Annotated in this window: 47 protein-coding genes and 1 riboswitch (2 of these 48 cut by a window edge); of the genes, 32 read left to right on the top strand and 15 right to left on the bottom strand. The window is 62.9% G+C overall.

What is annotated here, in order from left to right; translation table 11 throughout:
* A protein-coding gene (gene gshB, locus H9642_RS00495; protein ID WP_251834457.1) for a glutathione synthase crosses the window boundary here: on the bottom strand, positions 1-658 show its 5' portion. 299 nt of this gene lie to the left of the window's left edge; 658 of the gene's 957 nt are visible here — the first part of the coding sequence; it begins with the start codon at positions 656-658; its stop codon lies beyond the left edge, outside the window.
* A 241-nt stretch (positions 659-899) separates the two neighbouring features.
* Here gshB and pilG point away from each other — a divergent pair, with 241 nt between their 5' ends.
* The 8 genes from pilG to H9642_RS00455 all read left to right on the top strand — a co-directional run bounded on the left by pilG (position 900) and on the right by H9642_RS00455 (position 13887).
* Entirely contained in the window at positions 900-1307 is a 408-nt protein-coding gene (gene pilG, locus H9642_RS00490) for a twitching motility response regulator PilG (protein ID WP_251834456.1), read from the top strand.
* A gap of 45 nt (positions 1308-1352) precedes the next feature.
* Positions 1353-1718, top strand: a complete 366-nt coding sequence (gene pilH, locus H9642_RS00485) for a twitching motility response regulator PilH (RefSeq protein WP_251834455.1) — start codon at positions 1353-1355, stop codon at positions 1716-1718.
* 50 nt (positions 1719-1768) lie between these two features.
* Entirely contained in the window at positions 1769-2305 is a 537-nt protein-coding gene (locus tag H9642_RS00480) for a chemotaxis protein CheW (RefSeq protein ID WP_251834454.1), read from the top strand.
* Positions 2306-2389: 84 nt separating this feature from the next.
* Positions 2390-4438 (top strand): methyl-accepting chemotaxis protein, encoded by a 2049-nt coding sequence (locus H9642_RS00475; RefSeq protein WP_251834453.1) that lies wholly within the window; start codon positions 2390-2392, stop codon positions 4436-4438.
* 59 nt (positions 4439-4497) lie between these two features.
* Positions 4498-5355, top strand: a complete 858-nt coding sequence (locus H9642_RS00470) for a CheR family methyltransferase (protein ID WP_251835331.1) — start codon at positions 4498-4500, stop codon at positions 5353-5355.
* A gap of 11 nt (positions 5356-5366) precedes the next feature.
* Complete coding sequence (locus H9642_RS00465) at positions 5367-12368, top strand: Hpt domain-containing protein (RefSeq protein ID WP_251835330.1); 7002 nt, start codon at positions 5367-5369, stop codon at positions 12366-12368.
* A complete protein-coding gene (locus H9642_RS00460) occupies positions 12365-13423 on the top strand; it encodes a chemotaxis protein CheB (RefSeq protein WP_251834452.1) in 1059 nt (352 codons plus the stop codon). The genes H9642_RS00465 and H9642_RS00460 overlap by 4 nt, the downstream gene beginning before the upstream one ends.
* Entirely contained in the window at positions 13420-13887 is a 468-nt protein-coding gene (locus H9642_RS00455; protein ID WP_251834451.1) for a chemotaxis protein CheW, read from the top strand. The genes H9642_RS00460 and H9642_RS00455 overlap by 4 nt, the downstream gene beginning before the upstream one ends.
* A 12-nt stretch (positions 13888-13899) precedes the next feature.
* Here H9642_RS00455 and H9642_RS00450 read toward each other — a convergent pair whose 3' ends face one another.
* Positions 13900-14619 (bottom strand): 16S rRNA (uracil(1498)-N(3))-methyltransferase, encoded by a 720-nt coding sequence (locus H9642_RS00450; protein ID WP_251834450.1) that lies wholly within the window; start codon positions 14617-14619, stop codon positions 13900-13902.
* A gap of 215 nt (positions 14620-14834) precedes the next feature.
* Positions 14835-16241, bottom strand: coding sequence for an adenosylmethionine--8-amino-7-oxononanoate transaminase (locus H9642_RS00445; protein WP_251834449.1), 1407 nt, complete (start codon positions 16239-16241; stop codon positions 14835-14837).
* Between the two features lie 176 nt (positions 16242-16417).
* Between H9642_RS00445 and H9642_RS00440 the strand changes: the two genes are divergently transcribed.
* The 5 genes from H9642_RS00440 (at position 16418) to H9642_RS00420 (ending at position 23603) form a co-directional block, all read left to right on the top strand.
* A complete protein-coding gene (locus H9642_RS00440; protein ID WP_251834448.1) occupies positions 16418-16972 on the top strand; it encodes a cytochrome b in 555 nt (184 codons plus the stop codon).
* Positions 16973-17001: 29 nt separating this feature from the next.
* A complete protein-coding gene (locus H9642_RS00435) occupies positions 17002-17577 on the top strand; it encodes a YceI family protein (RefSeq protein ID WP_251834447.1) in 576 nt (191 codons plus the stop codon).
* A 346-nt stretch (positions 17578-17923) separates the two neighbouring features.
* Positions 17924-19039 (top strand): efflux RND transporter periplasmic adaptor subunit, encoded by a 1116-nt coding sequence (locus H9642_RS00430; RefSeq protein WP_251834446.1) that lies wholly within the window; start codon positions 17924-17926, stop codon positions 19037-19039.
* Between the two features lie 20 nt (positions 19040-19059).
* A complete protein-coding gene (locus tag H9642_RS00425; RefSeq protein WP_251834445.1) occupies positions 19060-22191 on the top strand; it encodes an efflux RND transporter permease subunit in 3132 nt (1043 codons plus the stop codon).
* Positions 22188-23603, top strand: coding sequence for an efflux transporter outer membrane subunit (locus H9642_RS00420; protein ID WP_251834444.1), 1416 nt, complete (start codon positions 22188-22190; stop codon positions 23601-23603). Before H9642_RS00425 ends, H9642_RS00420 begins: the two co-directional genes overlap by 4 nt.
* Before the next feature lie 534 nt (positions 23604-24137).
* Here the strand turns inward: H9642_RS00420 and rhlE2 are convergent.
* From rhlE2 to ahcY, 3 genes are all read right to left on the bottom strand, one after another.
* Positions 24138-25964: an RNA helicase RhlE2 gene (gene rhlE2 / locus H9642_RS00415; protein WP_251834443.1), complete on the bottom strand. Its 1827-nt coding sequence runs from the start codon at positions 25962-25964 to the stop codon at positions 24138-24140.
* 230 nt (positions 25965-26194) lie between these two features.
* Positions 26195-27043, bottom strand: a complete 849-nt coding sequence (metF, locus tag H9642_RS00410) for a methylenetetrahydrofolate reductase [NAD(P)H] (RefSeq protein ID WP_251834442.1) — start codon at positions 27041-27043, stop codon at positions 26195-26197.
* Between the two features lie 138 nt (positions 27044-27181).
* Positions 27182-28576 carry an adenosylhomocysteinase gene (ahcY, locus tag H9642_RS00405; protein WP_251834441.1) on the bottom strand — a complete coding sequence of 465 codons (1395 nt, stop codon included), beginning with the start codon at positions 28574-28576 and terminating at the stop codon, positions 27182-27184.
* 21 nt (positions 28577-28597) lie between these two features.
* Positions 28598-28695: riboswitch (S-adenosyl-L-homocysteine riboswitch) on the bottom strand.
* Between the two features lie 175 nt (positions 28696-28870).
* Here ahcY and H9642_RS00400 point away from each other — a divergent pair.
* The gene (locus tag H9642_RS00400) at positions 28871-29308 is read left to right on the top strand and encodes a hypothetical protein (protein ID WP_251834440.1); all 438 of its coding nucleotides are present in this window, start codon (positions 28871-28873) and stop codon (positions 29306-29308) included.
* Positions 29309-29378: 70 nt separating this feature from the next.
* Positions 29379-29828: a c-type cytochrome gene (locus H9642_RS00395; RefSeq protein WP_251834439.1), complete on the top strand. Its 450-nt coding sequence runs from the start codon at positions 29379-29381 to the stop codon at positions 29826-29828.
* A 38-nt stretch (positions 29829-29866) separates the two neighbouring features.
* Here the strand turns inward: H9642_RS00395 and ligB are convergent, their stop codons facing one another.
* Positions 29867-31540 carry an NAD-dependent DNA ligase LigB gene (ligB, locus tag H9642_RS00390; protein ID WP_251834438.1) on the bottom strand — a complete coding sequence of 558 codons (1674 nt, stop codon included), beginning with the start codon at positions 31538-31540 and terminating at the stop codon, positions 29867-29869.
* Between the two features lie 177 nt (positions 31541-31717).
* On the opposite strand from ligB, the gene H9642_RS00385 reads away from it, so the two are divergent.
* Positions 31718-32236 (top strand): M48 metallopeptidase family protein, encoded by a 519-nt coding sequence (locus H9642_RS00385; RefSeq protein WP_251834437.1) that lies wholly within the window; start codon positions 31718-31720, stop codon positions 32234-32236.
* On the opposite strand, the gene H9642_RS00380 is transcribed toward H9642_RS00385, so the two are convergent.
* Positions 32212-32694, bottom strand: coding sequence for a GreA/GreB family elongation factor (locus H9642_RS00380; RefSeq protein ID WP_251834436.1), 483 nt, complete (start codon positions 32692-32694; stop codon positions 32212-32214). The genes H9642_RS00385 and H9642_RS00380 overlap by 25 nt on opposite strands.
* A gap of 202 nt (positions 32695-32896) precedes the next feature.
* Between H9642_RS00380 and H9642_RS00375 the strand changes: the two genes are divergently transcribed.
* Positions 32897-33127, top strand: a complete 231-nt coding sequence (locus H9642_RS00375) for a hypothetical protein (protein ID WP_251834435.1) — start codon at positions 32897-32899, stop codon at positions 33125-33127.
* A gap of 69 nt (positions 33128-33196) precedes the next feature.
* Here H9642_RS00375 and yccS read toward each other — a convergent pair whose 3' ends face one another.
* Positions 33197-35386 (bottom strand): YccS family putative transporter, encoded by a 2190-nt coding sequence (yccS, locus tag H9642_RS00370; protein ID WP_251834434.1) that lies wholly within the window; start codon positions 35384-35386, stop codon positions 33197-33199.
* 371 nt (positions 35387-35757) lie between these two features.
* On the opposite strand from yccS, the gene H9642_RS00365 reads away from it, so the two are divergent.
* Genes H9642_RS00365 through ald form a run of 3 tightly spaced genes read left to right on the top strand, consistent with a single transcriptional unit; the run spans position 35758 to position 38997 of the window.
* On the top strand, positions 35758-37119 hold the full coding sequence (locus tag H9642_RS00365; protein ID WP_433962664.1) for an NfeD family protein: 1362 nt from the start codon (positions 35758-35760) through the stop codon (positions 37117-37119).
* Entirely contained in the window at positions 37116-37871 is a 756-nt protein-coding gene (locus H9642_RS00360) for a slipin family protein (protein ID WP_251834432.1), read from the top strand. The genes H9642_RS00365 and H9642_RS00360 overlap by 4 nt, the downstream gene beginning before the upstream one ends.
* 4 nt (positions 37872-37875) lie before the next feature.
* Positions 37876-38997 (top strand): alanine dehydrogenase, encoded by a 1122-nt coding sequence (ald, locus tag H9642_RS00355; RefSeq protein ID WP_251834431.1) that lies wholly within the window; start codon positions 37876-37878, stop codon positions 38995-38997.
* A gap of 92 nt (positions 38998-39089) precedes the next feature.
* Here the strand turns inward: ald and radC are convergent, their stop codons facing one another.
* A complete protein-coding gene (gene radC / locus H9642_RS00350; protein ID WP_251834430.1) occupies positions 39090-39764 on the bottom strand; it encodes a RadC family protein in 675 nt (224 codons plus the stop codon).
* A gap of 143 nt (positions 39765-39907) precedes the next feature.
* Here radC and coaBC point away from each other — a divergent pair, with 143 nt between their 5' ends.
* From coaBC to argB, 4 genes are all read left to right on the top strand, one after another.
* Positions 39908-41116: a bifunctional phosphopantothenoylcysteine decarboxylase/phosphopantothenate--cysteine ligase CoaBC gene (gene coaBC, locus H9642_RS00345; RefSeq protein WP_251834429.1), complete on the top strand. Its 1209-nt coding sequence runs from the start codon at positions 39908-39910 to the stop codon at positions 41114-41116.
* An 8-nt stretch (positions 41117-41124) separates the two neighbouring features.
* Positions 41125-41580 carry a dUTP diphosphatase gene (gene dut / locus H9642_RS00340; RefSeq protein WP_251834428.1) on the top strand — a complete coding sequence of 152 codons (456 nt, stop codon included), beginning with the start codon at positions 41125-41127 and terminating at the stop codon, positions 41578-41580.
* 1138 nt (positions 41581-42718) lie between these two features.
* The gene (gene algC / locus H9642_RS00335; RefSeq protein ID WP_433962663.1) at positions 42719-44131 is read left to right on the top strand and encodes a phosphomannomutase/phosphoglucomutase; all 1413 of its coding nucleotides are present in this window, start codon (positions 42719-42721) and stop codon (positions 44129-44131) included.
* Between the two features lie 140 nt (positions 44132-44271).
* Positions 44272-45177: an acetylglutamate kinase gene (argB, locus tag H9642_RS00330; protein ID WP_251834427.1), complete on the top strand. Its 906-nt coding sequence runs from the start codon at positions 44272-44274 to the stop codon at positions 45175-45177.
* Positions 45178-45222: 45 nt separating this feature from the next.
* Here the strand turns inward: argB and H9642_RS00325 are convergent, their stop codons facing one another.
* The 3 genes from H9642_RS00325 to pyrE form a co-directional block, all read right to left on the bottom strand.
* Positions 45223-46695 (bottom strand): DUF3360 family protein, encoded by a 1473-nt coding sequence (locus tag H9642_RS00325; protein ID WP_251834426.1) that lies wholly within the window; start codon positions 46693-46695, stop codon positions 45223-45225.
* Between the two features lie 255 nt (positions 46696-46950).
* On the bottom strand, positions 46951-47541 hold the full coding sequence (locus H9642_RS00320) for a DUF4124 domain-containing protein (protein ID WP_251834425.1): 591 nt from the start codon (positions 47539-47541) through the stop codon (positions 46951-46953).
* Positions 47542-47565: 24 nt separating this feature from the next.
* The gene (gene pyrE, locus H9642_RS00315; RefSeq protein WP_251834424.1) at positions 47566-48207 is read right to left on the bottom strand and encodes an orotate phosphoribosyltransferase; all 642 of its coding nucleotides are present in this window, start codon (positions 48205-48207) and stop codon (positions 47566-47568) included.
* Between the two features lie 326 nt (positions 48208-48533).
* Here pyrE and crc point away from each other — a divergent pair, with 326 nt between their 5' ends.
* The 4 genes from crc to H9642_RS00295 all read left to right on the top strand — a co-directional run bounded on the left by crc (position 48534) and on the right by H9642_RS00295 (position 52227).
* Positions 48534-49313: a catabolite repression control protein Crc gene (crc, locus tag H9642_RS00310; RefSeq protein ID WP_251834423.1), complete on the top strand. Its 780-nt coding sequence runs from the start codon at positions 48534-48536 to the stop codon at positions 49311-49313.
* A gap of 219 nt (positions 49314-49532) precedes the next feature.
* The gene (locus tag H9642_RS00305; protein WP_251834422.1) at positions 49533-50792 is read left to right on the top strand and encodes a rhodanese-like domain-containing protein; all 1260 of its coding nucleotides are present in this window, start codon (positions 49533-49535) and stop codon (positions 50790-50792) included.
* A gap of 3 nt (positions 50793-50795) precedes the next feature.
* Positions 50796-52013, top strand: a complete 1218-nt coding sequence (locus H9642_RS00300; RefSeq protein WP_251834421.1) for a YeeE/YedE family protein — start codon at positions 50796-50798, stop codon at positions 52011-52013.
* 1 nt (position 52014) lies between these two features.
* Complete coding sequence (locus tag H9642_RS00295) at positions 52015-52227, top strand: hypothetical protein (protein WP_251834420.1); 213 nt, start codon at positions 52015-52017, stop codon at positions 52225-52227.
* Between the two features lie 41 nt (positions 52228-52268).
* On the opposite strand, the gene H9642_RS00290 is transcribed toward H9642_RS00295, so the two are convergent.
* Positions 52269-52637 (bottom strand): DUF4870 domain-containing protein, encoded by a 369-nt coding sequence (locus H9642_RS00290; protein WP_251834419.1) that lies wholly within the window; start codon positions 52635-52637, stop codon positions 52269-52271.
* A gap of 13 nt (positions 52638-52650) precedes the next feature.
* On the bottom strand, positions 52651-53373 hold the full coding sequence (gene rph, locus H9642_RS00285; protein ID WP_251834418.1) for a ribonuclease PH: 723 nt from the start codon (positions 53371-53373) through the stop codon (positions 52651-52653).
* A gap of 216 nt (positions 53374-53589) precedes the next feature.
* Here rph and H9642_RS00280 point away from each other — a divergent pair, with 216 nt between their 5' ends.
* The 4 genes from H9642_RS00280 to spoT all read left to right on the top strand — a co-directional run.
* On the top strand, positions 53590-54453 hold the full coding sequence (locus H9642_RS00280) for a YicC/YloC family endoribonuclease (RefSeq protein WP_251834417.1): 864 nt from the start codon (positions 53590-53592) through the stop codon (positions 54451-54453).
* An 11-nt stretch (positions 54454-54464) separates the two neighbouring features.
* The gene (gene gmk / locus H9642_RS00275) at positions 54465-55085 is read left to right on the top strand and encodes a guanylate kinase (protein ID WP_251834416.1); all 621 of its coding nucleotides are present in this window, start codon (positions 54465-54467) and stop codon (positions 55083-55085) included.
* Between the two features lie 216 nt (positions 55086-55301).
* Positions 55302-55568: a DNA-directed RNA polymerase subunit omega gene (rpoZ, locus tag H9642_RS00270; RefSeq protein WP_251834415.1), complete on the top strand. Its 267-nt coding sequence runs from the start codon at positions 55302-55304 to the stop codon at positions 55566-55568.
* Between the two features lie 62 nt (positions 55569-55630).
* Positions 55631-57671, top strand: partial view of a bifunctional GTP diphosphokinase/guanosine-3',5'-bis pyrophosphate 3'-pyrophosphohydrolase gene (gene spoT, locus H9642_RS00265; protein ID WP_251834414.1) — the 5' portion only. It continues 74 nt past the right edge of the window; only the first 2041 of its 2115 coding nucleotides appear in the window; the start codon lies at positions 55631-55633; its stop codon lies beyond the right edge, outside the window.

Below are 57671 nucleotides of genomic sequence, written 5' to 3'. Positions count from 1 at the left end.
CCGGCTCACCGTCGATCATCAGGATGCGTTTATCGCCCGCCTTGATTTCGGGGATGTAACGTTGCGCCATGATCTGCCGCGCACCGTGGTCGGTCAGCGTCTCGAGAATCACCGACAGGTTGGGATCGCCTTCGCGGTGGCGAAAGATCGAGGCGCCGCCCATCTCATCCAGGGGTTTGAGAATGATGTCACGGTGCTCGCGGGCGAACTCGCGGAGAATGTCGGAACGCCGACTGACCAGGGTTGGCGGCGTGCATTGCGGGAATTGCGTGGCAAAGAACTTTTCATTGCAGTCACGCAGGCTTTGCGGACGGTTGACCACCAGGGCGCCCGCCTGCTCGGCCAGTTCCAGCAGATAGGTGGCATAAACGTATTCGCCGTTGAAGGGCGGGTCCTTGCGCATGAGGATGACATCGAGCTCGCCGAGCGGCTCATCGATCTCGGCATCCAGTTCGAACCAGTGCTCGGGGTCGTTGAACACGCGCAGGGGGCGCATCCGGCCTCTGGCCTGGCTACCCAGCTGATAGAGGTCCTGCTGTTCCATGTAGAACAGCGACCAGCCGCGTGCCTGAGCGGCGAGCAGCATGGCCAGCGAGCTGTCCTTTTTGAAGGCAATGCCTGCAATGGGGTCCATGACGATCCCGAGGCGAACGCTCATGTGGGGTATCCTCCGCAGCGATAAGAACAAGGCAGTAGACACTGCCAAAAACGGGTTAGCAAGGCGTCAGGGTGGCGCCGTGAATGCCCTCGGTCAAGGAAAAAGCGGATGGCTGCCGCTCTGTGGATTGCCATCTGGGGACTGTGCTACAAAGACGCCGCGAGGGGGCTGAGACCCCTTCATTGGCCCGTCTCAGGCATACGTAACAATAACGACTCACCGAGGCTATGGTAGGGCGATGATGGAACAGCATTCCGACAGCTTGAAAGTAATGGTGATCGACGACTCGAAGACGATTCGCCGCACCGCGGAAACCCTACTGAAGAAAGTGGGCTGCGAGGTCATCACCGCCGTCGATGGTTTCGATGCGCTGGCCAAGATCGCCGATACTCACCCGAACATCATATTTGTCGACATCATGATGCCGCGGCTCGACGGTTATCAGACCTGCGCACTGATCAAGAATAACAGTGCATTCAAATCGACACCGGTGATCATGCTTTCCTCCAAGGACGGCCTGTTCGACAAGGCCAAAGGGCGCATCGTGGGGTCCGACCAGTACCTCACCAAGCCCTTCAGCAAGGAAGAACTGCTCAGTGCCATCAAGGCACACGTGCCCGACTTCACACCGGTGGAGCAATTATCCTGAGGTCCGGCCACTGGCCGCTGACGTCTTTTGTGTATGGGGAATACCATGGCTCGTATTTTGATTGTTGATGACTCTCCGACCGAGATGTACAAGCTGACCGAGATGCTGGAAAAGCATGGTCATCAGGTGCTCAAGGCCGAAAATGGCGCGGATGGCGTGGCCCTGGCCCGCCAGGAAAAACCCGATGTCGTCCTGATGGATATCGTCATGCCAGGGCTCAATGGCTTCCAGGCCACCCGGCAATTGACCAAAGATGCGGACACCAGTCACATCCCGGTGATCATCGTCACCACCAAGGATCAGGAAACCGATAAGGTCTGGGGCAAGCGTCAAGGCGCCAAAGACTATCTGACCAAACCGGTGGATGAGGCGACCCTGTTGCAGACCCTGAAAGCGGTTCTGGCCGGCTGATGCCGGACCGGACCACTCTCGATACTTCTCAACACCAGGCCAAGGCAGGCATGTCGGACGTACAGACACCCTTCGAACTGCTGCTGGGCATCGACCAGCGCTGCCGAGCGCTGGCAGCCGGCTTGCCCTCGCAGCAGGAAACCCAGCAGACCTGGAGCGGCATCGGCTTTCGTATGGGCGAACGCCTGTTTGTCGCACCCATGGGCGAAGTGGGTGAAATCCTCCGCGTACCCCGCCATACCCGTTTGCCAGGCGTGAAATCCTGGGTCAAGGGTGTGGCCAACGTGCGCGGACGCCTACTGCCGATGATCGACCTATGCGGCTTTTTCAGTCATGAGCTTTCGCCGTTGCTCAAGCAACGCCGGGTGCTGGTGATCGAGCACCAGGACGTGTTCGCCGGGGTCATTGTCGATGAGGTGTTCGGCATGCAGCATTTTTCGGTGGAAGCCTTTTCCGAGCAGCCGCCTCCCTTGGAGGCAGCGCTCCAGCCTTTCATCTATGGGGTGTTCAATCGCGAGCAGCCCTGGCTGGTATTCAGCCCGCAGGCGCTGGCGCAGCACCCTGAGTTTCTCGACGTTGCGGTGTGACAACGATTTCGGTGGGCCGACCCGATCGGCCTTGTGGCTTCAAATGGAACTAGCAATGCGGTGGGCCCAGGCGGGGGCCAGATAATGAAAAAGACCAACATGGGCAATTTTATCGCGGGGATGCGCAGCAGCTCGCTGATCGCGGGCCTCTTCGTAACCCTGATCGTTTCCATCGTGCTGCTGTTCGCCAACTTCGCATACCTGAATATCCAGTCCACCTACGACACGGAATACATCAGTCATGCCGGTGAGCTGCGTGTGCTATCCCAGCGCATCGCCAAGAACGCCACCGAAGCGGCGGCGGGCAAGGCTGAGGCCTTTACCCTGCTCAAGGATGCGCGCAACGACTTCGACAAGCGCTGGGGCTTCCTGGTCAACGGCGACCCGGCCAACAACCTGCCCGCAGTTCCCAGTGTCGTGGAACGGGAAATGGAAGCGGTGCAGCAGGACTGGACCGGCCTGCGCCGCAACACCGACGTGATCCTTGCCAGCGAACAGACCGTGCTGTCCCTGCACCAAGTTGCTGCAACCTTGTCGGAAACCATTCCGCAGCTGCAGGTGGAATACGAAGAAGTGGTCGACATCCTACTGGAGAGCAACGCGCCCGCCGCCCAAGTCTCCGTTGCCCAGCGTCAGTCGCTGCTCGCAGAACGAATCCTCGGCTCGGTAAACAAGGTGCTCGCCGGTGACCAGGACTCGGTGCAGGCTGCCGACATGTTCGGCCGTGATGCCAGCCTGTTCGGCCGGGTACTGAAGGCCATGCTCGACGGCAACCCAGCCATGGAAATCACCCGCGTCGCCGATCCGGACGCCCGTGAGCGGTTAAGTGAAATCGTCGAGCTGTTCGAATTCGTCTCCGGCTCGGTGGACGAGATTCTGGAAACCTCGCCGGAACTGTTCCAGGTTCGTGAATCTGCCGAAAGCATCTTCAGCCTGTCGCAAACCCTGCTGGACAAGGCTTCGGAACTGGCCGTCAGCTTCGAAGCCCAGGCAGACGGACGCGCCCTGTTTACCCTGGCCGGCTACCTGCTGGGCTTCGTGGCCTTGGCAGCCATCATCCTCATTGCCCTGGTGATGGTGCAAGACACCCGTCGTCGCCTGGCTGAGACCGCAGAAAAGAACGAACGCAACCAGACCGCCATCCTGCGTCTGCTCGATGAAATTGCTGACCTCGCCGACGGTGACCTGACCGTGGCTGCGACAGTGACCGAGGATTTCACCGGCGCCATCGCCGATTCGATCAACTACTCCATCGACCAGCTGCGCGACTTGGTGCAGACCATCAACCTGACCGCCGTGCAGGTGGCCGCCGCCGCCCAGGAAACCCAGGCCACCGCCATGCACCTGGCCGAAGCTTCCGAGCACCAGGCCCAGGAAATCGCCGGTGCGTCCGCCGCCATCAATGAAATGGCCGTATCCATCGACCAGGTATCAGCCAACGCCGCGGAATCCGCTGCAGTAGCCGAACGTTCCGTGGCCATTGCCAACAAGGGCAACGAGGTGGTGCACAACACCATCACCGGCATGGACAACATCCGCGAGCAGATCCAGGACACCTCCAAGCGCATCAAGCGCCTGGGTGAATCGTCCCAGGAGATCGGCGACATCGTCAGCCTGATCAACGACATCGCCGACCAGACCAACATCCTTGCTCTCAACGCCGCCATCCAGGCCTCCATGGCTGGTGACGCCGGACGCGGCTTCGCCGTGGTAGCCGATGAAGTCCAGCGCCTGGCCGAACGCTCCTCGGCGGCCACCAAGCAGATCGAAACCCTGGTCAAGGCCATTCAGGCCGACACCAACGAGGCGGTGATCTCCATGGAACAGACCACCACCGAAGTGGTACGCGGTGCGCACCTGGCGCAGGACGCCGGAGTCGCTCTGGAAGAGATCGAAAAAGTATCCAAGAGCCTCGCCTCGCTGATTCAGAACATCTCCAACGCCGCGCGTCAGCAAGCCTCCTCGGCCGGACATATCTCCAACACGATGAACGTGATTCAGGAAATCACCTCGCAAACCTCGACCGGTACCACCGCCACCGCCACCAGCATCGGTAACCTGGCCAAGATGGCCAGTGAAATGCGCGGTTCGGTATCCGGCTTCAATCTGCCGGACGCCGCCGACAAGGCCTGAATAAAGGAGGGGCGACGACCTCAACGGCGTCGCCAATGGCCATGAACGAGGGGCACGGCATGCAGCCAAGCGGCGTCTGGGCCTTGAAACCATCGGCCGACATGACAGCGGAGGAGTTCCACGATTGGCAGGCGCTGCTTGAACGGCGCACCGGCCAGGTGCTCAATGAGCAGCGGCGGAGTTTTTTGCTAACCCACCTCAACTCTCGCATGCGCGAATTGGGGATTGGCGATTACCAGGGCTATTACCAGCAGCTCATCAGCGGTCCGCGCGGCGCAGTGGAATGGTCGCGTCTTCTGGACCGCCTGACCGTTCAGGAGACGCGCTTTTACCGCCACCTGCCGTCATTTGAACTGCTCGATCGCTATCTGCAGCAGCACCTGGCCCAAAAAGCAGCCCCCTGGGCCTTATGGAGCATGGGCTGCGCGAGTGGCGAGGAAGCCTATTCACTGGCCATCGCCGCCGCCGAAGTTGAGCGCCGCACGGGGCATACCCAAGGGTTTGGCGTAATCGCCACGGATATCAGCCTGGGCGCTTTGGCCAAGGCTCGCGAGGGCGTATTCGACCCGCGACGATTGCAAGCGCTGGAGCCGGAACTGCGTGACCGTTATTTCACCGCCGAGCCACGGGGCCAGCGGATTCACCCCGACCTGGTCGCGCGGGTCTGTTGTGCCCGACTCAATGTGCTGGACCTGGACCTCGCGCCCTGGACCGGCATGGACGTTATCTTCTGTCAGAACCTGCTGATTTATTTCCGCCGCTGGCGCCGCCGCGACATTCTCAACCGCCTGGCTGAACGCCTGGCGCCAGGAGGGTTGCTGGTGGTCGGGGTCGGTGAAGTAAGCGGTTGGCAACACCCGGACCTGGAACCGGTGGCCGACGAAGGGGTTTTGGCGTTTACCCGGAAAAGGTTATGACTGGAGTCGCTATGGGGGATCGTCACGATTACGTCGCCCTGGAGTGGGTCAAAGGCGAGATCGCCGAGACGCTCAAACAGGCACGGCAGGCACTGGAAGCGTTCGTCGAGAACCGTGAAGACACGACGCGCCTGCGTTTTTGCCTGACCTATGTGCACCAGGTCCACGGCACGTTGCAGATGGTCGAGTTCTATGGCGCAGCCCTGCTGGCCGAAGAAATGGAGCATCTGGCCCAGGCACTGATGGAAAACCGCGTCGGCGACCAGGGCGAAGCGCTGGAAGTCATGATGCAGGCCATCTTGCAATTGCCGGCCTACCTCGACAGCATTCAGAGTGCGCGCCGCGATCTGCCGATGGTCGTCCTGCCACTGCTCAACGACCTGCGCGCAGCGCGTGGCGAAAAGCTCCTGTCGGAAACCAGCCTGTTTGCCCCGGACCTATCCGGGCGCGCCCCGGCACTGTCCGGCGAATCCATTGACCGGCTGCGCACCGCCGAACTGCCGGCCCTGCTGCGCAAGTTGCGCCAGATGCAGCAGGCCGCGCTGATTGGCCTGATCCGCAATCAGGACCTGCCCACCAACCTCAATTATCTGGCACGGGTGTTCGCCCGCCTGGAGACGCTCTGCAAGGATGCGCCGTTGGGTGCCCTGTGGCAGATCGCTGCCGGCCTGATCGAAGGCCTGGCCAATGGTGGCGTGGCCCAAGGCACCTCGGTGCGCACCCTGCTGCGCCAGCTCGATAAGGAACTCAAGCGTTTGGTCAGCGAAGGCGCAGACGGCTTCAACCGTGCCGCACCGGACGAGCTGACCAAGAACCTGCTGTTTTATGTCGCCAAGGCACAGGTGGATTCACCGCGCATCTCCGCGCTCAAGGCACGCTATCGCCTCGACGAAGCGCTACCTGACAGCGCACTGGTGAATGCCGAACGGGCACGCCTGGCCGGCCCGGATCGCGACGCGATCCGTTCGGTGGTCACCGCGTTATGCGAAGAGCTGGTGCGCGTCAAGGACAGCCTCGATCTGTTCGTACGCAGCGACCGCCAGAGCGCCCAGGAGCTGGTCACCCTGCAGACGCCCCTGAAACAGATCGCCGATACCCTGGCGGTACTCGGCTTCGCCCAGCCACGCAAAGTGATCGTCGATCAGCTCGACACCGTGCAGCAGTTGATCGACGGACAGCGTTCGGCCGACGATGCCGTTCTGATGGATGTCGCCGGTGCGCTGCTGTACGTCGAGGCCACCCTGACCGGAATGGCCGGCGTCGCCAGCGATACGCCCAATGAGCAAAATCACCTGCCCACCACCGATGTGGCGCAGATTCATCAACTGGTGATTCGCGAAGCGCGCACCGGCCTGGAACAGGCCAAGGACGCCATCATCGAGTTCATCGCCTCGCAATGGAATCATCAGCACCTGGCTCGCGTTCCTGAGCTGCTGACCCAGGTACGTGGCGGTTTGGGCATGATTCCCCTGGCCCGCGCCGCAACCCTGCTGGATGCCTGCAACCGCTATATCCAGGAACAACTGCTGGCTCACCAGGCCATTCCCGACTGGCAGCACCTCGACACCCTGGCCGATGCCATTACCAGCGTCGAGTATTACCTGGAGCGTCTGGCGGAAGACCATGTCAGCCAGGGCGAACTGATTCTCGACGTCGCCGAGGACAGTCTGCGTAGCCTCGGTTACCCGATCGGCGGCGCGGAACCGGCGCATATTCCCGAGCCCACCCAGCCCCTTGAGCTTGAGCAGACTTGGGAACCCGCGCCGCACGACGAGGCTGCGCTGCCGTCGCTGGCCGAATTCGTCGATGACCTGTTCGTCGAAACCGGGCCGCAGTGGCAGATCGACGATGCTGCGCCGCTTGATGCAGACCAGTCGGACGTCGATGAAGACGCCACCCCGTTCGATGACGGCAAGCAGTTCCTCTTCGAGCTGCTGGAGCTGGACCCACCGGCTGCTGAAGCGCAGACCACGGAGACGACGCCTGCGACGCAAGACGACGCACTGCCCGAGCTGATGGAGCTGGAACAGGCCGCCGAAACCTGGGATGTGCTGGACCTAACAGCGCTGGACCTGCCGGAAGTCGATTTGCCGATGGCTGCACCTGCCGCCCCACCGGCAGTAGAACCCTCGGTGCAAAGTGTCGCCGACGTGTTGGCGACACCCGTCCAAGCCATCAACCCACCGGCCCACGACGTACCGCCGAGCCTGCTGCCACCGCCCGCCGACGAAGAGCCGGTCGACGAAGAGCTGCTGGAAGTCTTTGTCGAGGAAGCTGGCGAAGTGCTCGAGACCCTCAACGAGTACCTGCCGCGCTGGCGCGCCGATGTCGATGACCGTGACGCGCTGACCGAAGTGCGCCGTGCCTTCCATACCCTCAAGGGCAGTGGTCGCATGGTGCGCGCCTTAATCATTGGCGAGCTGGCCTGGTCCATCGAAAACCTGTTCAACCGCATTCTGGATCGCAGCATCGAGCCCACTGCGGTGCTGCACGACGTCGTCGGCAACGTAATCATGCTGCTGCCCGAACTGATCGACGAGTTTGCCGCCAAGGCCCAGCGCCAGCGCGCCGATGTCGATCACCTGGCCGCTGTTGCCCATGCTTTGGCCAAGGGAGAAACACTCGCCAGCCCGTTGCCGGCGGAGCCCGCCACTCCGGCAGCCGACACCGCCCATGAGGCGCACGCGCAGCCTGCGGTGCAGCCGGCAGGCGAAGGCCTCGACCCGCAGTTGCTGGAAATCTTTCGCAACGAAGCGGAAAGCCACCTGCAAACGCTGGCGCGCTTTCTGGATGAATGTGCCGACCTGCTGCCCCAGCCGATCAATGACAGCTTGCAGCGGGCGTTGCATACCCTCAAGGGCAGCGCACACATGGCCGGCATTCTGCCGATGGCCGAAATCGCCAAACCACTGGAAAAACTGGTCAAGGAATTCCACACCCACCAGATCCCCGTGGACATGACCCTCGCCGAACTGTTGGGTGAGGCGGCGCAGTTGCTGGAGCAAGGCCTGCAGCAGTTGGACAGCCAGCCTTACGCACGGATTCCCGGAACGGACCACTTCCTGCAGGCCGTCCAGCGCTTGCATGAAACGCGTCTGGCCCGCTCCCAGCAAGAACACGACGAACAAGGCGGCAGCCGTGACCCGGGGCCGATCGGGCGTTTTCTCCATGAAGGCATGGATATCCTGCTCGACGCCGAACAATGGCTGCGGCGCTGGCGCGCCCAGCCCAGCGATGCGCAGCCGCTCAATGCCCTGCGTGAAGAGCTGAATACGCTCGAGGGTGGTGCGCGGCGGGCCGATCTGCCACAAATTGCCGAGCTCTGCCAGGCGCTGCTCACGCTTTACGGCGCAGTGGACCAAGGGCGGGTAGTGGCCGGCGATGATTTTTTCGCCGAGGCCCAAGGCGCTCATGAAGACTTGATAGGCATGCTCGATCAGGTCGCCGCCGCCTTGCAGGTCGACCCCTGCCCCGGGCGTATTACCGCCTTGCAGGCGCTGCTCACGCAGCAGGATTCTGCACCTGCAGTTGACCAGCCGGACGCCGGCGAAGCCGTTGAAACACGACTGGCGCTGAATGCGGACCTGGACGAGGAGATGGTCGACATCTTCCTTGAAGAGGCTGTGGATATTCTCGACAGTGCCAGCCAGGCCCTGGACGACTGGCTGGCGGCGCCTGCCAACCTGTCGGCCTTGAACGCCCTGCAGCGCGATCTGCACACCCTCAAAGGGGGCGCACGCATGGCGGAGATCGCACCCATCGGCGATCTCGCTCACGAGTTGGAATCCCTTTATGAAGGCTTGCTGGACAAGCGCTTCACTCCAGCACCCACCTTGGCCTGGCTGCTGCACAAATGCCATGACCGGCTCGATCAGCAACTGGAGCAATTACAGGCCCGCCAGGCGCTGTCACCCTCGACCGCGCTGATCCGGGCGATCCTGGAATTTCGTCAGACCGGCGAAGTTCGCCTGGACTCGCCTCGTCAGCCAGCGGTCCCTGAACAGCCACTGGCAGCTCCCCTGGCCCAGCTCGACAACACGGCCGCAGAACCCGCCGAACCGAGCCCGGCGACCGATCTCTGGGCTGCGCTGGAAGCCGCAGCTGACAGCGTGCAGTTTGAAGAACTCGACAACCTAGACGGGCTGGACTCACTGGATGAGCTGGACGATAGCTTCTCTCTGGACGAGACGCCTGCCGTGTCCGAGCCGCTCCCCTTGGCGGAGGTTTTCGACCTGGATGTTCAGTCGGACCCTGAGCTCCTGGCGCTGTTTCTCGAAGAATGTTTCGGGCTTATCGATAATGCCAGCGCCGCGCTGCTGCGCTGGCATGCCGACCCGCAAAATAGCCTCGAAACCGAAACCCTGCAGCGCGACTTGCACACCATCAAGGGCTGCGCACGCATGGCCGACATCGCCCCCATCGGTGATCTGGCCGAACAGCTGGAAGCACTGTATCAAGGCCTTGCCGCCGGCGAGTTGCGCGCCGGAGAAGGGTTGCTCGATCTGCTGGAAAGCAGCCATCAGCGCCTGCAGGAGATGCTCGAAGCGGTGCGTGACCAGCGTCCGCTGCCCGAAGCCCAGGACCTTATCGACACCCTGGAGCAGTTTTGCGCCAACCCCGAGGAGCAGCTCAGCGTTCCGCCCAGCGTGATCCTGCAGGCCGCGCCGGAAGCACCGGCGGCCGCGGTTGACGAAGTGGACAGCGAGATTCTGGAAATCTTTCGCGAAGAAGCCGATGAGCTGCTCGAGGACCTGGAAGCCACGTTCGCCCGCTGGGAAAGCCAGGCCGATGACCTGAGCCCCATCAATGATCTGCTGCGCTTGCTGCACACCCTCAAGGGCGGCGCACGCCTGGCGGCGCAAACCCGCATCGGCGATCTCAGCCATGACCTGGAACAACGACTGAGCGAAGCCAGTCATGCGGGCACCCCGGCTCAGTCGCTGCTCATCGCGGCGCAGGACGACTTCAAAGCGCTTCAGCAGGCCGTGGACCAGCTGCGCGGCAAGGTTAGCGCAGCACCGCCAGCTGAGCCGCAATCGCTGCCGGGACAGTTCGACAACCTGCCGACGATCACAGAGCCGATGCCGGTCGAACCGGCCATGCCCGTGACGAAAACCCTGCCCTTCGTCAAACGTTCCGAACAGGCGGCCCTGGAAGCGGCGTCTCGACGTGCCCCGCAAGAGCTGGTCAAAGTACCCGCCGACCTGCTTGAGGGTCTGGTCAACCTGGCCGGTGAAACCTCGATCTTCCGCGGCCGCGTCGAACAGCAGGTCAGTGATGTCGGCTATACCCTGGGGGAAATGGAAGCCACCATCGAGCGCGTGCGCGACCAGTTGCGCCGCTTGGACACGGAAACTCAGGCGCAGATCCTCAGCCGTTATCAGGCCGAAGCCGAACGCTCCGGCTACGAGGAGTTCGACCCGCTGGAAATGGACCGCCACTCGCAGCTGCAGCAGCTGTCGCGGGCGTTGTTCGAGTCGGCGTCCGACCTGTTCGACCTGAAGGAAACCCTGGCCACCAAGAACCGTGATGCCGAAACCCTGTTGTTGCAGCAGGCACGCGTCAACACCGAGCTGCAAGAAGGACTGATGCGCACCCGCATGGTGCCGTTCGATCGCCTGGTACCGCGTCTGCGCCGCATTGTCCGGCAGGTGGCTGGCGAGCTGGGCAAGCAGGTCGACCTGGTGGTTAGCAACGCCGAAGGGGAAATGGACCGCAGCGTGCTGGAACGCATCGTTGCACCGCTGGAGCACATGCTGCGCAACGCCGTGGACCACGGCATCGAATCGGTCGAGGCGCGCCGCGCCGCCGGCAAGCCAGAACAGGGGCGCATCGCCCTCAACCTGTCCCGCGAGGGCGGCGAAATCGTTCTCAGCCTGAGCGACGATGGCGCCGGCATCCGCCTTGAAGCCGTGCGCCGCAAGGCCATCGAGCGCGGCCTGATGCAGCCCGACAGCGATCTCAGCGATCACGAGGTGCTGCAATTCATCCTCGCCGCCGGCTTCTCCACCGCCGAGGCGATTACGCAGATTTCCGGACGCGGCGTCGGCCTGGATGTAGTGAACTCCGAAGTCCGCCAACTGGGCGGCTCGATGAGCATCGAGTCGACGCCAGGCAAGGGCACCCGCTTCCTGGTGCGCCTGCCGTTCACCGTGTCGGTGAACCGAGCACTGATGGTGCTTTCCGGTGAAGACCTGTACGCCATTCCGCTGAATACCATCGAAGGCATCGTGCGGGTTTCGCCCTTCGAGCTGGAGGCTTACTACCAACCGGAGGCGCCGCGTTTCGAATATGCGGGCCAGGCCTATCAGCTGCGTTATCTGGGCGATCTGCTCAGCAACGGTCAGCACCCCAAACTGGTCGGCCAGAATCTGCCGCTGCCGGTGATCCTGGTGCGCTCGGCCGAACATGCCGTGGCCGTGCAGGTGGACAGCCTGGCCGGCTCGCGAGAAATTGTGGTGAAGAGCCTCGGCCCGCAATTCGCCGGGGTACCGGGTATTTCCGGTGCCACCCTGCTCGGCGATGGCCGGGTGGTGGTGATTCTCGACCTGCTGGCGACCCTGCGCAGCCTGCAAGGGCGACTTGCCCTGCACTATCGGCGCAGCGCCACACCGCTACTGAGCGAGGAAACCGATTCGCAACGTCCCATCCGCGTCATGGTGGTCGACGATTCGGTGACCGTACGCAAAGTCACCAGCCGCCTGCTGGAGCGTCATGGCATGCAGGTTCTGCTGGCCAAGGACGGTGTCGATGCCATCGCTCAACTGCAAGAGCACCAGCCCGACCTGATGTTGCTGGACGTGGAAATGCCGCGCATGGACGGTTTCGAAGTCGCCACCCTGGTTCGCCACGATGAACAACTCAAGGACCTACCGATCATCATGATCACCTCGCGTACCGGTGAAAAGCACCGCGAGCGGGCCATGGCCATCGGCGTCAACGATTACCTCGGCAAACCCTATCAGGAGGCGTTGCTGCTGGAGCGCATCGCCGCGCTGGTCCAACGGCCATGACGGCGCGCCAGGCGGCACGCATCGCCGTGATTGCCGACACCACGCTGCAGCGCCATGTGCTTCAACATGTGCTGCTGGGCTGTGGCTATCAGGTGGTGCTCAACAGCGATCCGGAACGCTTGCAGGCCGCTGACCTGCAGGCCTGCGAAACTGATTTGTGGCTGGTCGACCTCGCCCAATCAGACGACCTGCCGTTGCTGGACAGCTTGCTGGAACAGCAGGCGCCGGTCTTGTTTGGCGAAGGCCGCGCCCCGGAGCGCAATTCCGAGCATTTCCCGCGCTGGGAACGACGTCTGTTTGGCAAGCTCAAACGCCTCGTCGGTGATCCCGCCGATGCCGTTGGACCCAGCCTGCAGGCGCTGCTGGGCGAGGCAAAGCGGCCGGCGCGCATCGAGTTGCCGGCGGCGCTGGCCCATCAGCCGCTGGCTACCGGCGAGCCGGCCAGCCAAGTGTGGCTGCTGGCCGCCTCACTGGGCGGTCCGGAAGCGGTCAAGGCCTTTCTGGATGCGCTACCGGGCGGCCTGCCAGTGGGCCTGCTGTATGCCCAGCATATCGATGCAAGTTTCGAGGCCAGCCTGCCCCAGGCGGTCGGTCGACACAGCCAGTGGCCGGTGCGCCTGGTGGAACATGGCGAGACGCTGTGCAACGGTGAGGTGCGCGTGGTGCCGATTGCCCACGAGCTTGGGTTTGATGCCAAGGGCCGCTTGAACCTCGCTGAGCGTCCCTGGCCGGAGCCCTACAGCCCGTCCATCGATCAGATGATGCTTAACCTTGCCCAGCAGTTTGGTCCCCGCTGCGGCGTGATTGCCTTTAGCGGCATGGGCAGCGACGGCAGCGCCGCCGCGGCTTACGTGCGGCGCCAAGGCGGCGTGATCTGGACCCAGAGTGCCGACAGCTGCGCCTGCTCGAGCATGCCTGACAGCCTGCGTGACGGCGACTACAGCAGCTTCAGCGACGACCCCCATGCATTGGCCCAGGCCCTGGTCCGTCATCTGGCCGCGCAGTGCGGCGCTGAACCGATTTCTTCTTACGCGCCCGAGGAAAGTCCTCCATGAGCCATGCCGTAGCCTCCCGGAATGACACCAGCAGCCTCAGCGGGCTACTGCTGCCGCTGGCCGACCGCACCCTGTTGCTGCCCAACGTGGCGGTGGCCGAACTGATTGCCTACCAGACACCCCAGGAGATCGCACATGCCCCTGATTGGCTGCTGGGGCGCATCATCTGGCGCGACCTGAGCCTGCCCCTGGTGTCCTTCGAAGCCGCCAGCAACGGCCAGGTGCAGGTCGGCGAACAGGCTCGGGTGGCCATTCTCAACGCCATTGGCGGGCAACCCCAGGTGAAATTCATTGCCGTGCTGGTACAAGGCATCCCGCGCGCGATGAAGGTTGACCGCACCCTGCCCTCCGCTCCCGGCCTGCTCGCACCGCTGGAACTGGCCGCCGTACAGGCGGGTGAGGATGTGGCAAAAATCCCCGATTTGGTGGCGTTGGAGCACTTGCTGTCCGGGGTCCGCCTGTAACTCAGCAACGTCTCAAAAATCGCCCCACAGCTGCTGCGCGACACTGAGCGCCACCACCGGCGCCGTTTCGGTGCGCAGCACCCGCGGGCCGAGGCGCGCCGCCTGGAAGCCACTTGCTTTCGCCGCCTCGACCTCGGCCTCGGACAGCCCGCCCTCAGGGCCGATCAGAAAGGCCAGGCTGCCCGGTCGAGCACGACCAACCAGGGGCTCGGCCACCGGATGCAGCACCAGCTTCAGGTCGGCGTGCACCTGTTCTTGCCACGCCGCCAGACTCAGCGGCGCATGAATCACAGGCAATACCGAACGCCCGCACTGCTCGCAGGCACTGATCGCAATCTGTCGCCAATGGGCCAGACGCTTGTCGGCCCGTTCGTCTTTCAGGCGTACTTCGCAGCGTTCGGACACCAGCGGAGTAATTTCCGCCACGCCCAGTTCAGTGGCTTTTTGAATCGCCCAATCCATGCGCTCACCACGGGAAACCCCCTGACCCAGATGAATATGCAGCGGCGATTCGCTTAGCCCGGCGAACTGTTCATGCAGCTCGACACTGACGGTTTTCTTGCCCACCTCGCTCAGCACCCCGACGAACTCCTCTCCGCTGCCGTCGAACAACTGCACGGCATCGCCGACAGCCAGGCGCAGCACGCGGCCGATGTAATGGGCCTGGGCTTCCGGCAATGCATGCTGGCCTAGGGCGAGGGGGAGATCGACGAAGAAGCGAGAGAGGCGCATAAAAAGAGCTGCAAGCGGCAAGTGGGGAGCGGCAAGCTTAAAGCACCCGGCCCCGTGCCTGAAGCCTGGGGCGGGTGTCGATGGCAGATAAGACACCGCCTCGCCCTCCCAGCCTTCTATAAAGGCGAGAGGGCTTTATGTGCCAAGTACCGCTGCGAACCCACCCCATTCGCCAGCTCTAGCTTGTCGCTTGTGGTTTATGGCTTGCCGCTGCCCTAGCCTGGATCGCGGTGGCCAGGGTACAGCCCCGTCCCCATGGGGACACTGAGCGAGGTGCGCGTGGCCAAATCAATGCCTTCGGTGGCCACCTCGGCGAGAAAGTCGATCTCTTCCGGCGTGATCACGTAGGGTGGCAACAAGTACACCACGTTGCCCAGCGGACGCAGCAATGCACCCCGTTGCAGGGCATGCTGGTACACCGCCAGGCCGCGCCGCTCCTGCCAGGCATAAGGCGTCTTGCTCGCCTTGTTCTCGACCATTTCGATAGCCAGCGCCATGCCGGTCTGACGCACTTCGGCCACATGCGGGTGATCGGCCAGATGAGCACACGCCTGGCCCATGCGGGCGGACAGCGCCCGGTTGGCCTCGATCACGTTGTTCTGCTCGAAAATATCCAGTGTCGCCAGCGCGGCGGCACAGGCCAGCGGGTTGCCGGTGTAGGTATGCGAGTGCAGGAAGGCACGCAACGTCGAGTAGTCGTCGTAGAACGCTTGGTAGACGGTATCGGTGGTCAGCAACGCCGCCATGGGCAGGTAACCGCCGGTAAGCGCTTTGGACAGCACCATGAAGTCCGGCGTGATGCCGGCCTGCTCGCACGCAAACATCGTCCCGGTGCGCCCGAAGCCGACGGCGATCTCATCGACGATCAGGTGTACCCCATAGCGGTCACAGGCCTCGCGCAGCAACGTGAGGTAGACCGGATGGTACATACGCATGCCACCGGCGCCCTGGATCAGCGGCTCGACGATGACCGCGGCGACCTGCCCGTGATGCTCGGCAAGGGTCTGTTCCATATGGGCAAACATTAGGCGTGAGTGTTCTTCCCAGCTCACGCCCGGCGCGCGGTGATAGCAGTCCGGGCTGGGGACCTTGAAGGTGTCCAGCAGCAACGGCTTGTAGGTGTCGGTGAACAGCGCCACGTCGCCCACCGACATGGCCGCCATGGTTTCGCCGTGGTAGCTGTTGGTCAGGGTGACAAAGCGTTGCTTCTCGCTGCGGCCACAGTTGCGCCAATAATGAAAACTCATTTTCAGCGCCACCTCGATGCTCGAGGAGCCATTGTCGGCGAAGAACACCCGGTCCAGTCCGGGCGGGGTGATGGCCACCAGACGCTCGGACAGCTCGATCACCGGCTGATGGCTGAAACCCGCCAGCATCACATGCTCGAGCTGATCGACCTGCGCCTTGATGCGCGCATTGATGTAGGGGTTGGCATGACCGAACACGTTCACCCACCAGGAACTGACCGCATCCAGGTAGCGCTTGCCGTCGAAATCCTCCAGCCACACCCCTTCGCCACGGCGGATGGGGATCAACGGCAGCTGTTCGTGATCCTTCATCTGTGTGCAGGGATGCCAAAGCACCTGCAGGTCACGCTGCATCCAGTCGTGGTTCTGGCTCATGGTTCGCCTCATCGCATAAAAAACCCGGCGAGCCTATCAGATGTGAGCAGGCCGCCGAAAAACCCTGGCAACAATCCCATCTACTAAACCGATGGTTCAGAGCGAAAAAATTCACTTTATTTCGATAGGTTTATCGGTAGGCTAGGCCATCGAAAATTCACGAGGGATCCCGCCCCATGCAGTGGCGAAACTCTTCCAAAAACTATGGCATGACCAGCATCCTGTTGCACTGGGGTGTGGCATTGACTGTGTTTGGGCTGTTCGGCCTGGGCCTGTGGATGCGCGAGCTGAGTTACTACAGCCCGTGGTATCGCACCGCCCCCGATATCCACAAGAGTATCGGACTGATCCTGCTGGCGTTCATGGTGCTGCGTCTGGTGTGGCGCTGGATCAGCCCGCCCCCGCCAGCGCCCGCCAACCACAGTAAGCGGGTGCGCCTGGCCAGTACCGCGGGCCACTTGGCGCTGTATGCCGGCCTCTTCGTGCTGATGATCTCGGGTTACCTGATCTCCACCGCCGATGGCCGTCCGATCAGTGTCTTCGGTTGGTTCGAGGTGCCGGCCTTGATTACTTCGATTCCGCGCCAGGAAGACGTGGCCGGCGCCGTCCATTTCTACCTCGCCTGGGCGGTGATCATTTTCGCCGGCCTGCACGCCCTGGCCGCCCTCAAGCATCACTTCATCGATCGTGACCCGACCCTAAAACGCATGTTCGGCCGCGCCGACCAATGATTCGATTCTGTTCCTAAGGAGACTGCTTCATGTTGAAGAAAACCTTCACCGCCCTGGCTCTGGGTTCTGCCCTGTTCGCAGGCCAAGCCCTGGCCGCTGACTACGCCATTGATAAAGCCGGCCAGCACGCCTTCGTCAACTTCAAGACTGGCCACCTGGGCTTCAGTTACATGCATGGCACCTTCAAGGACTTTGATGGCAGCTTCAGCTTCGACGCCGCTAAGCCGGAAGCCAGCAAGATCGAAGTCACCCTGAAGACTGCCAGCATCGACACCAACCATGCCGAGCGCGACAAGCACCTGCGCAGTGACGACTTCCTCAATGTGAGCAAGCACCCGACCGCGACCTTCAAGTCCACTAGCGTCAAGTCCACCGGTGAAGGCACTGCCGACGTCACCGGCGACCTGACCCTCAACGGCGTGACCAAGCCAGTGGTGATCGCGGCGCAGTTCATTGGTGAAGGCAAGGACCCGTGGGGCGGCTACCGTGCCGGCTTCGCAGGCACCACCACCATCAAAATGAAAGATTTTGGCATCAAGATGGATCTGGGCCCGGCAACCGAAAACGTTGAGCTGACCTTCTCCGTGGAAGGCGTTCGCAAGTAAGTCACTGATGTGTAATTAAAACGCCGGCCTAGAGCCGGCGTTTTTTATTCCCTGTGAAAAGCCACCATCCTGTATCAAGAGTTTGCACGCATACTCAATATTGACCTCGCAAGTGGCATCTGATCCTCGCCCTGACCTGCCCGCAAAGGCCCGCATCAGAGGCGTTTCCGCATACATCGCTTGCCTGCGTTTCAATTTTGCCGAGTGAAGTCAACTCTCACTGATTTATCGAAGACTTTTATTTACAAACAGTCCTGCATGTAAGTATATTTCCCAGCCTGCCAGCATTGTCACCAATGTCGGCCCGTTCACCATCTGCATCAGTCCGTCCCTTCAGAGGTCTTTCATGTCGATCAAGCCAGCCCATGTGGCGCTGATTCCCGTATTCGCCATTGCTTCATTACTGGCTGCCTGTAAAGACGAAGCCCCCTCCGTTGCTGCGCCGCCCGCACCGCTGGTTGGCATCGTTACCCTTCAAGCCCAGCCCTATGCGCTGACCACCGAACTGCCGGGCCGCACCACGGCCTATCGCAGCGCTGAAGTGCGTCCGCAGGTAAATGGCATCATCCAGAAGCGGTTGTTCGAAGAAGGCAGCGAGGTCAAGGCCGGCCAGCAGCTGTACCAGATTGATGCGTCCGTGTACGAAGCGACCCTGAAGAGCGCCGAAGCAACCTTGGCGTCCACCCGCTCGCTCTCCCAGCGTTATGCCGAGCTGGTCAAGGACAATGCCGTAAGTCAGCAGGCCCACGACGAAGCTCGCGCCGCCTTCCTGCAGGCCCAGGCCAACCTGGAACAGGCCCGGATCAACGTGCGCTATACCAAGGTGCTGGCGCCGATCGATGGTCGCATCGGTCGTTCCTCGGTGAGTGAGGGCGCGCTGGTCAATAACGGTCAGGCCCAACCGCTGGCCACCATCCAGCAGTTGGATCCGATCTATGTGGACGTCACCCAGTCCAGCACCGATTTGCTGCGCCTGCGCAAGGCCCTGGCCGCGGGCAGTTTGCAGAAAGCCGGTGAGAATGCCGCCAAGGTCAGCCTGAAGCTGGAAGACGGCAGCATCTATGCCCATGAAGGCAAGCTGGAGTTTTCCGAAGTGAGTGTGGACGCCAGCACCGGCTCGGTGACTGTGCGTGCCTTGTTCCCCAACCCGGACAAGCTGCTGCTGCCGGGCATGTTCGTAAAGGCTGAACTGGTCAGCGGCATGCTGGATAAGGCCATTCTGGTGCCTCAGCAGGGTATTTCCCGCGATGCCCGTGGCCGCCCGCTGGCCATGGTGGTGAACATGGAAGGCAAAGTCGAATCCCGCCTCGTCGAAGCCGAACGCGCCGTAGGCAACCGCTGGTTGATCACTTCCGGCCTCAAGTCCGGCGAACGTTTGATCACCGAAGGACTGCAGTACATCCAGCCGGGTGTAGCCGTACAGACCAAGCCAGCCGGTAATCTCACCGCCGATCAACAGTAATTCGGCCAGGGTAATACGTCATGCCAAATTTCTTCATTGATCGCCCGATTTTCGCCTGGGTGATCGCTCTCGTGGTCATGCTTGCCGGCGGTCTAGGACTGCTGCAGTTGCCGGTCAGCCAGTACCCGAGCATTGCCGCACCGTCGGTGAATATCAGTCTCGTCTACCCGGGCGCCTCGGCGCAGACGGTGCAGGACACCGTGATTCAGGTGATCGAGCAGCAGATGAGCGGCCTGGACAACATGCGCTACATGTCGTCCGAGTCCAACAACGATGGCAGCGGCTCGATCAAGATCACCTTCGAGCAAGGCACCGACCCGAACATCGCCCAGGTGCAGGTGCAGAACAAGCTGCAACTGGCCACCCCACTGCTGCCGATGGAAGTGCAGCAGCAGGGCATCCGGGTGACCAAGGCGGCCGGTGGTTTCCTGATGGTAGTGGCGCTGGTGTCCAGCGATGGCCGCTACAGCAACATCGACCTCTCCGACTATGTGATCTCCAACATCCAGGACCCGATCTCACGGACCCCGGGCGTGGGTGACTTCACCGTATTCGGCTCTTCCTACTCCATGCGTATCTGGCTCGACCCGACCAAGCTGGTGAGCTACTCGCTGACCCCCATGGATGTCAGCAATGCCATCAAGGCGCAAAACGTCCAGGTGTCCACCGGCCAGCTCGGCGGCCTGCCAGCCATGCCTGGTCAGCAGCTGACCGCCACCATCATCGGCAAGACTCGCCTGGAAACCCCTGAGGAATTCCGCAAGATCCTGCTCAAGGTCAATAACGACGGCTCCCAGGTACGCCTGAGCGATGTGGCTCGCGTCGAAATGGGCGCCATGCGCGAGAACATTGCGGCCAAGTACAACGGCATGCCGGCCACCGGTATCGCCATCACCCTGGCCACCGGCGCCAACGCCCTGTCTACGGCCGAGGCGGTGCGCGACACCATCGGCCGTCTGGAGCCGTTCCTGCCCGAGGGCATGGATGTGGTGTATCCGTTCGACACCACCCCGGTGATCTCGGCGTCCATCTCCAGCGTGGTGATGACGTTGTTCGAGGCCATCGCGCTGGTGTTCCTGGTGATGTACCTGTTCCTGCAGAACTTCCGCGCCACGCTGATTCCAACCCTGGCGGTGCCGGTAGTGCTGCTGGGTACCTTTGGCGTGCTCTACATGTTCGGCTACAGCATCAACACCCTGACCATGTTCGCCATGGTGCTCGCCATCGGCTTGCTCGTGGACGATGCCATCGTGGTGGTAGAGAACGTCGAGCGGGTGATGGTCGAGGAGGGGCTGTCGCCACGCGAGGCGACGCGCAAGTCCATGGGCCAGATCCAGGGCGCGCTGGTGGGTATCGGCATCGTGCTGTCTGCCGTATTCGTGCCAATGGCCTTCATGGCCGGCTCCGTGGGGGTGATCTATCGCCAGTTCGCCATCACCATCGCCTCGGCCATGGGCCTGTCGGTACTGGTCGCGTTGATGTTCACCCCGGCGCTGTGCGCCACCCTGCTCAAGCCCATCTCCAAGGGCCAACACGATGAGAAGCGCGGCTTCTTCGGCTGGTTCAACCGCACATTCGAAAACGGCGTGAACAAGTACGAAGGCGGCGTGCGGCGCGTGCTGGGCAACCGCTGGTCATTCCTGGGCATCTGGGTCGCCATCGTGGTTGCCGTGGGTGTGCTGTTTTTCCGCGTGCCGGCTGCGTTCCTGCCGCCGGAAGACCAGGGAGTGATGTTCGTGCAGGTGGTCGCCCCGGTGGGTGCGACCTTCGAGCGCACCGAGAAAATGATCGACCAGATGCGCGACTATCTGCTCAAGGAAGAAGGCGATGCCGTGGAAGGCGTGTTTAGCGTGCAGGGCTTCAGCTTCGCCGGGCGCGGCCAGAACGCCGCGATCATGTTCGTCGGCCTGAAGGACTGGGCCAAGCGCCCGGAAGCCAAGGACGCCGTGTTCGCCCTGCAGCAGCGTGCACAGGCGCGCTTCTTCCAGTACCGCGACGCCATGGCCTTCGCCATCGTGCCGCCGTCGGTGATCGAGCTGGGCAACGCCTCGGGCTTCGACGTCTACCTGCAGGACATGGCCGGCGTCGGTCACGAGGCGCTGATGAACGCCCGCAACCAGTTGCTCGGCATGGCCGCCGAGCACCCGGCCCTGGCCGGTGTCCGCCCCAACGGCTTGAACGACGAGCCGCAGTACCAAATCATCATCGATGACGAAAAGGCCCAGGTGCTGGGCCTGTCAATGAATGACATCAACAACACCCTGTCCATCGCCTGGGGTTCGGCCTACGTCAACGACTTCATCGACCGCGGTCGGGTCAAGAAGGTATTCATGCAGGGCGAGGCGCATGCGCGCATGAACCCCGAAGACCTGGACAAATGGTACATCCGCAACAACAACGGCGAGATGGTGCCGTTCAGCTCATTCGCCACCGGCACCTGGACCTACGGTTCGCCGAAGCTGTCGCGCTACAACGGCGTGGAATCCATCCAGATCCAGGGTGGCGCCGCACCGGGCTACAGCACCGGCGACGCCATGGCCGCCATCGAGGAAATTGCTGCGAAGCTGCCCAACGGCATTGGCATCAGTTGGACCGGCCTGTCGTTCGAAGAGCGCATGTCCGGCAGCCAGCTGCCCATCCTGCTAGGTCTGGCGCTGCTGGTGGTGTTCCTCGCCCTGGCGGCCCTGTATGAAAGCTGGTCGATCCCGTTTGCGGTGATGTTGGTGGTGCCGCTGGGCCTGATCGGCGCCGTGGTCTTCACCTTGGGCCGCGGCCTGACCAACGATGTGTTCTTCCAGGTGGGCCTGCTGACCACCATCGGCCTGACCGCCAAGAACGCCATCCTGATCGTCGAGTTCGCCAAGGATCTCTATGACCAGGGCATGGATCTGACCAAGGCGGCGGTGGAAGCCTGCCGCATGCGTCTGCGCCCGATCATCATGACCTCGCTGGCGTTCACCATGGGTGTGGTACCGCTGGCCCTGGCCACCGGTGCGGGTGCGGGCAGCGCGCACTCCATCGGTACCGGTGTAGTTGGCGGGATGATCTCCGCCACCGTGCTGGTGATCTTCTGGGTGCCGCTGTTCTTCGTCGGAGTGACCACGCTGTTCAAGACGCCGCGCAAGACTGAGCGCAACGGAGAGGCACAATGAACAAGTCCGCATTGACACTGGCCTTGGCCGTCACGCTGGCCGGCTGCTCGCTGACCCCCGACTATGAGCGCCCCGAGTCGGGAATGCCGGAGCGCTGGGTACCGGCCGCGCTGCAGGCCGATACCGGCAAGGTGGCCAGCATACCGGCTGCCGAACTGGGCTGGCAGGCGTTCTTTCGCGATGATCATCTGCGCCAATTGATTGGCATCGCCCTGGAGAACAACCACGACCTGCGCATCGCCACGCTTAACGTGGAGGCGTTCCGCGCCCAGTACCGCATCCAGCGTGCCGATATCTTCCCGGGTGTGAGTGCCGACGCAGCCATGAGTCGCACCCATACCCCGGAGGCGGTCAATCCGCTGGCCGCCGGCACCAACACCCAGTACAGCGCCACCCTCGGCCTGTCCTGGGAGCTGGACCTGTTCGGCCGGGTACGCAGCCTGCGTGATCAAGCGCTGGAGCAGTACTTCGCCAGCGAAGCCGCGCAGCGCAGCGCCAAGATCAGCCTGGTCTCCGCGGTGGCCAATGCCTGGCTGACCCTGCAGGCCGATCAGGCCCTGCTGAAGGTTTCCCAGGACACTCTGAAGACCTACGAAGAAAGCCTGACGCTGACTCAACGCAGCTTCGACGTGGGTGTGGCGTCGGCCCTGGAACTGAGCCAGGCGAAAACCGCCGTGGAAAGCACCCGTGGCGCCCTGTCGGCCTACACCCGACTGGTCGCCCAGGACCGCAACGCCCTGACCCAGTTGCTGGGTGGCCCGGTCCCAGCGGAGCTGCTGGAAGCGTCTAGCCTGGGTGACGACCTGCTCGCCGAAGTACCGGCCGGCCTGCCGTCGGACCTGCTGCAGAACCGCCCGGACATTCTTCAGGCCGAGCACCAGCTACGCGCGGCCAACGCCAACATCGGCGCAGCCCGTGCGGCGTTCTTCCCGCGTATCGGCCTGACCGGCGCACTCGGTTTTGCCAGTGGCGAGCTGTCCGACCTGTTCGGTTCGAACTCCGATTACTGGAGCTTTACGCCGAGCATCAGCGTGCCCATCTTCAACGCCGGCCGTTTGCGCGCCAACCGCGACTACGCCGAGGTGGCGAAGAACATCCAGGTGGCGCAGTACGAAAAGGCCATCCAGGTGGGCTTCCGCGAAGTGGCCGACGGTCTGGCCGCACGCGCCACCTACAGCGACCAGGTGCAAGCTCAGCAGAACCTGCTGGAGGCCAGCGAGGAGTACTACCGGCTCGCCGAACGCCGCTACCGTGGCGGCGTAGACAGCTACCTCAACCTGCTCGTCGCCCAGCGTCAGCTGTTTGCCGCGCGTCAGCAACTGATCGGCGACCGGCTGGCGCAATTGGTCAGCGAGGTGAACCTGTACAAGGCTCTGGGCGGCGGCTGGCTGGCCGACGAACCGCAGAGCTGATCGGCGTTCGCGCCACGGCAAAACGCCGCCCACTGGGCGGCGTTTTGCGTTGGTCCGCACCACCGGCACTTACAGACGCAACCGAACCTCGCAGCGGGAAATGCAGCTCAGGCACCCGATCAAAAAACAGGATTTCCTTATGCAGGTTGTGCCGGTACGCGGCCTGCAGATAGAAAGTCGTTAACCCGAGGTATCGCGCTGCCCTCCCCAAGACTCCACCGGCATATTGAATTGCGCTGCGTGCATCGAGGATATGGCTGAGCTCCACAGATTGGGAAAATTCCAGCGTGTCCCACCTTCCCGCCACTTGGTGGTCGGCACGTCCAGTCAAAAGCGCATGCCGATATCGTGCTGATTACGGCCTGGCATGGATAAGCGGGCAATCTTGCGTACGACAAAGACCCAGTACTCCTCGGATGGCCATTACAGAGCCAGCAGGCTCGTACCGGTTCCGATCTCTCTCCCTTGCACCAGAAAATTCCCCGCGCACACAAAAACGCCGCCCGGAGGCGGCGTTTTTTTCACACGGGCGGCTTAGCGATTACGCGTGAGCAGCGCCGGCTTCTCGCCACGGGGGCGGCTGGGCAGCTGTTCGAGCTGCTCCAGGCTGGGCAGACGTTCCTTGTGCTTGTGGATAATCACCGGCTGCTTTTCCGGCTGGCGGCTGCGCGTGCCGGCTGGCTGGTTGCGGGACACCTCGCCATTGGGGGTCAGGACCCGGCCACCGCCCTGGGGCTTTTTACGGCCGCCATTCTTGTTGCGTCCGGCGCCACCTGCACCCGCGCCAGCGCCAGCACCTGCCGGGCGGCCGCTGCGTGCGCCCTGACCCTGAGCGCCTGGGCCTTGCCCGGGACGACGACCACGACCTTGCGGCTTGTTCTCCGCCGGTACGTAGTCGACGCGGTTGCCAAAGTTGTCGATCTCATCGTCGAGGAACTCGTCAGGCGCACGATCAGCCGGCAAACGCGGCGGACGGCTGACCGCAGTGCCTTGGCTCGGACTTTTCGCCTTGGGCTTTTCGCCACGGTTGCGGCGCGGGCGCTCAGCGCTTTTGCCTGCACCCTCGGCCTTCTGCTCCGTGCTCTTTTCCGACTTCCTCTCGCCGCGGCCAGCACTTTTGCGTTCGCCGCGAGGCTGACGCTCGTCACGGGGTTGACGTGATTGGCGAGGTTGGCGCGGCTCGCGCACTTCCGGCTTTTCCACCTCGAGGGTGCTGATGTCGAAGCCCATCAGGTCACCGGCGGGAATGCGCTGCTTGGTCATGCGCTCAATGCCCTTGAGCAGCTTGTCCTCGTCCGGGGCGACCAGCGAGATCGCTTCGCCGCTGCGCCCTGCACGGCCGGTACGGCCGATGCGGTGCACATAGTCTTCCTCGACGTTGGGCAGTTCAAAGTTGACCACGTGGGGCAACTGATCGATGTCCAGGCCGCGGGCGGCAATATCGGTCGCCACCAGCACACGCACCTCATTGGCCTTGAAGTCGGCCAGCGCCTTGGTCCGGGCGTTCTGGCTCTTGTTGCCATGAATCGCCACGGCCGGCAGGCCATGCTTGTCGAGGTATTCGGCCAGGCGGTTGGCGCCATGCTTGGTGCGGGTGAACACCAGCACCTGTTCCCAGGCGCCCTGGGTGATCAGGTGGGCAAGCAACGCACGCTTGTGGCTGGCCTGCACATGGAACACGCGCTGTTCGATGCGCTCGACCGTGGTGTTCGGTGGCGTAACCTCGATGCGCTCGGGGTTGTGCAGCAGCTTACCGGCAAGGTCGGTGATGTCCTTGGAGAAAGTCGCCGAGAACAGCAGGTTCTGGCGTTTGGCCGGCAGTTTGGCCAGCACTTTCTTGACGTCGTGGATGAAGCCCATGTCCAGCATGCGGTCGGCTTCATCGAGGACGAGAATTTCCACGCGGGACAGGTCGATGTGGCGCTGATTGGCCAGATCGAGCAGACGGCCCGGGCAGGCGACCAGCACGTCCAGGCCCTTGGCCACGGCTTGCACCTGGGGATTCATGCCGACACCGCCAAAGATGCAGGTGCTTTTCAGCGGCAGATCGCGGGCATACAGCTTGAAGCTGTCATGCACCTGGGCAGCCAGTTCGCGGGTGGGCGTCAGCACCAGCACGCGCGGCTGTTTCGGACCATGGCGGTGTTCGCGGTCCGGATGGCCGCCCGGAAACAGAATTTCCAGGATGGGCAGGGCGAAGCCACCGGTTTTGCCGGTGCCCGTCTGGGCGGCGACCATCAGATCGCGGCCTTGCAACGCGGCGGGAATGGCCCGCTGTTGCACCGGAGTGGGCGTGGCGTATCCGGCAGCCTCGAGAGCGCCGGCTATAGCCTCGGAGAGACCGAGGGAAGCAAAGGACATGGGAAATCCTGTATGTAATGGGTGTGGACCCAATGAAGTAATTGCCTGGCGTGAATCGCGTTTGAGGGTGCGATCCCGACCGGTCCTGCCGACCACTGATGGGCCGAGCGTCCGGGCGCAAGCCTGAGCAGACTGCGGGAGTATACCAGAGCTGAAAGTTCGTGCTGTTTTTCGACTGCGTAGTCGCGCAGAGGTTCACGCCTCCGAGCCGGAGGCGTGAGACGCACCACTCAACGCGGCAGCTTGAGGTTGTTCCAGATCGCCAGGCTGGGATCAGCCTGGTTCAAGGTGTAAAAGTGCAGACCCGGCGCGCCGCCGGCCAACAGCGTCTCGCACATCTGGCTGACCACCTGCTCGCCGAACGCCTGGATGCTGGCGACATCATCGCCGTAGGCTTCCAGTTGCTTGCGAACCCAACGCGGAATTTCCGCACCGCAGGCATCGGAGAAACGCGCCAAGCTGGTGTAGTTGGTGATCGGCATGATGCCGGGAACGATGTCGATCTCAACGCCCAGTTTCTGCACGCGCTCGACGAAGTAAAAATAGCTGTCGGCGTTGAAGAAGTACTGGGTGATGGCACTGTCGGCACCGGCCTGAGCCTTACGCACGAAGTTGGTCAGGTCGTCCTCGAAATTGCGAGCCTGCGGATGCATCTCCGGGTAAGCGGCAATTTCGATATGGAAATGATCGCCGGTTTCGGCGCGGATGAACTCAACCAGTTCGTTGGCGTAGCGCAGCTCGCCGCTGGCCAGGCCCATACCCGAGGGCAGGTCGCCGCGCAACGCGACGATGCGGCGAATGCCGTTGTCCTTGTAAGTGGTGAGCAGCTGGCGCAACTCGGCCTTGCTGTCGCCTACGCAGGACAGGTGCGGTGCGGTCGGCACCTGCACGTCGCGGTCCAGTTGCAACACGGTGTTCAGGGTGCGATCACGGGTCGAACCACCGGCACCGTAGGTGCAGGAGAAGAAGTCCGGCTTGTACTCGGCCAGGCGACGTGCGGTGTTAAGCAGTTTTTCATGCCCGGCTTCGGTCTTCGTCGGGAAGAACTCGAAGCTGTAGCGACAATCGGGGGAAGACATAAGCAAATCCTGGGGCGTTCGGGCCAGTGGCAGCCCGGGAGTCCTTCAATCCGCTGAAGCTGAAGGCTGGAGCCGGACGAACGGCAGCTCGGTGCGCTTGTTCGTCCAGCTTTCCAGCCTCCAGCCTCCAGCGCCTTTTTAGTAGCGGTAGGTGTCCGGCTTGAACGGACCTTCAACGGTCACGCCGATGTACTCGGCCTGGGCCGGGGTCAGACTGGTAACCACACCGCCGAAGCCCTTGACCATTTCCAGTGCCACTTCCTCGTCGAGCTTTTTGGGCAGCACCTCAACGGTCAGGCGTTCGGCTTTCTTTGCCGCCGGCAGCTCAGCGTACTTCTGCTCGAACAGGAAGATCTGCGCCAGCACCTGGTTGGCGAAGGAGCCGTCCATGATGCGGCTCGGGTGACCGGTGGCGTTGCCCAGGTTCACCAGGCGGCCTTCGGCGAGCAGGATCAGGTAGTCGTCGTTGTGCGCATCGAAGCTGTCCTTGCCGGTGCGGTGAATCTTGTGCACCTGCGGCTTGACCTCTTCCCACGCCCAGTTCTTGCGCATGAAGGCGGTGTCGATCTCGTTGTCGAAGTGGCCGATGTTGCACACCACGGCGCGCTTCTTCAGCGCCTTGAGCATGCCGGCGTCGCACACGTTGGAGTTACCGGTGGTGGTGACGATCAAGTCGATCTTGCCCAGCAGCGCGCGGTCGATGCTGGCATCGGTGCCGTCGTTCAGGCCGTTCAGGTACGGGGAGACGACCTCAAAGCCGTCCATGCACGCCTGCATGGCGCAGATCGGATCGACTTCCGACACCTTGACGATCATGCCTTCCTGACGCAGCGACTGCGCCGAGCCCTTGCCTACGTCGCCGTAGCCGATTACCAGCGCCTGCTTGCCTGATAGCAGGTGGTCGGTGCCGCGCTTAATGGCGTCATTCAGGCTGTGGCGGCAGCCGTACTTGTTGTCGTTCTTGCTCTTGGTCACCGAGTCGTTGACGTTGATCGCCGGGACTTTCAGGGTGCCGTTCTTGAGCATGTCCAGCAGACGGTGTACACCGGTGGTGGTTTCTTCGGTGATGCCGTGGATCTTCTCCAGCATGGCCGGGTATTTCTTGTGCAGGATTTCGGTCAGGTCACCGCCGTCGTCCAGCACCATGTTGGCGTCCCACGGCTGGCCGTCCTTGAGGATGGTCTGCTCGATGCACCACTCGTACTCTTCTTCGGTTTCGCCCTTCCAGGCAAACACCGGGACACCGGCGGCTGCAATGGCGGCAGCGGCCTGGTCCTGAGTGGAGAAGATGTTGCAGGAGGACCAGCGCACTTCTGCACCCAGGGCTACCAGGGTCTCGATCAGCACGCCGGTCTGGATAGTCATGTGGATGCAACCGAGGATCTTCGCGCCCTTGAGCGGCTGGCTGGCCGCGTACTTGCGACGCAGGGCCATCAGCGCCGGCATTTCGGACTCGGCAATGATCAGTTCCTTGCGGCCCCAATCGGCCAGGGAAATATCGGCAACTTTAAAATCGGTAAACGCGGCGCTCATGCAAGCTCTCCATTCGTGGTGTGCGAATGGGCGCCGTTGATGCGTTGAGATAACGCCCCATCCGAGCCTGACATGCCCTCTGTTTTAAGGAGTAGCCTGCTGCAGCGCCCCTCGGACGGGTGGCGGGCATGGCCGAAGCGGAGTCGACCATGGAAAAGTGCCGGCGATTATAGCGGCAGCCGCGTTCAGACCCAAGCCTTGTGGCGTGGTGCTCGAACTCACTGGCGCGCGCTTCGGTCGAACGGTCCAGGGCGGATTGCTTTTGATCGGCCCGCATCGCCACAGGAGCTCTCCATGACCCGCCTCTCGCGCGCCCTGTTTGTGCTATTCACCGCCTTGGCCAGCCCCCTCGTACTGGCCCAGGCCTGCTATGTCAGCGAGCAGACGTCGGGGGATCTGCCGGAACCGGTATCCCCGGAAAAATGCTTTGAATTGCAGAACATGGATGACCCCAACGCCATCGAATGGATCTGCCGCGACCAAGCCGATGTGCGCAGTTCTCGGCGCGAACTGCGCGACAGCTGTCCGTCAGGCGCATTCGGTTCCTGCAGCGCACCGATGACGCCGGAAACCCTGGCCAATGAAAAATCCTTCGGTCTGATCACCCCCGACGAAGCACTGCCCGACGCCCTGCCCGAGGATGCCCGAATCGTTACTTACTACTACGCCACGACGGACCAGGGGCAAACACGCATCGACTGCGAGAACACCGGCGGTCAATGGGCGCAATAAGCGGATTTGTCCGAAGCGGACAGGATGCGGATAATCGACGGCTTATTCGCACAACACACAGGTTGCATCAATGAAGTTGAAAATCGTGGGCGTGGCGCTGCTCGCCGCAGTCGTCCTGGTGGGTTGTGACCGCGTTGACCCGAACTCGCCGCTGGGCAAGCGTACGGCCATTTTCAAGGACATGATGAAGACCAGCGAAGACCTGGGTGGCATGCTGCGCGGGCGCCTGGTCTTCAACGAAGCCAAATTCATCGAAGGCGCCGCCCACCTGGACGAGATTTCCCGCCAGCCGTGGCAGCACTTCCCGCAGGTCAAGGACAACCAGGACAGCAGTGCACGGGACGACGTCTGGGAGCGTCAAGAACGCTTCAACGAATTGGCCCGAGCACAGGAGGCCGCCACCGCCGCGTTGGTCGCCGCCACCACCCAGCGCCCGCTCGATCCTGCCGCGCTGGCCTCCCCCGTGCAACGGGTCGAAGATGCCTGCGAAAGCTGCCACAAGGAATTTCGCGCTTACTAATTGCGGCGGTTCAGCCATGGCGAGCGGGCGTCCGTCGCTCAAAACCCGGCGATGCCCTCTTCGCGCAACTGACCGGCCAGTTGTTGCACCTCCGGGTGCTGAAAGAACCCATGCAGTTGCCGGGCTCGTGCGGGGCCGACGCCCGGTTGGCGCTGCCAGTCGTATAGCCCGCGGTGGCTGAGCTGCGACCAGTCGCCGGGCAGCGAAGCCGCGGTATCTGCGGGCACCCCGAGGGCGGCGAGCCAACGGGAAAAGTCGTGCTGCCGGGCCAGGCTGAAGCTGCTCTGCAGCTGTTCGGCACGCCGAGCACCAATCCCCGGCAGCGCCTGCAATTGCTCGTCCGTCAGGTTCAGCCAGTCGAGTAGCCCCTTCACCTGGCCGGCGTCGATGAGGGTTTGCCAGGTTCCTGGGCCGAGCGCTGGCAAACCGAGGCCCTGCCGGCCCGCCAGCCATTCCAGGCGGGCGCGAAACTGTTCGCTGCACCCGGGCCCGGCACGCCAGCAACTGAGCGGGTGATAAGCAGCCGGATCGGGTATGCGCACGTCGAGCCGTTCAGCGCTGCGCCAGACCACCTGCTCGAGCCGCGGAATCACCGCGCCTGCCAGGCTGACCACAACGTGATCACCCGGGCGGATGTCCAGCGCCTGCCAGCGCTGCAGCGAGCCGGCCGATACACGACGAATGCTGCGGTCATCCAGCTGTACCGGCGCCAGATGCAGCAGCGGAGTGATGCGCCCGCTGCGACCGATACGAAACTCCACATCACGCACCTCGGCCAAGGCCTGACGCAGCGGGTATTTCCAGGCAACCGCCCAGCTCGGCGGCCGTGCGCGCCAGGACTCACCGTCTGGGCGTTGGCCCTGGCGCAGCACCACGCCATCGGTGGCAAACGGCAGCGGTTGGCGATACCAGTGCTCACGCCACTGACGCGCCTCGGCCAAGGTGCTGATGGGCTGGCTGTAGGCCCGACCGTCTGTGAAGCCCAGGCGCTGCAGCCCAGCCAGGCGCGCCGCCATCTCTACCGGCCCGGCCGGCCAGTCCCACACGAACAGGCCGATGCCGGCCGCGTCCTGGCTATCGAGGCGGTTGCGGGCCATCAGCCCAGCAACCTTGCTGCGCGCGCCGATACCGCCACGCTCGGCCTGCACATGGTCCGGCAGGCGCCAGTACAGTTCGCCCTGCACCAGCAGATCGCGCGCCTCGGTCAAGCGTTGTGGCACAGCCGGCAACTGACGCAGGTGCCTCGTCCAGTCCTGGCCGCTGCGACCGTCGCCGCGACTGATCGCGCTCTGCAGGAGGCCGGCGCGGTACACCAGCGTGACGGCCACGCCGTCGACTTTGGGCTGAATCCACACGTCCTGGCGGCGGCTGAGCCAGTCACCCACGTGTGCTTCATCGAGTTTATCCAGACCCGTCTGGCTGACCGGATGAAACAGCGTGCCGGCAGTGCCGCTCAGCGACTCGGTTGGGCTGATGGCATGTTCGGGAAAACAGGCCTGCCAGTCGGCAAACCGTTGGCGGGCTTGATCGTAGAGTTCATCGGCCAGCGGCGACTGGCCGTCGCGGTGATAGGCGCGATCCCACTCGGACAAGCGCGTAGCGAGACGCTGCAATTCTTCGTCCGCCTGCGTCGAATGCCAGTCGGGGCAGGCCAACAGCGGGGAGCACAGCAACACGGCCAGCAAGCCGGCGCTCAGGCGTAACGCGGACATGGGAGCATCCTTGCTCAGTGGAACAGGGAAACCAGGCTAGCCGCAATTGCCGTTCTCTGTTCGGTTACACTCCCGCACTGTCGGCGCGCCACGGACTTTTGTGACACTGATCGCAGTTCACGCCCGACCGCTCAAGCGGCCGACGGGATCATCATCCTGATACGTTGCGAGGTGCCCATGTCCGCGTTCAGATACCTGCAAGGCTATCCGGCCCCTTTGCAGGAGCAGGTTCGTCAGCTGCTGGCCACTGATCGCTTGGGCGATTATCTGCACCGCCGCTATGCCGAGCGCCACCAGGTGCTCAGCGACAAGGCGCTGTACAACTACGCCAACGAGCTCAAGCAGCGGCATTTGCGCAACGCGCCGGGGCTGGACAAGGTGCTTTACGATAGCAAGCTCGACGTGGTGAAGAATGCCCTGGGCATGCACACGGCCATTTCGCGGGTACACGGCGGCAAGCTCAAGGCGAAGAAGGAAATCCGCGTGGCGGCGCTGTTCAAGGACGCACCCGCGGCGTTTCTGCACACCATCGTGGTCCACGAGCTGGCGCACTTTCGCGAGTTCGAACACAACAAGGCTTTCTACCAGCTGTGCGAACACATGCTGCCGGGTTATCACCAACTGGAGTTCGATTTGCGCGTCTACCTGGTGTGGCGCGACAGCGGCGCGGCTCAGCAGACCGACAGCACCTCGTAGCGCTGCACGCGCGCACCGATGCGCACCTCTACTTCATCGCCTTCGCCCTTGCCCAGTACGCTCTGGCCAAGCGGCGCGTGCGGGCTGATGAGCAGAACGTCGCGCTCTTGCCACACCAGTTTGATGCCGGCAGCAGCAGGCATCAAAAACAGCGTCAGCAGGCTGCCCTGCTCGTCCTCCAACTCCAAAAGCGCCCCGAGCTGAATCCCCACCTGCGCATCGAAGGGGCGCAGCACCAGATTCTGACAGACCTGCAGCGCCTGGCGCAGCTCCTCGACCCGGCGCGACTGGCCAGCAGCCAAGTAAGCTGCCTCCAACCCGCGGGTGTCGTATTTGTTCTCGGCCTTGCTTTCTTCATCGGTGGCCGCCGCATGGGCGGTGTGTGCCGCCTCCATGGCCACGCGCAGATCGGCCTGCAAGCGAGCCAGTAGCAATTGCTGAAGCGGTTGCTTGTTCATTGAGTGAGCCAGAAAGAAGTTGCTGGGCATGGTAACAGGCGTTCGACACGCAGCGCCGCTAGCCGGGTTCGGCACTCTTGAGCGCAATGCTTGTCACAAATTGTGGCTTTGTCAGGCTGACTGTAAGCGCCGACAGGGCCGCCGGGTAACGCTTTTTTAGAACCGGCTGGCCGCTGCCAGCCCCATCGATGGAGGTTTCACCATGCGTCTTGCGCATTTAGTCCTGCCGGCACTGCTCGGCTTCCTGCTGGTCGGCTGCTCTCCTGATGACGAAGACCAGCGAGACCTTCCACCGGCCGACACCATGCAACCGGCTCCGCCCGTCACGCCCGATCCGGTCGTACCGGGTGATACGACGCCACCCGCGCCGACCACCTCCCCGGAAAGCGACTTCAACACCAATCCGGGTACAGAGGAAGCACCGGCCAACTGACCCGTTGCAGCGGTCGGCCTGGGTGCGCTCCGGTCGACCTCCTGCGCCGACAAATGACGGAACGGGCCACTACGTTGCGGCGGGCGTCGCCTGGCCCCGCTTGAGCAAATAAGCAGCCAGCGTGCGCAATGGCGCCAGTTGCCGGCAGATCAGCGCCAACTGCGTCTGCACCAGGCGGTGGCCGTCCCCCTGCTCTTCCGGCAATTGTTCCAATCGGGCGGCCAACGCTTCCTCCTCTTCACTGTGCACTGCCACGCTGCCGCGCTCGTTCAGGCTCGCGGCAATCGATTCGAGCGCAGCGGCTATGCGCTCGCTGGCGTCGTCGAGCAAACTGTCGCCCAGTTCCTCGGTCAGGCTTTCACGGTGTGCGCCAAGCGCCGACAGGTAGCTGAGCAAGGTGTGAGTCTGCACCAGAAAGTGAAAACCCAGCTCGGCATCCTTGCGAAAGTGCCCCGGCTCCAACAGCATGTTCGACAGCGTGGTGGAAAGCGCCGCATCGGCGTTATGGGCGTTGCGTCGCGCCAGGCGATACTCCAGGTCGTCGCGCTTGCCGGTCTCGTACTGCTGCATGGCTTGCCGCAGGTAGCGGGCGTTGCAGGACAACACGGTGGCGATCATCTGGTTGAGGCGTCGCCCCTGCCAGTCGGGCAAGATCAGGAAGACCGCCAAGCCGGCAATCAGACTGCCCAGCAGGGTATCGAACAACCGCGGCCAGATAAGCTCGTAGCCATCGCCGATCTGCGCAAAGCAGAACAGCACCAACAGCGTGATCGCCGCCGTTGCCAAGGTGTAGCGGCTGCTGCGCGTGGCGAAGAACACCACCCCGGCGATCACGGCCAGAACAGCCTGCCACAGCGGTTGGGGGAACAGCGTGATCAGTGCCCAGCCCGCGACCAGACCAATCAAGGTGCCGCCGATACGCTGCAGCAAGCGGGTGCGCGTGGCGCCGTAGTTGGGTTGGCAGACGAACAGCGTGGTCAAGAGAATCCAGAACCCCTGGCCCGGCTCGATCCAGTGCATCAGCCCATAACCGGCCGACAAGGCGATGGACAGGCGCAACGCATGACGGAACACCAGCGAGGTGGGCGTCAGCTGCAAGCGAATGCGTTCCAGGGCGTCCTTGAAACTACGCGGCGAGCGGTCGAACAGGGTGCTGTCCTGCTCTTCGGCCAGGGCATCCGGGTTGCTGGCCTCGGCCAGCTTGGCTTCCAGAGTGCCCAGGTTATTGACCAGCGCGCCGAGTGAACGCAGCAGTTTGCGCCAGGCAGGGTTGTTCTGAGCGCGCAGGAAGGCCAGCGAAGCCTGGAGATCGTCCAACGCCGCCCGGCTCTCGCCATACTCGAAGGGCTGGCGCAAGCGGATGGCTCGGCTCAGTGTCTTGCAGGCGTTGCCCTGCTGATTGAGCAGCCGCTGGCAGCGGAACATCACATCGCTGTGGAAGAAGGCCTCGGCCAGCTCGTTGTAGGGATAGTGCGAGGAACTGGCGCGCTCATGGATATCCTGGGCAGTGAAATAAAGACGCAGGTAACGACTGACCTTGGCCCCGGTGCGGCCATTGCCAACACGCTGCAGGAGAATTTCCTTGGTCTGGTTGAACGCCGTGACCACGCGACCATTTTGCCGCGCCAGTTCCAGGCGCCGTTCCTCCACATCCAACTGACGCAGCGGTTCCAGCAGGCTGCTTTTGATTTTCAGGTAAGTGCCCAGCTCATCGAAGAGCCGCGCCAATCCCTGTTGCACCGGCTGGTTGACGAACAGGGCGTTCCACAGCACCGACAGCAGGCCATACCAGGCAGCTCCCGCCAGCAACAACAATGGCTGCAGCCAGAAATTGCCCGCCACGCCGCCTTGCTGGTCCACGCCGATCATGGTGTAGATGGCCAGGATCAAGGTGGCCCAGCCGATGGTGGCATAGCGCGGGCCGACGGCACCGAGCATGGTCATACAGAAGGTGGAAAGCGCCAGTGCACTGACGAACAGCCAGGGCGAGGCGAACAAGTACTGCACGGCCAGCGCGGCGATGGCAAAACACACCAGGGTGACCAGCAATGCCTGCAAACGGCCGAACCAGTTGTCGTCGGTTTCGGCCAGGGCGCTGGCAATAATGCCCAGAAACAGCGGGATCACCTGTTCCAGGCGATCCTGCTGCCAACACAACAGCATGGCACCCGACAGCGCGATAAAGACCCGCACGCCATAGGACAGCTGGGCGTTGCCCCATAAACGGCGCAAAGAATGACGCAGAGAAGGCGAAAGCATCGACGAAACATCCTGTACGGCGAAATCGCGGGCAGAGTAACGCAGTTGAGACGAACAGCAGACTTACCGAGGCACGGCTGAACCGGTGCATGACTGCGAAGGCCCAACCCCCCTCCTAAGTTCAATCCTTCTGGAGTCGCTACATGCGAGCTGGTCGCGCCTAGGAACATCCGCTCCTGGCGACACAGGGCTCCGGTATTCGCAACGCTTAATACCAAAAACTATATTTATTCGACCGTTATTGCGCATCGATATAAGCATTACGGGCGCCGGATGGCTCGTCGCTGGCTAAGGGGGGTCAACTATCCTGACAAGACCGGTTCGCTACCCGAGGTATACCGGATATGCCCGCTTTCCTGCGCCAGTTGCTCATGTCGTTCCTCTTGCTCACCGTGGCGGGTGTGGGGAATGCCGCTGGCCCGATTACCGTGCTCAGCGTCGAGGGCGTGATCGGGCCCGCCAGTGCGGACTACGTGGTGCGCGGCCTGTCGCGCGCCAGCACTGACGAGGCGCAACTGATCGTTCTGCGCATCGACACGCCGGGCGGGCTGGACACCTCCATGCGCGACATCATCAAGGCGATCCTCGCCAGCCCGGTACCGGTGGTCAGCTACGTATCGCCAGGCGGCGCACGCGCGGCCAGCGCCGGCACCTACATCCTATATGCCAGCCATGTCGCGGCCATGACGCCGGGCACCAACCTGGGTGCGGCAACGCCGGTAGCCATTGGCGGCGCTCCTGGAACACCGCCGCAACAGCCACAGCCCACCCCGGATGCCGAGCCGCCGGAAGGTAACGCGCCGGCTGAGCCGGGCGGTGATGCCATGACCCGCAAACAGGTCAACGATGCCGCTGCGTATATCCGCGGCCTGGCCAACCTGCGTGGACGCAATGCCGAGTGGGCCGAACAGGCGGTGCGCGAGGCCGTCAGCCTGTCCGCCGAGGAAGCCCTGAAGCTCAAGGTCATTGATTACGTAGCCGCCGACCTGCCGGCACTCCTCGCCCAGCTGGACGGCAAGACGCTGGACACGGTTGCCGGCCCGAAAACCCTGGCCACTGCCGGCGCCGCCTTGCAGGAACGGCTGCCCGACTGGCGCACGCGCATTCTGGCAGTGATTACCAACCCCAGCGTGGCACTGATCCTGATGATGATCGGCATCTATGGGCTGATCTTCGAATTCTCCAATCCCGGCTCCGGCGTGGGCGGCGTGGTCGGTGGCATTTGCCTGATCCTCGGGCTGTACGCCCTGCAATTGCTGCCGGTGAGTTATGCCGGCATGGCGTTGATTCTGCTCGGCCTGGTGTGCATGGCGGCCGAGGCGTTTTTGCCCAGCTTCGGTGTGCTGGGATTCGGCGGCATCGCGGCGTTCATCTTCGGCGCGCTGATCCTCATCGACACCGAGGTGCCCGGTTACGGCATTCCGCTGCCGCTGATCGTCACCCTGGCGCTGATCAGCGCGGGGTTGATGCTGGCCATTCTGGCCATGGCCTTGCGCGCTCGCCGCCAAGTGTCGGTGGCGGGCGATGCCGGCCTGGTGGGCAGCCTGGCCACCATCGAGGCGCTGCAAAGCGATGCCCGCTGCGGCTGGGTAACCCTGCAAGGCGAGCGCTGGCAGGTAGAGAGCACGACGCCGCTGCGTGCCGGGCAACAGGTGCAGGTGCAGGCGCGCCAGGGACTCACGCTGCAGGTCGCAGCCAACGACACGCCAACAACCCGGGAGACAGAGCGATGATGGGCTATTCCTTGAGTGTTTCCATGGTGGTGATCCTGCTGGTTGCCCTGATCCTGTCGGCCTTTCGCATTCTGCGCGAGTACGAACGGGGCGTGGTGTTCCAGTTGGGCCGCTTCTGGAAGGTCAAGGGCCCGGGACTGATTCTGGTGATCCCCGGCCTGCAACAGATGGTTCGCGTCGACTTGCGCACCATCGTGCTGGATGTGCCAACCCAGGATGTGATTTCCCGCGACAACGTCTCGGTGAAGGTCAATGCGGTGATTTATTACCGGGTGCTCGATGCGCAAAAGGCGATCATTCAGGTCGAGGACTACCACGCCGCCACCAGCCAGCTGGCGCAGACCACACTGCGCTCGGTACTCGGCAAGCACGAACTGGACGACATGCTCGCCGAGCGCGAGCGCCTGAATGCTGACATTCAAAAGGTTCTGGATGCCCAGACCGACGCCTGGGGCATCAAGGTGGCTAACGTTGAAATCAAGCACGTCGATCTGGACGAGTCGATGATCCGCGCCATCGCCCGCCAGGCCGAGGCGGAACGTGAGCGGCGCGCCAAGGTGATTCACGCCGAAGGCGAATTGCAGGCCTCGGAAAAACTCATGCAGGCCGCCCAGGTGCTGGCCCAGCAACCGGGCGCCATGCAGTTGCGCTACATGCAGACGCTGAGCGCCATCGCCACGGACAAAAACTCCACCATCCTGTTCCCGATGCCGGTCGACCTGCTCAGTGGCATTCGCGTGGTCAAGGAGTGAGCCCATGGAAATCGGCGTGCCCAAGGAAATCAAACCCCAGGAAAACCGCGTCGGCCTGACCCCGGCCTCGGTGGCGGAACTCATCCACCATGGCCATCGCGTGCTGGTGCAGAGTCAGGCGGGAGCGGCCATCGGCTTTCACGACCTGCAATACGAAGCGGCGGGCGCCCTGGTGGTCGCCGATGCCGACACGCTCTACGGGGCCAGCGAATTGATCGTCAAGGTCAAGGAACCGCAGCCTGAAGAACGCGCCCGACTGACGCCACAGCATTGCCTGTTCACCTACCTGCACCTGGCGGCGGACCGCGCACAGACCGACGAGCTGCTGGCCAGCGGCGCCACCTGCATTGCCTATGAAACCGTCACCGATGCCCAGGGTCGCCTGCCGTTGCTGGCGCCGATGTCCGAAGTCGCCGGACGCATGGCCATCCAGGCCGGCGCCCATTGCCTGGAAACACCGCAGGGCGGGCGCGGTGTGCTGCTCGGCGGTGTGCCGGGGGTGGCGCCGGGTAAGGTGCTGATTCTCGGCGCGGGGGTGGTCGGCAGCCAGGCGCTGGCCATGGCGGTGGGGCTTGGCGCGGAAGTCAGTGTGCTGGACACCCAGGTCGATGCCCTGCGCCGCCTGGATGCCCAGTACGGCAACCGCGTGCAGACCCTGTACTCGACCCGCGACAGCCTGGAGGAGCGCCTCCTGACCGCCGACCTGGTGATCGGCAGTGTGCTGATTCCCGGCGCGGCGGCGCCCAAGCTGATCTCGGCGGACATGGTCAAACGCATGCTGCCCGGCTCCGTGATCGTGGATGTGGCCATCGACCAGGGCGGCTGCGCGGAAACCTCACGACCGACCACCCACGCCAAGCCAACCTTCATCGTCGATAATGTGGTGCATTACTGCGTGAGCAACATGCCTGGCGCGGTGGCCCGCACCTCGACCCTGGCGCTGAATAACGCCACCCTGCCCTTCGTCATCGCCCTGGCCGACCAGGGCTGCCGCCAGGCGTTGCAGAATGATGCACACCTACGGCGCGGCCTGAATCTGGCCGTCGGCACACTTACCCACTCCGGCGTTGCCGACGCGCATGGATTGCCCTGGCAAGCAGCGGAAGAGGTGCTGCAGCAGATCTAGCGGCGAGGCAGCAGACTCCGTCAGCCGATATGAATCGGCCCCACGAGGGAATCTGCGCGCACTTCAACCTGCGGGAGCCGCCTGCAGGACCGTTACATCCAGCCAGACTCCGCCATCGACAGCGGCTCACCATCACCGACGATAAAATGATCGAGCACACGCACATCGACCAAGGCCAGCGCCTCTTTGAGCCGTTCGGTGAGCTGGCGATCAGCCTGGCTCGGCTCAGCCACCCCCGAGGGATGGTTATGGGTCAGGATCAACGCGGCGGCGTTGTGCGCCAGGGCGCGTTTGACCACCTGGCGGGGATACACGCTGGCACCGTCAACGGTGCCGCGAAACAGCGCCTCGAAGGCCAGCACACGGTGCTTGGCATCAAGAAACAGGCAACCGAACACTTCGTGGGGTTCGTGGCGCAACTGCGCCTTGAGGTAGTCGCGCACGGCTTGCGGGCTTTCCAGTGCCGAATCGCGCTTGATCCGCTCGGCCAGATGCCGCCGGCCCATCTCCAGCACCGCCTGCAGCTGGGCAAACTTGGCCGGACCAAGGCCCAGGTGGGAGCTGAAACGGGACAGGTCCGCCTCCAGCAGCGATCGCAGGCTGCCGAACTCATTGAGCAGATGGCGAGCCAGGTCTACGGCACTGCGTCCGACCACGCCGGTACGTAGAAAAATCGCCAACAGCTCGGCATCGGACAATGCCGCCGCACCTTGCTCGAGCAGCTTTTCCCGCGGCCGCTCCGCCACCGGCCAATTGCGAATACTCATGACGTCTCCTTGTCGTTTTCTTGTTCTCATTGCCCCGCGTGCGCCATTGACGCTGTGATATCGTAGCCGCCCTTACGCGCAGCGTTGGCCTGGGGAGGCGTCGCGCTGTGCGCCTTGTCTCGTCTTAGCTAAAAGGCTGGCCTATGCAGCGACTCTATCGGAAACGCATCGTGCTGGGCGTCGGCGGCGGCATCGCTGCCTACAAGAGCGCCGAACTGGTGCGTCGCTTACGCGACCAGGGCGCCGACGTTCATGTCGTCATGACCCATGGCGGCCGCGAATTCATCACCCCGCTGACCCTGCAGGCGCTATCCGGCCATCCGGTGCACCTGGACCTGCTCGACCCCGCCGCCGAAGCCGCGATGGGGCATATCGAGCTGGCCAAATGGGCCGACCTGGTGCTGATCGCCCCGGCCACCGCCGACATCATGGCGCGCTTGGCACAGGGCGTGGCCAATGACCTGCTGACCACCTTGGTTCTGGCCACCGACGCCCAGGTTGCCCTGGCGCCGGCCATGAACCAGGCCATGTGGCGCGACCCGGCCACTCAGGCCAATGCGCAGACGCTTGCCCAGCGCGGCATGCGCCTGTTCGGCCCGGCATCGGGCAGTCAGGCCTGCGGCGACGTGGGCCTCGGGCGCATGCTGGAAGCCGACGACCTGGCGCAATTGGCCGCCGACTGCTTCCAACGCAACGTGCTGGACGGCGTGCGCGTGCTGATCACCGCCGGACCCACGCAGGAAAACATCGACCCGGTGCGCTACATCACCAACCACAGCTCCGGCAAGATGGGCTTCGCCCTGGCGGAGGCGGCCGCCGAAGCCGGCGCCCAGGTGACATTGGTCAGCGGCCCGGTGTTTTTGCCAACCCCGGATCGCGTGCAGCGCATCGACGTGGTCAGTGCCCGCGACATGCTCGCCGCCTGCGAAGCGGCGATGCCCAGCGATATCCTCATCGCCGCCGCGGCGGTGGCCGATTACCGTCCCGAGGTCGTTGCGCCGCACAAACTCAAGAAAGACCCCACCACCGGCGACGGCCTGTACCTGCAGATGGTGCGCAACCCGGACATTCTGGCCACCCTGGCCGCGCGTCCCGACCGGCCGTTCAGCGTCGGCTTCGCCGCGGAAACCGAACACCTGCTCGATTACGCCGCACGCAAGCTCAAGGACAAGAACCTCGACCTGATCGTCGCCAACGATGTGGCCAATCCGAGCATTGGCTTCAACAGCGAAGAGAACGCCATCACCGTCATCGACCGCCAGTTGCAGCAGACTGGCTTCGCCCAAACCAGCAAGGGCAAGATCGCCCGCCAGTTGATCGCCCTTATCGCCGCGCGTTACGCGGCCCACTGAGACCTGTTATGCACGCTTTGCAAGCCAAGATTCTCGATCCCCGCCTGGGCCGCGACTTCCCGCTGCCCGGTTACGCCACGCCCGGCTCCGCCGGCCTCGACCTGCGCGCCATGCTGCAGGACGACCTGACCCTGCAACCGGGCCAGACCGTACTGATTCCCACCGGGCTGGCCATCCATATTGCCGATCCGGGCCTGGCCGCGCTGATCCTGCCACGCTCGGGTCTGGGGCATAAACACGGCATCGTGCTCGGCAATCTGGTCGGGCTGATCGACTCCGACTACCAGGGCGAGCTGATGGTGTCCTGCTGGAACCGTGGCAACGATGCCTTCACCGTCAAGATCGGCGAGCGCCTGGCTCAACTGGTGCTGGTACCGGTGGTGCAGGCGCACTTCGAGCTGGTCGAGGAGTTCGACAACAGCCTGCGCGGTACCGGCGGCTTCGGGCACTCCGGCAGCCACTGAGTCCTTTCCGGAAAACACGCGCAGGGAGATGTACGTGAAACGCCAGAATAAAAATCATAAGGACGCTCGCCCAGCGAGCCCGGCGTCCAGCCAACCGATGCGCCACAACTCTGGCTGGACGCCTGCCCTGCTGATCGGCCTCGGCGCTCTGCTGACTGCCGGCCTGCTTCTCGGTTACGGCCTGCTCGAACAACGCCAGCAACAGCAGGCCCGCCTGGTGCAGGCTTGGGCCGACAGCCAGGCCAGCGCCCTGCAACAGGGGCTTAACCTGCTGGCTGACGATGTTCGGGCACTGGCGCAGCAGCCGGAAGTCATCCAGGCCCTGAGCACCGACGACAATGCGTTGCTGCAACAGGCCGAGCGCAGCCTGGCAACCTCTGCCGGGGTTATCGACGCCGTACTGAGCCGCCAGGGTGAAGCGCGACCTGATCGCAACCGCCGAGTGCCTGTAAATTTCGCCGCCGTGGATTTGCAACGGCGCGCCGAAAACGGCCTCAAGCCGGCGCCGGAAGCCTACCAGGTCGATAAACGCTGGCTGCTCTACAGCGCTGTGGCTGTGGGTGAAGACGAGCAGGTATTGGGCAGCCTGTTGCTGGTCACTGATCTGCAACGTCTGCTGCGCACTCTCCCCGTGCTTCCCGCCGACGTCGGCCAGCTGCGCCTGACCCAGCAATTCGGCAATGCTCCGGCGCAACTGCTCGCTCAACGCGGCGGCCAGGAGGCTTCGCACGTTCCTGTTACCCTGACTAGCGGCAATCCGCACTGGCAACTGAGCTTCAGCCCCAGCGGCACCCTGGCCAGCCTGCCGGCCTTCCACTGGCTGGGCTTCGCCGCCTTGCTCGCTGTGGCCGGGCTGCTACTGGGCCTGCACTGGCTGCGCAAGCAACAACAGCACCGCCTGCATCACGATGTGCGGCAGCTGGGCCAGATGCTGCAAGCCCTCATCGAGGGCAAGAATATCCAGGCGCCTCGCCTGTACCTGGCCGCGCTCAGCCAACTGGCGCAACAGCTCGCCCGCCTGCCGCACCAGGCGGCACCGACCAAGCCTGCAGCAGTTGCGCCGAAAGCGGAGGCTAATAACCAGCTGGTCGACCCGTTGTTCCAGCCCACGGAAATACTTGACCTGGACCTTCACGATATCGATCCGCCTGTCGCATCCCAATCGGCCCCTAGCGTACCGGCCTTGCCGGCGAGCATTTTTCGCGCTTATGACATCCGCGGCGTGGTTGGCGACAGCCTGACCGCCGACAGCGCTTACTGGATCGGTCGCGCCATCGGCTCGGCCAGCCTGGCCAAGGGGGAGCCGTGCGTAGCCGTCGGCCGCGACGGGCGCCTGTCCGGCCCGCTGCTGGCGCAGCCGCTGATCCAGGGCCTGGTCGATTGCGGCTGTCAGGTCACGGACCTGGGCATGGTGCCCACACCGGTGCTTTACTTCGCCACCCATGTACTGCCGGCCACCTCCGGAGTCATGCTCACCGGTAGCCACAACCCGCCGGATTACAACGGCTTCAAGATCGTCATTGCCGGCGACACCCTGGCCAATGAACAGATCCTGGCGCTGAAAACCCGCATTGACACCCAGGACCTGGCTCAGGGTCTGGGCAGTGTCGAGCAGATCGATATCCTGCCGCGCTATTTCGCCCAGATCCGCGACGACATCGCCCTGGCCAAACCCCTGAAAGTGGTGGTCGACTGCGGCAACGGCGTCGGTGGCGTGATTGCACCGCAGCTGATCGAAGCCCTGGGCTGCACGGTGATTCCGCTGTATTGCGAGGTGGATGGGCATTTCCCCAACCATCATCCCGATCCAGGCAAGCCCGACAACCTCAAGGATCTGATCGCTCGGGTGAAAGCCGAGAAAGCCGACCTGGGCCTGGCGTTCGACGGCGATGCCGACCGGGTCGGCGTGGTGACCAACACCGGCACCATTGTCTACCCCGATCGCCTGCTGATGCTGTTCGCCAAGGACGTGGTTTCGCGCAACCCCGGCGCCGATGTGATCTACGACGTCAAGTGCACCCGCCGCCTGGCCGCCCTGGTCAGCGCCCACGGCGGGCGACCGGTGATGTGGAAAACCGGCCACTCGCTGATGAAGAAAAAGATGAAGGAAACCGGCGCACTGCTGGCCGGCGAGATGAGCGGGCACATCTTCTTCAAGGAGCGCTGGTTCGGCTTCGACGACGGCATTTATGCCGCCGCGCGCCTGCTGGAAATCCTCAGCCTGGAACAACAAGCCGCCGAACCGTTGTTCGCCGCCTTCCCCGATGACGTGTCCACCCCGGAAATCAACATCCAAGTCACCGAAGACAGCAAGTTCAAGATCATCGCCGCGCTGCAGCGCGATGCCCAGTGGGGCGATGCGCAACTCACCACGCTGGATGGCTTGCGCATCGATTATCCACACGGTTGGGGCCTGGTACGCGCCTCCAACACCACCCCGGTACTGGTGCTGCGCTTCGAGGCAGAAACCGCCGGGGAGCTGGCACGCATCCAGGCGGTGTTCCGCGAGCAGCTGCACAAGGTGGTGCCCAGGCTGGCGCTGCCGTTCTAGTAGCATTCGGAATAAATTGCCGAACAGCTGACTTTTCCCGCAGATCCTTAGTCTTACAGCCGATAATTTGCACAACCGCACCCTGCCTTGCGTGGTGCGGTCGCCTTACAACCCCCCGAAACGTTGCACCGGAGTTCCGCATGACCCTCAGTCGTGATGACGCTACCCAAGTCGCCCAGGTACTGTCCGAAGCGCTGCCCTACATTCGCCGCTTCGTCGGCAAGACCTTGGTGATCAAGTACGGCGGCAACGCCATGGAGAGCGAGGAGCTGAAGACCGGCTTCGCCCGCGACATCGTGCTGATGAAAGCGGTGGGTATCAACCCGGTGGTGGTGCACGGCGGCGGCCCGCAGATCGGCGACCTGCTCAAGCGCCTGTCCATCGAAAGCCACTTCATTGACGGCATGCGCGTCACCGACAGCCAGACCATGGACGTGGTGGAAATGGTCCTCGGCGGCCAGGTCAACAAGGACATCGTCAACCTGATCAACCGCCACGGCGGCCAGGCCCTGGGGCTCACCGGCAAAGACGCCAACCTGATCCGCGCCCGCAAGCTGAAGGTCACCCGCCAGACGCCGGAAATGACCCAGCCGGAGATCATCGACATCGGCCAGGTCGGCGAAGTGGTCCACATCAACACCGACCTGCTCACCCGCCTGGTGAACGGCAACTTCATCCCGGTGATTGCGCCAATTGGCGTGGGCAAGGACGGCGAGTCCTACAACATCAACGCCGACCTGGTGGCTGGCAAAGTCGCCGAGGCGCTCAAGGCCGAGAAGCTGATGCTGCTGACCAACATCGCCGGCCTGATGGACAAGCAGGGTAACGTGCTCACCGGCCTGTCCACCGAGCAGGTGGATGCGCTGATCGCCGACGGCACCATCTACGGCGGCATGCTGCCGAAGATCCGCTGCGCCCTGGAAGCGGTGCAGGGTGGCGTCAACAGCGCGCACATCATCGACGGTCGGGTACCCAATGCGGTGCTGCTGGAGATCTTCACCGACACCGGTGTTGGCACGCTGATCACCAATAACAGCGGCGCCTAAACGCCCAGAAAGAAAAAGGGGAGCCGCGGCTCCCCTTTTTCATGCTCAGTCCAGACTGCGGAAGCTTTCCATCAGCGCCGGCACGCCGGGGAACATGCCGATCGCCGCCATCACCGCACACAGCACCCCAAACATCACGATCGGAATGACCCAGCGCTGCAGTCGGCTCATACCGATACCCCGCTCGCGGTCGCCAATCAGGCCGAGATTGTCCAGCATCATGGTCAGCGACCAGCCGAACACCGGGTTCACCAGCGCCGAAGAAAAGATCACGATGGCAGCGGACTGCGAGGTCTTGCCTTCGCGCGTCATCTGCATGCCGGCCTCCAGCAGCGGCAGGAATACACCGACCAGCAGCGCCACGCTGAGCACCGGCGGCCAGACTGCGAGGTCCATCGGGTAACCCCAGAGTGCCGCGATCACACAAAGCAGGCCGGTGAGGATCGCGCCGGCCGGGATCGGTCGCCGGGCGATGGCTGCCGGCACCATGTAAGTGCCCCAGGACGACGCCAGGTTACCGCCACCCAGGGCCGTACCCACCACCTGACGCGCCGCCGCCACGCACATGGTGTCGTCGATGTTCATCAGCACTTTCTGCGCCTTATGGGGGTAATTGAGCTGCTGAAAAATGCGATGGCCGAGAAAGTCCGGCGGCCACATGGCCACCGTCAGCACGGCGAATGGCGCCACCGCGATGAAGTGATGCAGCTCCGGCAGTCCGAGCTGCCAACCCGTATCGGCGCCCCACCAGTAGGCTGGATTGAGGTTAGGAATGCCCGGCTCGGTGGTGAATTCAAATGGCGCGCCCAACGCGAAGGCAATCAGCGCGGCCAACGCGCAGCCCAACGGGATTGCCAACCAGCGTGCTCGCAGATGCTCCAGGTAGGCATACAGCACGATGGTGGCCAACACCACCACGAAGGCCAGGTAACCCATGTCGAAGCCGGAGGCCCAGGTGAACAGCGCCTCGATCTGCGACACCGTACCGATGAACCCCAGGTACAGCAGCAGGCCGCCACAGACCCCGTCGCTGGTCAGTCGCGCAAGCAAGCTGCCGCCACGCAACACGCCGAGCGCCAGCCCCAGCACGCCGACCATGATGCCCAGCGCCATGGGGTGCCCACCGGAGACGACGATCAGCGGGATCAATGGAATCAGCGGACCGTGGGTGCCGGCCAGGTTGGCCGTAGGGATCAGAAAGCCGGAAAACAGCACCACGAACAGCAACGCCGCAATGAGCATCTCGTAGCGCACATTGTCGATGACAAAATCATTGGACAAGCCTAGCGGCGCGGCAAACGCGGCGACCACAGCGGCCACCATGACGATCTTGCCGATGGTGGCGGCCAAGGCCGGTACCCAGTCCTCGTACTCGAAGCGGTAGTCGCGAAACGGCAGGTTCATCCCCCACCGGCGCGGGGCCATGATCTCCAGCTCGTGGTCGAGGTAGTCCTTGCGGGTGGCAAACTGCGCCTGGGGTTTATGGAGCGTCTGGTAATTCTGTTGCTTCTCGCTCATCTGCACGGCATGCCCCAAAAAAGAAGGGGCGCAAGGTACAGGCAGACTTTTGCCAGCACCCCCCTACCATCAACCTATTGATTCGCAACACATAGCTTGCTAAGCCACGCCAACCTCAAGCGCTTGGCGCGGCGCGAATAGACGCAGAATGGCGGGATAGAAGGACTTCGCCCTCGGCCGGGGCCGAGCGTGGCACCGCCGCCGGCCCCCTTCGCAGCGCGACCGGCCACTCATCCGCTGGTCGGAAAAAGCGGCTCAGCCTTCGCCAAGCAGGGCGGCAATGCGTGCGCGATCATCGGCAAACGTTTTTTCGGCGTCACGCTGGGCACGCTGGTAGCGCTCGATGTCCTTGTGCAAGCGCTGGTGCTCACGCTCCAGCTCGGCAATCTGCGTGAGCAGGGTCTCGGGGACAGGTCGACCGGCGCGCTCCTGTCCGGCGGCCTGGGCTTGCAAGGCGTTTTGCTGGTTGCGCGCGGCCTGCTGATTGCCCTGGGCAATGCGGATCAGCCCATCCAATTCAGCCAGTTTGCGCTGCCTGGCGCGATCGACATCAGCCACCCCGGCATACAGACGCAGCAGCTTGGTATCCGCTTCGGCCTGCGCCTTCTCATCCTGCAGACGCTGGTACTGCTCCGCACTCAAAGCCGGCGGAACCACCCGGATCACTCGGCCCTGGCTGTTGAGCACTTCGTACCCTTTACCGATAAATTGCGCCGGCACGCCATGGCGGTCGAGCACCAACACGCCCTGGTCGTTGGTGTAACGGTACAGCTCACTGGCCGCTGCCGGCCAGGCCAGCAGCGACATCACCATCAGCACCTTGCGAAACCGTCCCTGTCGAGCCATGCCTCTTACTCCCTTGAACCAGAATCAGACGCCGTACTGTACGCGGTAGGCTTCGACCGCTGGCAAGTAGCGTTTGAGTTCAGCGTCTTCAGCGAGGTATTCCAGCACCTGGGCCAACGACACGATGCTGATCACCGGCATGGCGAAATCGCGTTCCACTTCCTGGATTGCCGACAATTCACCTTGGCCGCGCTCCTGGCGGTTCAACGCAATCAGCACACCGGCAGCCTGCGCACCCTGAGCCTGGATGATCTGCATGACTTCACGAATCGCCGTGCCGGCGGTGATCACGTCATCGACGATCAGCACACGGCCCGCCAGCGGCGCACCCACCAGGGTGCCGCCTTCGCCGTGATCCTTGGCTTCCTTGCGGTTGAAACACCAGGGCAGGTCACGATCATGCTGTTCGGCCAGTGCCACCGCAGTGGTCGCCGCCAGCGGGATTCCCTTGTAGGCCGGGCCGAACAGCACATCGAAATCGATACCGCTGTCCTGGATCGCCTCCGCATAAAACTGTCCCAGCTTGGCCAGTGCGCCGCCGCTGTTGAACAGCCCGGCATTGAAGAAATACGGGCTGGTCCGACCGGACTTGAGGGTGAATTCACCAAAACGCAGCACGCCGCGTTCGATGGCAAAACGGATGAAATCGCGCTGGTAAGCCTGCATGGTAAAAACCTGAATTGAGCCGGTTGCAAACGGCTCGCATGATACACGCCCGTCCGGCCCCACGCATTCGAGGTGACAGCACCTCGAGTGGGTACGTTTGAAGGGATGCCTCTATTAACGACCAAGAGCTTTTAGGCATCGCCTCGATAGGCAGAAACTTAACGTAACGCTGCGTTATAGCAGCTCGGAATGATAAGATTCGCCGTCAATATTGCCGGCCAGCTCACAATGCTGGCTTTCTGTGAATTTGAACCGCCTATCCTTGCGGTTCCTCGGGCGCAGATGATCGATCTGATCACGCCCACCCGACTTTTTTGGGGCCATTTATGCGGATCATCAATGTGAACGTGAATGGCATTCAGGCAGCAGCCGAGCGAGGTCTTCTCAGCTGGCTGCAAGCCCAGAATGCCGACGTGATCTGCCTGCAAGACACGCGCGCTTCCACTTTCGAACTGGATGACCCGGCGTTTCAGCTGGATGGTTATTTCCTGTACGCGTGCGAGGCCGAAGTGCCCAGCCAGGGCGGCGTGGCGATTTATTCCCGCCAGCAGCCCAAGGCCGTCATCAGCGGACTCGGCTTTGAAACAGCCGATCGCTACGGACGTTATCTGCAGGCCGATTTCGACAAGGTGAGTATTGCCAGCCTGCTCCTGCCATCCGGCCAGGATGGCGATGAAAACCTGAACCAGAAATTCAAGTTCATGGAGGACTTTGCCCGCTACCTGGACAAGCAACGTCGCAAGCGTCGCGAATACATCTATTGCGGTTCCCTGCACGTCGCCCACCAGAAAATCGACGTGAAGAACTGGCGCGACTGCCAGCAGCTACCAGGCTTTCTGGCACCCGAGCGGGCCTGGATGGACGAAGTATTGGGCACCATGGGCTATGTCGATGCGTTGCGCGAGGTCAGCCGCGAAGGCGACCAGTACAGCTGGTGGCCCAACAGTGAACAAGCGGAAACCCTCAACCTGGGCTGGCGCTTCGATTACCAACTGCTGACCCCTGGCATGCGCCGCTGCGTGCGCAGTGCCAAACTGCCGCGCCAGCCGCGCTTCTCTCAACACGCACCGCTGACAGTCGATTACGACTGGCTGCTGAGTGTCTGAGCCGCGCCCGCCCTGGTATCAAAACCGCAGCCCTGCTGCGGTTTTTTCTTTCTGCTCAATTACTTAGCGTTTGTTGCGGCTTTTTCCTCAACAATCCGCATATGCAAATTTAGAATATAAAAATCACTAAACATTCTTTTGAAGAATATATCTCCCTCGCCTAGAATCGTTGCTTGATTTCCCCTTGCGCTCTGCGCTTTCACGAAGTTGAGCAGTCTCATGAATAGCCCCTCTTTGCGTCACCTGCTAGCCAGCAGTCTTACCGTTCTGGCCTTGGCCGGCACCGTGCCCAGCCTGGCCTCAGCCGCCCCCGGCCTGATCGTTTCCCAAGCCGAATTTCGGACCCTAAGCCAGCAGGCCGGGGTCAAGATTCTCGATATCCGCAGCGAGGCCGAATACGCCAAGGGGCATGTTGCCGGTGCGATTCATCTGCCCTGGCAGGCATTGAACGTTTCCGAACGCGATGGCATCCGCAACGAATACGCCGACGACGCACAAATCGAGAGGGCTCTGCGCCAAGCAGGCATCAGCTATGACGACACCCTGTTGATCTATGGCGCCACCTCCATGGCCGGACGCACCTACGTCGTGCTGGATTATGCCGGCTTCGACAAACTGCACGTTCTCGACGGTGGCCTGAGCCAGTGGAAAGGCACGCTGACCACCCAGCCCACCCGCGTCACGCCGAGCGATTTCAAACTCACTCAGAAGCGTGAGAACCGTGTGGAGCGCGATTTCGTCGCCCAGCACATCGGCGCCACGGACACCGTCATCCTCGACGGTCGCTTTCTGGCGGCGTCGGAAGACGGCGTGATCCCCAGTGCCAAAGCTATTCCGGTTACTGACTTCCTGAACAAGAAGACCTCTGAGGTCCGCAACCGCCAGGACGTGCTCAATGAACTGGCCGCCAAGGGCATCACCCCTGACAAGGCGGTGGTCTCCTACTGCGGCAGCGGCGCCTTTGCCTCCAGCTCCTACCTGTTCCTCAAGGATCTGGGCTTCAACAACGTCAAGTTCTATGACAAGAGCTGGGATGACTGGAGCCGCGCCGACACGCCGCAAACCCTGCAGCTGGCCAACTTCAGCTTTGCGGGCGACGCCCTGAACCAGGCCAATTCCCTGGGCCCGAAATTCCTCGATGAAGCCGCCGTGCGCGCCGCACAGAAGGCCGGTGCCGTGGTGGTGGATGTTCGCCCTGCGGATGACTACGTGGTCGGGCGTATCCCGGACTCAGTCAATGTGTATTGGAACGACACCCTGAACGCCGACCGCACGCTGAAGAGCTCGGCCGAACTGCGCGAGCTGTTCGCCAAGCAAGGCGTCACCGCCGACAAGCACGTGGTGATCTTTGCCCGCGGCGGCCTGCAACTCGCCCAAGCCTATACCGTGCTGAAGCTGCTGGGTGTCGAACGCGTGGATGCGTTCGAAGGCAAGTGGGAAGGATGGGTCAACCCCGGCTACGGTCCGTTCAAAGGCTGATCCATGAGCATTCTTGTCTCCCAGACCGCAGCGGTCGCGGCAGACAAGCGTATCGATACCCCGGTCGCCCTGGTGGCGGCCGTGGGTATTGTCGCGCTTGCGCTGGCCTGTTTTTTTACCATTGATATGCGCCAGGGCCTGCTCGCTCTGGTCGGCGCCGGTTTTGGCTACGTCATGTACCACGCCAGCTTCAGCTTCGCCGGCGGTTGGCGCGCAGCCATCACCGATGGCCGCACCGCCAGCATCCGCGCGCAAATGCTGGGGATCGGCCTGACCTGCATGGTGCTCATTCCGCTGCTGCAAGCCGGCTCGGCGTTTGGCCAGCCGCTGACGGGCGCCGTTGGGCCCATCGGCCTCTCGCTGATGGTCGGCTCCTTGATGTTCGGTGTCGGCATGCAGCTGGGTGGCGGCTGCGCCTCCGGCACGCTGTTCACCATTGGCGGCGGCAGCGTGCGCATGCTGATTACCCTGGCGTTCTTCATCGCCGGCGCGCTCTTTGGCACGGCCCACCTGCCCTGGTGGTCGCAGCAGTGGCATATCGGCGTGATCCAACCCGCCAACGACTGGGGTTCACTGCCGGTTATCATCCTGCAGCTGGCCGCTCTTGGCGGCGTGTTCTTCCTGGCGCGCCGCTGGGAGCAACGCAAGCGGCAGCAAGTGGCCTCGATTTTTCGCGCGCCCGCCGGTGTCCCTGAGCTGAGCAACGGACAGCGCCTATGGCGCGGCTATTGGCCGCTGGCCTGGGCTTCGCTAGCTCTAGCGCTGCTCAGCGTGGCCAACCTGCTGCTGTCGGGACAGCCGTGGTCGGTGACCTTCGCCTTCAACCTGTGGGGTGCCAAGCTCGCCGGACTGGTCGGTCTGGACGTCAGCAGCTGGGAATACTGGACCTGGTCGATGCCGGCCGCCGCCCTGGAAGGGCCGATCCTGGCCGAAACCACCTCGGTGACCAACTTCGGCCTGATTCTCGGTGCGCTGTTTGCTGCCGGCCTGGCCGGGCGTTTCGCCCCAGTAACACGCATTCCGCTCGGTTCGGCTCTGGCCGCCATCATCGGTGGGCTGCTGATGGGCTATGGCGCACGTCTGGCCTTTGGTTGCAACGTCGGCGCGCTGTTTAGCGGCATCGCCTCCGGCAGCCTGCACGGTTGGGTCTGGTTTGCCCTGGCCTTCATCGGCAGCTTGCTCGGCGTACGCGCCCGCCGCTGGTTTGGCCTGGAGAACTGAGATGAGCACCACTCAACCCCGTAGCCCTGCGCGCCTCCTGCTGCTGGCGCTGCTCCTGGCGATTAGCGCTGCGCTGGTTATCGACACTCACACCAACCTGCAGGACGGCCCGGTGAACGCCTTGCGCACTCAGGAGCCGGTCGAGGGCGATGTTGGCAGTGTCGACGCCTTTTGCGGTTTCGCCCCGTGCGGCATGCCCTTGGAATGCAACTGAGCACCGCGCCATAAAAAAGCCCTGCATCTGCAGGGCTTTTTTTATTTCACCAACCGCCAACAGAAGGGGTACCGATAGGCCACCCCGTCGTTGGCCTTGATGCCCGCAATGATCACCAGCACCAGGGCAACCACGCTGACCAGTACCATCAGCGGGAAGCCGATCAGTATCCAGGCCAACAGCCCGCAGACCATCAACGCAACGCTGACCGTGATCTGGAAGTTCAGCGCTTCCTTGCCCTGTTGGTCAACGAACGGATCCAGGTCCTTCTTCAGCTGCCAGACGATCAGCGGCCCCAGCACATTGCCAATCATCGGCACGATGAACCAGGCGAAAGCGGCGTAGTGACAGAGCATGGCCCAGCGACGAGCCTCGACACTGGGCTGCGGAACCAGGGGTTGATCGTTCATCGCCGGGGTTCCTTCAGTCGGCCAGCGCGGCGCGCTGCAAGGCGAATAGTTCATCAAGGCCGCTGCGGGCCAGGGCCAGCATGGCATTGAGCTCTTCCGGCTGGAACGGGGCGCCTTCAGCAGTGCCTTGTACTTCAATGAAACCGCCAGCGTCGGTCATGACCACGTTGAGGTCGGTTTCCGCCGCGGAGTCTTCCAGGTAATCAAGGTCCAGCACCGGCTCGCCCTGATAGATGCCCACCGAGACCGCCGCAATCATCTGCTTGATCGGATCGCCATTTTTCAAGGCGCCGCGCTTCTTGAGGACTTTCAGTGCATCAATCAGCGCAACCATGGCGCCGGTGATCGACGCGGTGCGGGTGCCGCCATCCGCCTGGATCACGTCGCAGTCGACGTACAAGGTGTTCTCGCCCAGCTTGCTCATGTCCAGCGCAGCGCGCAGCGAGCGACCGATCAAACGCTGGATTTCCAGGGTGCGGCCGCCTTGCTTGCCGCGGCTGGCCTCGCGTTGAGTGCGTTCGCCGGTGGCACGCGGCAGCATGCCGTATTCGGCGGTCAGCCAGCCCTGTCCCTGCCCTTTGAGAAAGCGCGGCACGCCGGACTCGACACTCACGGTGCAGATCACCTTGGTATCGCCGAACTCGACCAGTACCGAGCCTTCGGCATGCTTGGTGTAGTTGCGGGTAATGCGGATCTGACGCAGCTGTTCGGCGGCGCGGCCACTGGGTCGCTTCATTGGGACTTCCTGCTGGAGAGAAATTTCAGCCGACATTATAGGGGGTTGGTCGGCCATATAGGCAGTTGCCCGCTCAAGGCAACCCGTGGATTGAGCCGGACGGCACGCCATACGAGGCGTCCGCGTGGCGTCCAAGGCGGGAAGCCTACAGCTTAAAGGTGTTTTTTCCCTTACAATCTCGGGTCTTTCGTTACCCATATCCCAGAGGTTTATCCCATGGTGCACAGCATGACCGCCTTCGCCCGTAGCGAGCGCACCGGCCCCCACGGCACCTTGATCTGGGAACTGCGTTCGGTCAATCACCGCTATCTAGAGCCGCACCTGCGCCTGCCGGAATCCTTTCGCGACCTCGAAGGCGCCGTCCGTGATGCGCTGCGCCAAGGCCTGTCGCGCGGCAAGGTGGAATGCACACTGCGCCTGGTGGAGGACACCACCGGCAAGCCGCTGCAGATTGATCGCGAGCGCGCCGCCCAGTTGATCGATGCCGCGGAAAGCGTGGCCGCTCTGATTAAGCAACCAGCGCCGCTCAATCCGCTGGAAGTGCTGGCGTGGCCAGGCGTGCTGGTCGCCGATGCCGCCGACCCCCAAGCCCTCAACGCCGCTGCCACCCAGCTATTTCGCGAGGCACTGGACGAGCTACGCCAAGGTCGCGAGCGTGAAGGGACGGAGCTGAGCAAACTGCTCAACGAGCGCCTGGACAGTATTCTCGAAGAGGTCGCCACGCTGCGCCAGCAAGTGCCGCTTATGCTCGCCCTGCAGCGCCAGAAAATTCTCGACCGCTTCGCCGAGCTGCAGGGCGAAGTCGACCCGCAGCGCCTGGAACAGGAATTGGTGCTGCTGGCCCAGAAAAGTGATGTCGCTGAGGAGCTCGATCGCCTGAGCACTCATGTTGGTGAAGTACGCCGCGTGCTCAAGGCCGGCGGCGCCGCCGGTCGGCGACTGGATTTCCTCATGCAGGAACTCAACCGCGAAGCCAATACCCTCGGCTCCAAGGCCTTTGACCCGCGCAGTACCCAGGCGGCGGTCAATCTCAAGGTGCTGATTGAACAAATGCGCGAACAAGTGCAGAACATCGAGTGAGCAAGATTTCCATGAACCCCGCTAACGGCACCCTGTACATTGTCTCTGCCCCCTCTGGGGCCGGCAAAACCAGCCTGGTCAAGGCGCTAATCGATAGCATGCCGCAGGTGCGCGTATCGGTGTCACACACCACCCGCAACATTCGCCCCGGTGAGGTAGACGGCGTCAACTACCACTTCGTGGTCCGCGAACAGTTCCAGGCGATGCTGGAAGGCGGCGAATTCCTCGAACACGCCGAGGTCTTCGGCAACCTGTACGGCACCTCGCAGCGCTGTCTGGAGCAGACCCTCGCAGAGGGCTACGACCTGATCCTGGAGATTGATTGGCAAGGCGCACAACAGGTGCGCCGGCTGATGCCCCAGGCGCGCTCGATCTTCATCCTGCCACCGACCCAGCAGGCCCTGCGCCAGCGCCTGACCAACCGCGGCCAGGACAGCGACGAGGTCATCGACGACCGCATGCGCGAGGCGGTCAGTGAAATGAGTCATTACGTCGAGTATGACTACCTGGTGATCAACGACGACTTCGCCCATGCTCTGGACGATCTCAAGGCGATCTTCCGCGCCAACCAGTTGCGCCAGGATGCCCAGCAACAACGCCACCAGCAGTTGCTGAGCGAACTGCTGGCGTAAAGGCTGTACTAATAATCGCGGAGGGTGGATGGCGTTTACCGCCGCTCTGACTCGCTCGCCGAATCCATGAGCGCCCGCGTTTAGCGGGCCTGCAGCGTGTCGCTTATCGTGAGCCGTTGCTTTTAAAGCTTCCCTTAATGCTGGTGATTTTCTAGACTTGCCAGTCCGCTCGCCCCCTTGGGCAGCCGCCCCATTCGCTATTCGCAGAGGAACACCATGGCCCGCGTTACCGTTGAAGACTGCCTGGACAACGTTGATAACCGCTTCGAGCTGGTCATGCTCGCCACCAAGCGTTCCCGTCAGTTGGCCACCGGCGGCAAGGAGCCGAAGGTCGCCTGGGAAAATGACAAGCCCACCGTTGTCGCCCTGCGTGAAATCGCCAGTGGCCTGATCGATTACGACGTAATCGCCCAGGAAGAAATCGTTGAAGACGAGCCGCTGTTCGCTGCCTTCGAGGACGAGGCGAACAACGAGGCTCTGTAAAATCATGCCTGGTCGACGTCTCTCGGTAACCGGGATCCTCACCGGCAGCAGGAGGTAATCTCATGCCCGGTATTGAAATCCTCGCCGACAGGTTGTCGACCTATCTGGGCCCGGACCAGGTCAACCTGGTCCGCCGCGCCTATTTCTACGCCGAGCAGGCCCATGACGGGCAGCGCCGGCGCAGTGGCGAAGCCTACGTCACCCATCCTCTGGCGGTGGCCAATATCCTCGCGGAAATGCACATGGACCATCAGAGCCTGATGGCCGCCATGCTGCACGACGTGATCGAGGACACCGGCATCGCCAAGGAAGCGCTCACCGTGCAATTTGGCGAAACCGTCGCCGAACTGGTCGACGGGGTCAGCAAACTGACCCAGATGAACTTCGAGACCAAGGCCGAGGCGCAAGCGGAAAACTTCCAGAAAATGGCCATGGCCATGGCCCGCGACATTCGCGTGATCCTGGTCAAGCTCGCCGACCGCCTGCACAACATGCGCACCCTCGATGCCATGCCGCACGAGAAGAGCCGGCGCATTGCCAAGGAAACCCTGGAAATCTACGCGCCCATCGCCAATCGCCTGGGCATGCACAACATTCGCGTCGAGTTCGAAGACCTCGGCTTTCGCGCCATGTACCCGATGCGCTGCGAACGCATCCGTGCGGCAGTGCGCGGCGCGCGGGGCAATCGCAAGGAAATCGTCAACAAGATCGAAGCATCGCTGACCCATTGTCTGGAGCGTGAAGGCCTGGGCGGCGAGGTCAGTGGCCGCGAGAAGCACCTGTTCAGCATCTACAAGAAGATGCGCGGCAAGCGCAAGGCGTTCCACGAAATCATGGACGTCTATGCGTTCCGCATCGTGGTCGACAAGGTCGATACCTGCTACCGCGTGCTGGGCGCCGTGCACAGTCTGTACAAACCGTTACCCGGGCGTTTCAAAGACTACATCGCGATTCCCAAGGCCAACGGCTACCAATCGCTGCACACCACACTGTTCGGCATGCATGGCGTGCCCATCGAAATCCAGATTCGCACCCGCGAAATGGAAGAGCTGGCCAACAACGGCATTGCTGCGCACTGGCTGTACAAATCCAGTGATGATGAGCAGCCCAAGGGCAACCATGCCCGTGCCAGACGCTGGCTCAAGGGTGTGCTCGAACTGCAGCAGCGCGCCGGCAACTCGCTGGAGTTCATCGAGAGCGTGAAGATCGACCTGTTTCCCGACGAGGTCTACGTCTTCACGCCCAAGGGCCGCATCATGGAGCTGCCCAAAGGCTCCACCGCGGTCGACTTTGCCTATGCGGTGCACACCGATGTCGGCAACAGCTGCATCGCCTGTCGCATCAACCGCCGCCTGGCACCGCTGTCGCAACCGCTGGAAAGCGGCGAAACCGTGGAAATCGTCACCGCACCCGGCACCCGGCCGAATCCCGCCTGGCTGAACTTCGTGGTCAGCGGCAAGGCGCGTACCCATATCCGCCACGCCCTCAAGCAGCAGCGTCGCTCCGAGTCGATCAGCCTCGGCGAACGTCTGCTCAACAAGGCGCTGGCCGGCTTTGACAGCGATCTGGAGCATATTGCCCCGGAACGCTTCCAGGTCCTGCTCGACGCGTATCAGCTTGAAGTCGTCGAGGATTTGCTCGAAGAGATCGGTTTGGGCAATCGCATGGCCTACGTCGTGGCGCGTCGCCTACTCACCGGCGACAGCAACGAGCAGCTGCCCAGCGCCGCCGAAGGTCCGCTGGCTATTCGCGGCACCGAAGGCCTGGTGCTCAGCTTCGCCAAGTGCTGCACGCCGATTCCCGGCGATCCGATTGTGGGGCACCTGTCGGCCGGCAAGGGCATGGTGGTGCACCTCGATGGGTGCAAAAACATCGCCGAGATTCGCACCAACCCGGAAAAATGCATCCCGCTGACCTGGGCCAAGGACGTTAGCGGCGAATTCAATGTCGAACTGCGCGTTGAACTGGAACACCAGCGCGGACTCATCGCCCTGCTTGCCGGCAGCGTCAACGCCGCTGATGGCAACATCGAAAAAATCAGCATGGACGAACGCGACGGCCGCCTCAGTGTGGTGCAGATGGTGGTCAGCGTGCGTGACCGTG

The organism is Serpens gallinarum (assembly GCF_014836765.1).
GTDB classification, from domain to species: Bacteria; Pseudomonadota; Gammaproteobacteria; order Pseudomonadales; family Pseudomonadaceae; genus Serpens; species Serpens gallinarum.
The sequence above is the reverse complement of the archived record's forward strand: the minus strand, read 5'-3'. Positions and strand labels throughout refer to the sequence as shown.

Excerpts from the sequence above, each read along its gene's own strand:
- pilG (WP_251834456.1), top strand. The coding sequence starts at position 900 with ATGGAACAGCATTCCGACAGCTTGAAAGTAATGGTGATCGACGACTCG.
- pilH (WP_251834455.1), top strand. The coding sequence starts at position 1,353 with ATGGCTCGTATTTTGATTGTTGATGACTCTCCGACCGAGATGTACAAG.
- H9642_RS00480 (WP_251834454.1), top strand. The coding sequence starts at position 1,769 with ATGTCGGACGTACAGACACCCTTCGAACTGCTGCTGGGCATCGACCAG.
- H9642_RS00475 (WP_251834453.1), top strand. The coding sequence starts at position 2,390 with ATGAAAAAGACCAACATGGGCAATTTTATCGCGGGGATGCGCAGCAGC.
- H9642_RS00470 (WP_251835331.1), top strand. The coding sequence starts at position 4,498 with ATGCAGCCAAGCGGCGTCTGGGCCTTGAAACCATCGGCCGACATGACA.
- H9642_RS00465 (WP_251835330.1), top strand. The coding sequence starts at position 5,367 with ATGGGGGATCGTCACGATTACGTCGCCCTGGAGTGGGTCAAAGGCGAG.
- H9642_RS00460 (WP_251834452.1), top strand. The coding sequence starts at position 12,365 with ATGACGGCGCGCCAGGCGGCACGCATCGCCGTGATTGCCGACACCACG.
- H9642_RS00455 (WP_251834451.1), top strand. The coding sequence starts at position 13,420 with ATGAGCCATGCCGTAGCCTCCCGGAATGACACCAGCAGCCTCAGCGGG.
- H9642_RS00450 (WP_251834450.1), bottom strand. The coding sequence starts at position 14,619 with ATGCGCCTCTCTCGCTTCTTCGTCGATCTCCCCCTCGCCCTAGGCCAG.
- H9642_RS00445 (WP_251834449.1), bottom strand. The coding sequence starts at position 16,241 with ATGAGCCAGAACCACGACTGGATGCAGCGTGACCTGCAGGTGCTTTGG.
- H9642_RS00440 (WP_251834448.1), top strand. The coding sequence starts at position 16,418 with ATGCAGTGGCGAAACTCTTCCAAAAACTATGGCATGACCAGCATCCTG.
- H9642_RS00435 (WP_251834447.1), top strand. The coding sequence starts at position 17,002 with ATGTTGAAGAAAACCTTCACCGCCCTGGCTCTGGGTTCTGCCCTGTTC.
- H9642_RS00430 (WP_251834446.1), top strand. The coding sequence starts at position 17,924 with ATGTCGATCAAGCCAGCCCATGTGGCGCTGATTCCCGTATTCGCCATT.
- H9642_RS00425 (WP_251834445.1), top strand. The coding sequence starts at position 19,060 with ATGCCAAATTTCTTCATTGATCGCCCGATTTTCGCCTGGGTGATCGCT.
- H9642_RS00420 (WP_251834444.1), top strand. The coding sequence starts at position 22,188 with ATGAACAAGTCCGCATTGACACTGGCCTTGGCCGTCACGCTGGCCGGC.
- rhlE2 (WP_251834443.1), bottom strand. The coding sequence starts at position 25,964 with ATGTCCTTTGCTTCCCTCGGTCTCTCCGAGGCTATAGCCGGCGCTCTC.
- metF (WP_251834442.1), bottom strand. The coding sequence starts at position 27,043 with ATGTCTTCCCCCGATTGTCGCTACAGCTTCGAGTTCTTCCCGACGAAG.
- ahcY (WP_251834441.1), bottom strand. The coding sequence starts at position 28,576 with ATGAGCGCCGCGTTTACCGATTTTAAAGTTGCCGATATTTCCCTGGCC.
- H9642_RS00400 (WP_251834440.1), top strand. The coding sequence starts at position 28,871 with ATGACCCGCCTCTCGCGCGCCCTGTTTGTGCTATTCACCGCCTTGGCC.
- H9642_RS00395 (WP_251834439.1), top strand. The coding sequence starts at position 29,379 with ATGAAGTTGAAAATCGTGGGCGTGGCGCTGCTCGCCGCAGTCGTCCTG.
- ligB (WP_251834438.1), bottom strand. The coding sequence starts at position 31,540 with ATGTCCGCGTTACGCCTGAGCGCCGGCTTGCTGGCCGTGTTGCTGTGC.
- H9642_RS00385 (WP_251834437.1), top strand. The coding sequence starts at position 31,718 with ATGTCCGCGTTCAGATACCTGCAAGGCTATCCGGCCCCTTTGCAGGAG.
- H9642_RS00380 (WP_251834436.1), bottom strand. The coding sequence starts at position 32,694 with ATGAACAAGCAACCGCTTCAGCAATTGCTACTGGCTCGCTTGCAGGCC.
- H9642_RS00375 (WP_251834435.1), top strand. The coding sequence starts at position 32,897 with ATGCGTCTTGCGCATTTAGTCCTGCCGGCACTGCTCGGCTTCCTGCTG.
- yccS (WP_251834434.1), bottom strand. The coding sequence starts at position 35,386 with ATGCTTTCGCCTTCTCTGCGTCATTCTTTGCGCCGTTTATGGGGCAAC.
- H9642_RS00365 (WP_433962664.1), top strand. The coding sequence starts at position 35,758 with ATGTCGTTCCTCTTGCTCACCGTGGCGGGTGTGGGGAATGCCGCTGGC.
- H9642_RS00360 (WP_251834432.1), top strand. The coding sequence starts at position 37,116 with ATGATGGGCTATTCCTTGAGTGTTTCCATGGTGGTGATCCTGCTGGTT.
- ald (WP_251834431.1), top strand. The coding sequence starts at position 37,876 with ATGGAAATCGGCGTGCCCAAGGAAATCAAACCCCAGGAAAACCGCGTC.
- radC (WP_251834430.1), bottom strand. The coding sequence starts at position 39,764 with ATGAGTATTCGCAATTGGCCGGTGGCGGAGCGGCCGCGGGAAAAGCTG.
- coaBC (WP_251834429.1), top strand. The coding sequence starts at position 39,908 with ATGCAGCGACTCTATCGGAAACGCATCGTGCTGGGCGTCGGCGGCGGC.
- dut (WP_251834428.1), top strand. The coding sequence starts at position 41,125 with ATGCACGCTTTGCAAGCCAAGATTCTCGATCCCCGCCTGGGCCGCGAC.
- argB (WP_251834427.1), top strand. The coding sequence starts at position 44,272 with ATGACCCTCAGTCGTGATGACGCTACCCAAGTCGCCCAGGTACTGTCC.
- H9642_RS00325 (WP_251834426.1), bottom strand. The coding sequence starts at position 46,695 with ATGAGCGAGAAGCAACAGAATTACCAGACGCTCCATAAACCCCAGGCG.
- H9642_RS00320 (WP_251834425.1), bottom strand. The coding sequence starts at position 47,541 with ATGGCTCGACAGGGACGGTTTCGCAAGGTGCTGATGGTGATGTCGCTG.
- pyrE (WP_251834424.1), bottom strand. The coding sequence starts at position 48,207 with ATGCAGGCTTACCAGCGCGATTTCATCCGTTTTGCCATCGAACGCGGC.
- crc (WP_251834423.1), top strand. The coding sequence starts at position 48,534 with ATGCGGATCATCAATGTGAACGTGAATGGCATTCAGGCAGCAGCCGAG.
- H9642_RS00305 (WP_251834422.1), top strand. The coding sequence starts at position 49,533 with ATGAATAGCCCCTCTTTGCGTCACCTGCTAGCCAGCAGTCTTACCGTT.
- H9642_RS00300 (WP_251834421.1), top strand. The coding sequence starts at position 50,796 with ATGAGCATTCTTGTCTCCCAGACCGCAGCGGTCGCGGCAGACAAGCGT.
- H9642_RS00295 (WP_251834420.1), top strand. The coding sequence starts at position 52,015 with ATGAGCACCACTCAACCCCGTAGCCCTGCGCGCCTCCTGCTGCTGGCG.
- H9642_RS00290 (WP_251834419.1), bottom strand. The coding sequence starts at position 52,637 with ATGAACGATCAACCCCTGGTTCCGCAGCCCAGTGTCGAGGCTCGTCGC.
- rph (WP_251834418.1), bottom strand. The coding sequence starts at position 53,373 with ATGAAGCGACCCAGTGGCCGCGCCGCCGAACAGCTGCGTCAGATCCGC.
- H9642_RS00280 (WP_251834417.1), top strand. The coding sequence starts at position 53,590 with ATGGTGCACAGCATGACCGCCTTCGCCCGTAGCGAGCGCACCGGCCCC.
- gmk (WP_251834416.1), top strand. The coding sequence starts at position 54,465 with ATGAACCCCGCTAACGGCACCCTGTACATTGTCTCTGCCCCCTCTGGG.
- rpoZ (WP_251834415.1), top strand. The coding sequence starts at position 55,302 with ATGGCCCGCGTTACCGTTGAAGACTGCCTGGACAACGTTGATAACCGC.